The 57671-nt window shown below is 37.0% G+C and carries 55 protein-coding genes and 2 pseudogenes (2 of these 57 only partly in view); 40 read left to right on the forward strand and 17 right to left on the reverse strand.

The window, feature by feature from the left end:
- The 7 genes from RBU59_RS27465 to pflA all read left to right on the forward strand — a co-directional run.
- Positions 1 to 1062, forward strand: partial view of an SLC13 family permease gene (locus RBU59_RS27465; protein ID WP_308145650.1) — the 3' portion only. It extends 69 nt beyond the left edge of the window; 1062 of the gene's 1131 nt are visible here — the last part of the coding sequence; its start codon lies beyond the left edge, outside the window; its stop codon occupies positions 1060 to 1062.
- A gap of 210 nt (positions 1063 to 1272) precedes the next feature.
- Positions 1273 to 1947, forward strand: a complete 675-nt coding sequence (locus tag RBU59_RS27470) for a hypothetical protein (RefSeq protein WP_308145651.1) — start codon at positions 1273 to 1275, stop codon at positions 1945 to 1947.
- A gap of 243 nt (positions 1948 to 2190) precedes the next feature.
- Positions 2191 to 2997 (forward strand): transporter substrate-binding domain-containing protein, encoded by an 807-nt coding sequence (locus RBU59_RS27475; protein ID WP_308145652.1) that lies wholly within the window; start codon positions 2191 to 2193, stop codon positions 2995 to 2997.
- Positions 2998 to 3362: 365 nt separating this feature from the next.
- Complete coding sequence (locus RBU59_RS27480) at positions 3363 to 4067, forward strand: amino acid ABC transporter permease (protein ID WP_442871722.1); 705 nt, start codon at positions 3363 to 3365, stop codon at positions 4065 to 4067.
- Entirely contained in the window at positions 4054 to 4776 is a 723-nt protein-coding gene (locus RBU59_RS27485; RefSeq protein ID WP_308145654.1) for an amino acid ABC transporter ATP-binding protein, read from the forward strand. Before RBU59_RS27480 ends, RBU59_RS27485 begins: the two co-directional genes overlap by 14 nt.
- A 211-nt stretch (positions 4777 to 4987) precedes the next feature.
- Positions 4988 to 7213, forward strand: coding sequence for a formate C-acetyltransferase (gene pflB, locus RBU59_RS27490; protein WP_308145655.1), 2226 nt, complete (start codon positions 4988 to 4990; stop codon positions 7211 to 7213).
- A 190-nt stretch (positions 7214 to 7403) separates the two neighbouring features.
- Positions 7404 to 8144 (forward strand): pyruvate formate-lyase-activating protein, encoded by a 741-nt coding sequence (gene pflA / locus RBU59_RS27495; protein WP_308145656.1) that lies wholly within the window; start codon positions 7404 to 7406, stop codon positions 8142 to 8144.
- A gap of 212 nt (positions 8145 to 8356) precedes the next feature.
- On the opposite strand, the gene RBU59_RS27500 is transcribed toward pflA, so the two are convergent.
- Both RBU59_RS27500 and RBU59_RS27505 read right to left on the reverse strand, forming a co-directional pair.
- The gene (locus RBU59_RS27500; protein ID WP_308145657.1) at positions 8357 to 9163 is read right to left on the reverse strand and encodes a Cof-type HAD-IIB family hydrolase; all 807 of its coding nucleotides are present in this window, start codon (positions 9161 to 9163) and stop codon (positions 8357 to 8359) included.
- A 32-nt stretch (positions 9164 to 9195) separates the two neighbouring features.
- Positions 9196 to 10125 carry a diguanylate cyclase domain-containing protein gene (locus tag RBU59_RS27505; protein ID WP_308145658.1) on the reverse strand — a complete coding sequence of 310 codons (930 nt, stop codon included), beginning with the start codon at positions 10123 to 10125 and terminating at the stop codon, positions 9196 to 9198.
- 426 nt (positions 10126 to 10551) lie between these two features.
- Between RBU59_RS27505 and RBU59_RS27510 the strand changes: the two genes are divergently transcribed.
- Complete coding sequence (locus tag RBU59_RS27510) at positions 10552 to 11493, forward strand: alpha/beta hydrolase (RefSeq protein ID WP_308145659.1); 942 nt, start codon at positions 10552 to 10554, stop codon at positions 11491 to 11493.
- A 10-nt stretch (positions 11494 to 11503) separates the two neighbouring features.
- Here RBU59_RS27510 and RBU59_RS27515 read toward each other — a convergent pair whose 3' ends face one another.
- Together RBU59_RS27515 and RBU59_RS27520 are read right to left on the reverse strand one after the other, a co-directional pair.
- On the reverse strand, positions 11504 to 11824 hold the full coding sequence (locus RBU59_RS27515) for a putative heavy metal-binding protein (RefSeq protein WP_308145660.1): 321 nt from the start codon (positions 11822 to 11824) through the stop codon (positions 11504 to 11506).
- A 335-nt stretch (positions 11825 to 12159) separates the two neighbouring features.
- Positions 12160 to 13380: an argininosuccinate synthase gene (locus tag RBU59_RS27520; RefSeq protein ID WP_308145661.1), complete on the reverse strand. Its 1221-nt coding sequence runs from the start codon at positions 13378 to 13380 to the stop codon at positions 12160 to 12162.
- 362 nt (positions 13381 to 13742) lie between these two features.
- Here RBU59_RS27520 and RBU59_RS27525 point away from each other — a divergent pair, with 362 nt between their 5' ends.
- From RBU59_RS27525 to RBU59_RS27575, 11 genes are all read left to right on the forward strand, one after another.
- Positions 13743 to 14363 (forward strand): Maf family protein, encoded by a 621-nt coding sequence (locus RBU59_RS27525; RefSeq protein ID WP_308145662.1) that lies wholly within the window; start codon positions 13743 to 13745, stop codon positions 14361 to 14363.
- Between the two features lie 220 nt (positions 14364 to 14583).
- Positions 14584 to 15624 (forward strand): N-acetyl-gamma-glutamyl-phosphate reductase, encoded by a 1041-nt coding sequence (gene argC / locus RBU59_RS27530; protein WP_308145663.1) that lies wholly within the window; start codon positions 14584 to 14586, stop codon positions 15622 to 15624.
- Positions 15625 to 15695: 71 nt separating this feature from the next.
- Complete coding sequence (gene argJ, locus RBU59_RS27535) at positions 15696 to 16916, forward strand: bifunctional ornithine acetyltransferase/N-acetylglutamate synthase (protein WP_308145664.1); 1221 nt, start codon at positions 15696 to 15698, stop codon at positions 16914 to 16916.
- A 165-nt stretch (positions 16917 to 17081) separates the two neighbouring features.
- Entirely contained in the window at positions 17082 to 17984 is a 903-nt protein-coding gene (gene argB / locus RBU59_RS27540; protein ID WP_308148653.1) for an acetylglutamate kinase, read from the forward strand.
- A gap of 10 nt (positions 17985 to 17994) precedes the next feature.
- On the forward strand, positions 17995 to 19176 hold the full coding sequence (locus RBU59_RS27545; RefSeq protein ID WP_308145665.1) for an aspartate aminotransferase family protein: 1182 nt from the start codon (positions 17995 to 17997) through the stop codon (positions 19174 to 19176).
- Between the two features lie 178 nt (positions 19177 to 19354).
- Positions 19355 to 19789, forward strand: a complete 435-nt coding sequence (locus RBU59_RS27550) for a DMT family transporter (RefSeq protein ID WP_308145666.1) — start codon at positions 19355 to 19357, stop codon at positions 19787 to 19789.
- 180 nt (positions 19790 to 19969) lie between these two features.
- Positions 19970 to 20755 carry a helix-hairpin-helix domain-containing protein gene (locus RBU59_RS27555; protein ID WP_308145667.1) on the forward strand — a complete coding sequence of 262 codons (786 nt, stop codon included), beginning with the start codon at positions 19970 to 19972 and terminating at the stop codon, positions 20753 to 20755.
- 51 nt (positions 20756 to 20806) lie between these two features.
- On the forward strand, positions 20807 to 21493 hold the full coding sequence (locus RBU59_RS27560) for a response regulator transcription factor (RefSeq protein ID WP_308148654.1): 687 nt from the start codon (positions 20807 to 20809) through the stop codon (positions 21491 to 21493).
- A gap of 25 nt (positions 21494 to 21518) precedes the next feature.
- A complete protein-coding gene (locus tag RBU59_RS27565; protein WP_308145668.1) occupies positions 21519 to 22916 on the forward strand; it encodes a HAMP domain-containing sensor histidine kinase in 1398 nt (465 codons plus the stop codon).
- A gap of 229 nt (positions 22917 to 23145) precedes the next feature.
- On the forward strand, positions 23146 to 24123 hold the full coding sequence (locus RBU59_RS27570) for a GerMN domain-containing protein (RefSeq protein ID WP_308145669.1): 978 nt from the start codon (positions 23146 to 23148) through the stop codon (positions 24121 to 24123).
- The gene (locus RBU59_RS27575) at positions 24124 to 26394 is read left to right on the forward strand and encodes a DNA internalization-related competence protein ComEC/Rec2 (protein ID WP_308145670.1); all 2271 of its coding nucleotides are present in this window, start codon (positions 24124 to 24126) and stop codon (positions 26392 to 26394) included.
- A 279-nt stretch (positions 26395 to 26673) separates the two neighbouring features.
- Here RBU59_RS27575 and RBU59_RS27580 read toward each other — a convergent pair whose 3' ends face one another.
- The 6 genes from RBU59_RS27580 to RBU59_RS27605 all read right to left on the reverse strand — a co-directional run bounded on the left by RBU59_RS27580 (position 26674) and on the right by RBU59_RS27605 (position 32020).
- The gene (locus RBU59_RS27580) at positions 26674 to 27549 is read right to left on the reverse strand and encodes a DUF6551 family protein (protein WP_308145671.1); all 876 of its coding nucleotides are present in this window, start codon (positions 27547 to 27549) and stop codon (positions 26674 to 26676) included.
- Positions 27549 to 28505: a hypothetical protein gene (locus RBU59_RS27585; protein ID WP_308145672.1), complete on the reverse strand. Its 957-nt coding sequence runs from the start codon at positions 28503 to 28505 to the stop codon at positions 27549 to 27551. The genes RBU59_RS27580 and RBU59_RS27585 overlap by 1 nt, the downstream gene beginning before the upstream one ends.
- Positions 28506 to 28515: 10 nt before the next feature.
- On the reverse strand, positions 28516 to 28902 hold the full coding sequence (locus RBU59_RS27590) for a hypothetical protein (protein WP_308145673.1): 387 nt from the start codon (positions 28900 to 28902) through the stop codon (positions 28516 to 28518).
- Complete coding sequence (locus RBU59_RS27595) at positions 28895 to 29632, reverse strand: hypothetical protein (protein ID WP_330698430.1); 738 nt, start codon at positions 29630 to 29632, stop codon at positions 28895 to 28897. The genes RBU59_RS27590 and RBU59_RS27595 overlap by 8 nt, the downstream gene beginning before the upstream one ends.
- A complete protein-coding gene (locus tag RBU59_RS27600; RefSeq protein ID WP_308145674.1) occupies positions 29607 to 31511 on the reverse strand; it encodes a recombinase family protein in 1905 nt (634 codons plus the stop codon). Before RBU59_RS27600 ends, RBU59_RS27595 begins: the two co-directional genes overlap by 26 nt.
- A 134-nt stretch (positions 31512 to 31645) precedes the next feature.
- Positions 31646 to 32020, reverse strand: coding sequence for a helix-turn-helix domain-containing protein (locus RBU59_RS27605; protein WP_308145675.1), 375 nt, complete (start codon positions 32018 to 32020; stop codon positions 31646 to 31648).
- A 181-nt stretch (positions 32021 to 32201) separates the two neighbouring features.
- Here RBU59_RS27605 and RBU59_RS27610 point away from each other — a divergent pair, with 181 nt between their 5' ends.
- From RBU59_RS27610 to RBU59_RS27645, 8 genes are all read left to right on the forward strand, one after another.
- A complete protein-coding gene (locus tag RBU59_RS27610) occupies positions 32202 to 32396 on the forward strand; it encodes a DNA-binding protein (RefSeq protein WP_308145676.1) in 195 nt (64 codons plus the stop codon).
- Positions 32397 to 32416: 20 nt separating this feature from the next.
- The gene (locus RBU59_RS27615; RefSeq protein ID WP_308145677.1) at positions 32417 to 33502 is read left to right on the forward strand and encodes a DNA cytosine methyltransferase; all 1086 of its coding nucleotides are present in this window, start codon (positions 32417 to 32419) and stop codon (positions 33500 to 33502) included.
- A 3-nt stretch (positions 33503 to 33505) separates the two neighbouring features.
- Positions 33506 to 34732, forward strand: a complete 1227-nt coding sequence (locus RBU59_RS27620; RefSeq protein ID WP_308145678.1) for a DNA cytosine methyltransferase — start codon at positions 33506 to 33508, stop codon at positions 34730 to 34732.
- Positions 34733 to 34742: 10 nt separating this feature from the next.
- Positions 34743 to 37457, forward strand: a complete 2715-nt coding sequence (locus RBU59_RS27625; protein ID WP_308145679.1) for an AAA family ATPase — start codon at positions 34743 to 34745, stop codon at positions 37455 to 37457.
- Between the two features lie 10 nt (positions 37458 to 37467).
- Positions 37468 to 38949, forward strand: coding sequence for a 5-methylcytosine restriction system specificity protein McrC (locus RBU59_RS27630; RefSeq protein WP_308145680.1), 1482 nt, complete (start codon positions 37468 to 37470; stop codon positions 38947 to 38949).
- Positions 38950 to 39248: 299 nt separating this feature from the next.
- Positions 39249 to 39659, forward strand: coding sequence for a helix-turn-helix domain-containing protein (locus RBU59_RS27635; protein WP_308145681.1), 411 nt, complete (start codon positions 39249 to 39251; stop codon positions 39657 to 39659).
- A 277-nt stretch (positions 39660 to 39936) separates the two neighbouring features.
- Positions 39937 to 40338: a helix-turn-helix domain-containing protein gene (locus tag RBU59_RS27640; RefSeq protein WP_308145682.1), complete on the forward strand. Its 402-nt coding sequence runs from the start codon at positions 39937 to 39939 to the stop codon at positions 40336 to 40338.
- A gap of 397 nt (positions 40339 to 40735) precedes the next feature.
- Positions 40736 to 41374, forward strand: a complete 639-nt coding sequence (locus RBU59_RS27645) for a hypothetical protein (protein WP_308145683.1) — start codon at positions 40736 to 40738, stop codon at positions 41372 to 41374.
- Positions 41375 to 41427: 53 nt separating this feature from the next.
- Here RBU59_RS27645 and RBU59_RS27650 read toward each other — a convergent pair whose 3' ends face one another.
- The 5 genes from RBU59_RS27650 to RBU59_RS27670 form a co-directional block, all read right to left on the reverse strand.
- Entirely contained in the window at positions 41428 to 43419 is a 1992-nt protein-coding gene (locus RBU59_RS27650; RefSeq protein ID WP_308145684.1) for a DNA polymerase, read from the reverse strand.
- Positions 43420 to 43485: 66 nt separating this feature from the next.
- Positions 43486 to 44049 (reverse strand): DUF2815 family protein, encoded by a 564-nt coding sequence (locus tag RBU59_RS27655; protein WP_308145685.1) that lies wholly within the window; start codon positions 44047 to 44049, stop codon positions 43486 to 43488.
- 13 nt (positions 44050 to 44062) lie between these two features.
- The gene (locus RBU59_RS27660; RefSeq protein WP_308145686.1) at positions 44063 to 45184 is read right to left on the reverse strand and encodes a DUF2800 domain-containing protein; all 1122 of its coding nucleotides are present in this window, start codon (positions 45182 to 45184) and stop codon (positions 44063 to 44065) included.
- Positions 45177 to 45503, reverse strand: a complete 327-nt coding sequence (locus RBU59_RS27665) for a DNA ligase (protein ID WP_308145687.1) — start codon at positions 45501 to 45503, stop codon at positions 45177 to 45179. Before RBU59_RS27665 ends, RBU59_RS27660 begins: the two co-directional genes overlap by 8 nt.
- The gene (locus tag RBU59_RS27670; RefSeq protein ID WP_308145688.1) at positions 45496 to 45648 is read right to left on the reverse strand and encodes a hypothetical protein; all 153 of its coding nucleotides are present in this window, start codon (positions 45646 to 45648) and stop codon (positions 45496 to 45498) included. Before RBU59_RS27670 ends, RBU59_RS27665 begins: the two co-directional genes overlap by 8 nt.
- Positions 45649 to 45818: 170 nt before the next feature.
- Between RBU59_RS27670 and RBU59_RS27675 the strand changes: the two genes are divergently transcribed.
- Genes RBU59_RS27675 through RBU59_RS27685 form a run of 3 tightly spaced genes read left to right on the forward strand, consistent with a single transcriptional unit; the run spans position 45819 to position 49181 of the window.
- Positions 45819 to 46214, forward strand: coding sequence for a DUF7768 domain-containing protein (locus RBU59_RS27675; protein ID WP_308145689.1), 396 nt, complete (start codon positions 45819 to 45821; stop codon positions 46212 to 46214).
- Between the two features lie 14 nt (positions 46215 to 46228).
- A complete protein-coding gene (locus tag RBU59_RS27680; protein ID WP_308145690.1) occupies positions 46229 to 46822 on the forward strand; it encodes a hypothetical protein in 594 nt (197 codons plus the stop codon).
- A 13-nt stretch (positions 46823 to 46835) separates the two neighbouring features.
- Positions 46836 to 49181, forward strand: coding sequence for a virulence-associated E family protein (locus RBU59_RS27685; protein WP_308145691.1), 2346 nt, complete (start codon positions 46836 to 46838; stop codon positions 49179 to 49181).
- A 58-nt stretch (positions 49182 to 49239) separates the two neighbouring features.
- Here the strand turns inward: RBU59_RS27685 and RBU59_RS27690 are convergent, their stop codons facing one another.
- Positions 49240 to 50145, reverse strand: a complete 906-nt coding sequence (locus RBU59_RS27690; RefSeq protein ID WP_308145343.1) for an IS3 family transposase — start codon at positions 50143 to 50145, stop codon at positions 49240 to 49242.
- On the reverse strand, positions 50145 to 50492 hold the full coding sequence (locus tag RBU59_RS27695; RefSeq protein ID WP_308145342.1) for a transposase: 348 nt from the start codon (positions 50490 to 50492) through the stop codon (positions 50145 to 50147). The genes RBU59_RS27690 and RBU59_RS27695 overlap by 1 nt, the downstream gene beginning before the upstream one ends.
- 230 nt (positions 50493 to 50722) lie before the next feature.
- Between RBU59_RS27695 and RBU59_RS27700 the strand changes: the two genes are divergently transcribed.
- The 10 genes and pseudogenes from RBU59_RS27700 to RBU59_RS27740 form a co-directional block, all read left to right on the forward strand.
- Positions 50723 to 51010, forward strand: coding sequence for a VRR-NUC domain-containing protein (locus tag RBU59_RS27700; RefSeq protein ID WP_308145692.1), 288 nt, complete (start codon positions 50723 to 50725; stop codon positions 51008 to 51010).
- Positions 51007 to 52384: pseudogene (locus RBU59_RS27705) on the forward strand (SNF2-related protein). The gene RBU59_RS27700 and the pseudogene RBU59_RS27705 overlap by 4 nt, the downstream one beginning before the upstream one ends.
- Positions 52385 to 52420: 36 nt before the next feature.
- The gene (locus RBU59_RS27710) at positions 52421 to 52852 is read left to right on the forward strand and encodes a hypothetical protein (protein WP_308145693.1); all 432 of its coding nucleotides are present in this window, start codon (positions 52421 to 52423) and stop codon (positions 52850 to 52852) included.
- Positions 52849 to 53496 carry an endonuclease domain-containing protein gene (locus tag RBU59_RS27715; protein ID WP_308145694.1) on the forward strand — a complete coding sequence of 216 codons (648 nt, stop codon included), beginning with the start codon at positions 52849 to 52851 and terminating at the stop codon, positions 53494 to 53496. Before RBU59_RS27710 ends, RBU59_RS27715 begins: the two co-directional genes overlap by 4 nt.
- Positions 53497 to 53707: 211 nt before the next feature.
- Positions 53708 to 53986: an HNH endonuclease signature motif containing protein gene (locus RBU59_RS27720; RefSeq protein ID WP_330698561.1), complete on the forward strand. Its 279-nt coding sequence runs from the start codon at positions 53708 to 53710 to the stop codon at positions 53984 to 53986.
- A gap of 96 nt (positions 53987 to 54082) precedes the next feature.
- Positions 54083 to 54670: a P27 family phage terminase small subunit gene (locus tag RBU59_RS27725; RefSeq protein ID WP_308145696.1), complete on the forward strand. Its 588-nt coding sequence runs from the start codon at positions 54083 to 54085 to the stop codon at positions 54668 to 54670.
- Positions 54667 to 55908, forward strand: coding sequence for a site-specific DNA-methyltransferase (locus RBU59_RS27730; RefSeq protein WP_308145697.1), 1242 nt, complete (start codon positions 54667 to 54669; stop codon positions 55906 to 55908). The genes RBU59_RS27725 and RBU59_RS27730 overlap by 4 nt, the downstream gene beginning before the upstream one ends.
- Positions 55901 to 56308, forward strand: a pseudogene (locus tag RBU59_RS28710) (DNA cytosine methyltransferase); the annotation flags it as partial. The gene RBU59_RS27730 and the pseudogene RBU59_RS28710, both read left to right, overlap by 8 nt.
- A gap of 105 nt (positions 56309 to 56413) precedes the next feature.
- The gene (locus RBU59_RS27735) at positions 56414 to 57577 is read left to right on the forward strand and encodes a DNA cytosine methyltransferase (protein WP_330698432.1); all 1164 of its coding nucleotides are present in this window, start codon (positions 56414 to 56416) and stop codon (positions 57575 to 57577) included.
- Between the two features lie 86 nt (positions 57578 to 57663).
- Positions 57664 to 57671: the beginning of a virulence protein gene (locus tag RBU59_RS27740; RefSeq protein WP_308145699.1), read on the forward strand. The gene runs 760 nt beyond the window's last position; the window shows 8 of its 768 coding nt (coding positions 1-8); the start codon lies at positions 57664 to 57666; its stop codon lies off the right edge, out of view.

Here is a 57671-nt window from a genome sequence, read left to right on the forward strand (position 1 = left end):
TTAACAATGTTTTTTGTGGAACCATCATTAGAATATATTAAATATATTGATTTCCGTGTCCTTGCTTTACTTTTTTCTTTAATGGCAGTAGTTGCAGGGCTTCAGGAAAATGGAGTATTTTTAATTCTATCTGAAAAGCTACTAAGTAAAGTGAAAACGGTTCGGGGGATGTGCTATGTGCTGATTCTTCTGTGCTTTTTTACGTCTATGTGGATAACCAACGATGTTGCACTTATCACTTTTGTTCCATTTACAGTTATGATGTTAAAACTTACGGGAAAAGAAAAAAAATTAATTTTTGTAACTGTGATGCAAACAATTGCGGCGAATCTCGGCAGTATGCTGACTCCTGTAGGCAATCCTCAAAATTTATATTTGTACTCTTATTATAAGTTAAGTGAAATGGATTTCTTAAGAATTACATTGCCATTAACTATATTTTCATTATTTATAATCAGTATTGTCTGCCTATTTGTAAAGGGGGAACCGATTAACTTTTCTCAAAATAAAATTACTGTTATCAATGAGCTGCAAAATAAAAATGCAGTTAATGTAAAGCATATAATTTTGTATTTTATACTATTTGTCCTATGCCTTGGTACGGTAATACACCGAATCGATTACCGCGTAACATGGTTGCTTATAATATTATTTTTATGTTTTTATGATAGAAATATCCTAAAAAAAATTGATTATTCACTCCTGATAACGTTTCTATGCTTTTTTATCTTTTCAGGAAATATAGGTAATATAAACATGATTCACAAGCTAATATCCGAAACGATAAAAAACAGAGAAATAGTATCTTCTATCCTATTAAGCCAGGTAATCAGTAATGTACCTGCAGCAGTTTTATTATCCAAATTCACGGATAATGCGAGGGAATTAATAATAGGTACCAACATTGGCGGACTTGGTACATTAATCGCTTCCTTAGCAAGTCTAATATCTTATAGAATTTATTGTAAAACAGACCGACCGAATTACTTGAAATATTTTATAGTTTTTACGGTATCCAATATAGGGATACTTATTCTGTTATATTTTATTCAATCTTATTGATAGAGTTTTTTTTTGTGACTGGAAGTTCTATACATTTTATTAAGCATTGGCATATAATATCAAAAAGCTATTTATTTCACTTAGGATTAAACCGGTCAGACTGAGACGGTCTGGAATATACATTCTTGGATTGGAATATAATCATCCATAATGTAGAAAAATTGGCGGTTGATCCCAGTAACTTGGAATGATAGGAAAGGAGATTCTTATATGGCTAAAAAATCAGTGGATACTAAGAGATATGTAAAAACGAAAGGTAAAAAAAGAAGAAAGAGAAAACTGATTAAGTTTATCTGCGCTTATTCGGCAGTCAGAGCAACAGTTAAAGTAGCAGGCAGACTCGTTGAAAGGTATAATGAAGAAGATGAAGTGTTGGAGGCAGGGAATGTAGTGAACTACTTTCTGGCATTTAAAGGACGTAATATTAAAGTTGAAAATGAACGTTTTAGCGGTGCCATAGTAAATACTATATGCAGTGGATTAAAGCTGGATCTAAGTAATGCTATTATTGAAGATGATGTGAATATTTACTGCAAGAATACCATGAGCGGAGTCAGTATTATAGTACCGGAAAATGTTAAAGTTGAAGTTTCGTCAAAAACTAAATTCAGTGGTGTAGCTAATAATGTACCGGTAATTGATGATGATGCAGCTCCTACTATTCATATTCATGTTGACAATTATATGTCAGGTGTTGATGTGAAAATAACGCAAGAGAGCAGTATTAAAAACTTTATATATAAGAAAATGAAAGTCAGTAAAGAAGATATAGATTCTGAGGACGATTTTGATTCAGAAGATGATTTTGATTCAGAAGAATCAGTGGATGAAGAATACGAAGAGGTTGAATCTGAGGACGATAGTGAGACAAAGGATAATGAATAATATGAAACAGTATGGATCTTTTGTGAGGCAGATACAATATACACGTTCTGTTGACAGATTCGTAAGTGAAAATGCGAAAAACAGGGGATTCAGAATGTAAAAAAATAAATTGAAATGATAAAAATATCATAAGAGTTTCGGAAAAAAGCAAAAAGACTCTTGAAATTTTCCATGAACGTGGTACAATACTAAGCATTAATATAAATAATATTTTATAAATATGAATTGAGGAGGAAACTATTTATGAAAAAGTTATTATGTGCAATGCTTACCATTGTTCTTGCTATATCACTTGTTGCCTGCGGTACCAAAAAGGATACTGGTAATTCTGCAGGAGAGGGTGCTTCAGTTTCAGAAGGTGCAACAGCCGGAGAAAATGACACATTAATAGTAGGAACAGAAGCCGGATTTGCTCCATATGAATACATGGAAGGTGACAAGGTAGTTGGTATCGATATGGATATAGCACAGGCTATTGCAGATGCTATGGGTAAAAAACTTGAGATTAAAAATATGGATTTCGACGGTGCTTTACTTGCAGTTCAGCAAGGCAAGGTAGATATGGTTGCGGCCGGTGTATCCGTAAATGATGAACGTAAGAAAGTCATGGATTTCTCGGTTGATTATGTTAATTCTACAGAAGTGGTAGTTGTTAATAAGGTGAATCCTGCCGTTACCGGTGTAGAAGATTTAAACGATAAAACAATCGGAGTTCAGCAGGGTAATATAGCTGATTTTTATGTATCTGACGAAGGAAATGTTAAAGCGAAAGAAATCAAACGTTATACGAAATTCGCTCAGGCTGCAGAAGATTTAAAAAACAATAAAATAGATTGTATCGTTATGGACCAATATCCTGCACAGGAGTTAGTCGATTCCAATGATACACTCACTATTTTAGATGGCACCTTATTTGAAGATAAATATGCAATCGCTGTAAAAAAAGGCAATACTGAGCTTTTAGATAAAATCAATGAAGTCATCAATAAATTAAATGAAGATGGCAAAATTGAAGAATTTACTGCAAACCACACAAATGCAGGAAAATGATTACATAACAAGTAATCAATTAATTTAAATGCAGAAAGCAGCAGACAGAAGTTATATTTGTCTGCTGCTTATTATGTGTTTATAATTATATGCATAATTTATACCTGCTATGGTATGATAAACATTAATATAATAATTATGTTATTAGATTGTAAGGATGAAGATTGCTGCTTTTGAAAACAGAATTATAGATAAGAATTAACAGTCTGACTTATCAATAGAGGTTAAACAAACAAATTAATAAATATAAGATTATTTAAGAAGGTTAAGAATTATCAGGCTGATTCAGAAATATAATTATCAAATAGATTTAAATAAAATATTTATATATTTATTCAAAAAAGGAGAAGTTTAAGTTGGATACTATTAGAGATTGGTTTATATCACTTTTAAATCGATATTACGATGCATTTATAACAGAACATCGATATCAATATTATCTGGATGGTTTATTAGTGACTTTGGAGATATCTTTAGTTGCTATACTTATTGGTGTTTTTATTGGGATACTGGTTGCAACTTTAAAGGTTTCGGTGGCAAACATAAAAGGTTTACGCTTTATTGGCACCATATGTAATTGTTATATCAATATTATTAGGGGAACACCTGTTATAATACAGTTACTTATAATTTATAATCTGATTTTTACATCCAGAGATACGAATGAAATAGTGGTTGCGGCTGCCTGTTTCGGAATTAATTCCGGTGCTTATGTTGCGGAAATTGTACGTGCAGGTATTGAATCCATAGATAAAGGACAGATGGAGGCCGGACGTTCTTTGGGACTAAATGCAAATCAGACTATGTTTTATATTATAATGCCTCAGGCAATCAAGAATATTCTGCCTGCTTTAGGCAATGAATTTATTGTACTTATTAAAGAAACCTCCGTTGCCAGTATCATAGCCGTAACGGATCTGACAAAAGCGGCACAGTATATCGGTTCCCGGACGTGGGACATACTTACGCCGCTTCTTATTTCGGCCGTATTTTATTTGGTTATTGTTTTAGGATTAACCAAATTATTGGGAATTTTTGAGAGGAGGATGAGCCAGGGTGATAACAACTAAAAATCTGACCAAAAAGTTTGGCAGCCATTTGGTTCTTAATGGCATCAATGAAACCATAGAACAGGGAGAGAAAGTTGTAATTATCGGACCTTCCGGTTCAGGAAAATCAACTTTCTTAAGATGTTTAAATTTATTGGAAGTTCCTACAGACGGGGAGATCTGGTTTGAGGGAAATAATATAACCAATCCGAAAACAAATATAAACGAGCTGCGTCAAAAAATGGGTATGGTGTTTCAGCAATTTAATTTATTCCCGCATCTTACAGTACGTGAAAATATAACATTAGCGCCGGTTAAACTTGGGCTAATGAATAAAGAAAACGCTGATAAGAGAGCCATGGAGCTGTTAGAGCGTATCGGGCTTACAGATAAAGCAGATGCTTATCCAAGGCAACTCTCCGGTGGACAAAAGCAGCGTATCGCTATTGTCAGAGCGCTTGCCATGAACCCGGATGTAATGTTATTTGATGAACCCACTTCTGCTTTGGATCCGGAAATGGTAGGGGAGGTACTTGCCCTTATGAAAGAATTAGCAGAGGATGGTATGACTATGGTCGTTGTAACCCATGAAATGGGATTTGCAAGAGAGGTAGCAACCAGGGTTTTATTTATAGATGAAGGGCAAATAAAAGAACAAAATGAGCCGGGGGCCTTTTTTGATGAGCCGAAAAATCCAAGGTTGAAAGAATTTTTATCCAAGGTATTATAAATAATTATAGTTATAGTTTTGTCTTATTGATAATTATTCCGCAACAAAGCACTTGACAATACAGGACATTATCTTATAATACAATATATAGAGGCGAAAACAATCTCAACTACTAAATGTGCTATGTGCATAAAAAAATTGGCAGTTAGTTGCTAAGCTTCACTATATTTCACAAAAAGGTCTATAGCTTATATAGAAAAGGAGAAAAACAATGAGACAGGAATGGTATGATTTTAATACGGGAAGCTGGACTACGGATATTAACGTAAGAAGTTTCATTCAACATAATTATACACCTTACGAGGGCGATGCTTCTTTTTTGACAGAAGCAACACAAAAAACAATGGATTTATGGAATCAGGTATCTGATTTAATGAAAGAAGAATCAAAAAAAGGTATCATTGATGCAGAAACACTTAAGCCTTCCACAATTACAACTTTTGGACCGGGATATATAGATAAAGATAAAGAGTTGATTGTTGGATTTCAGACGGATAAACCCTTAAAGAGAGGTATTATGCCAAACGGTGGTGTCCGAGTGGTTAAAAACGCTCTGGAGGCCTATGGATATACATTAGATAAAACGACAGAAGAGATTTTTACAAATAACCGTAAGACACATAATGACGGTGTTTTTGACGCCTATACCGACGCTATGCGTAAAGCAAGACATACCGGTATTATAACCGGACTTCCGGATGCTTATGGCAGAGGACGTATTATCGGTGACTATAGAAGAGTTGCTTTATACGGTGTGGATTGGTTAATAGAAGAAAAGAAAGAACAGAAAAAATTACTGGAGAGAAATACACTGGAATCACCTGAAATCCTTGAAAGAGAAGAAATTTCAGAGCAGATTAAAGCCCTCAAACAGTTAAAAGAGATGGCGGCTTTTTACGGATATGATATCGGCGGACCAGCTAAAAACTCTTTTGAAGCTACCCAGTGGACATATTTTGGCTACTTAGGAGCAATAAAAGAACAGGACGGAGCGGCAATGAGTCTTGGCCGTGTATCCTCATTCCTGGATATTTATTATGAACGGGATTTAAAGAATGGTTTAATCACAGAATCCGAAGTTCAGGAATTAATGGATCAGTTTGTTATGAAATTAAGAATGGTACGTTTCTTAAGAACTCCATCTTATAATGATTTGTTCTCAGGGGACCCGACCTGGGTAACAGAATCTATCGGCGGTATGGGAATGGACGGAAGAACACTTGTAACAAAAAGCAGTTTCCGTATCCTGCATACCTTATATAACTTAGGACCTGCACCGGAACCTAATTTAACAGTGTTATGGTCCAATTTCCTGCCGGAACCGTTTAAGCAATTTTGTGCAAAAGTTTCTATAGATACCAGTTCCATTCAATACGAAAATGATGATATCATGCGTGAAGTATGGGGTGATGATTATGGTATTGCATGTTGTGTATCAGCCATGAGAATCGGTAAACAGATGCAGTTCTTCGGTGCCAGAGCAAACCTTGCAAAAGCATTGTTGTATGCAATTAATGGCGGTAAAGATGAAAAGGCAGGAGAACAGGTCGGACCGTTATTTGCACCGATTACCAGTGATTATTTAGATTATGATGAAGTAATGCTAAAGTTTGATCAGACTTTGGATTGGCTTTCTGAGTTATATATCAATACCTTAAACGTCATTCATTATATGCATGATAAATATAATTACGAACGTTTACAGATGGCACTTCATGATATAGAGATATTACGTACGGAGGCTTGTGGTATAGCAGGACTTTCCGTAGTGGCTGATTCCTTGTCTGCAATTAAATATGCAAAAGTAAAAGTGATTCGTAATGATGAAGGATTAGCTGTAGATTACAAAATTGAAGGGGAATATCCTGCTTTTGGTAATAATGATGACCGCGTAGATCAGATCGCAGTGGATTTGGTTGAGCGTTTTATGAATAAATTACGTAAAGTTAAAACTTACCGTGGTGCAAAACAGACACTGTCTGTTTTAACGATAACCTCCAATGTAGTATATGGTAAAAAGACCGGTAATACACCGGATGGACGTAAAGCCGGAGAACCATTTGCACCGGGTGCGAATCCTATGCACGGAAGAGATAGAAGAGGAGCGATTGCATCCATGGCATCGGTTGCTAAACTTCCTTATAAACATGCGGAGGATGGCATTTCTTACACATTCTCTATCGTACCAAAAGCTCTTGGCAAGAGTCTGGATGAAAGAGTTAACAATCTTGTTGGTATGCTGGACGGATATTTCTGTGATAAAGGACATCATATTAATGTTAACGTATTTGACCGTGAGACCTTAATGGATGCGATGGATCATCCTGAAAAATATCCTCAGCTTACGATTCGTGTATCCGGTTATGCTGTTAACTTCATCAAATTAAATCGTGAGCAGCAGTTAGATGTTATTAATCGTACTTTCCATGAAAGATAAAATGAAATAAGTACAGGCAAAGCTTGTTCCTGACATTATATAATCAGGAACAAGCTTAATTGCACTTATGATTTCAAGAGGATTAAGGTTTAATAATTTGTCTATATAACGGTTATATTGATATTAAAATAATAACAAAACAAAAGATATCAGTAAAACAACTTTAAACTGGAAAGGTAAGGTGGATAAAATGAATGTAATCGGAAGAATTCATTCCCTTGAAAGTTGCGGAACTGTAGACGGACCTGGCATACGTTTTGTTGTTTTTATGCAAGGATGTCCTTTAAGGTGTCAATTCTGTCATAACCCGGATACCTGGGATACGAATAAAGGAATTGAGTATACACCGGAACAGTTGATGAGAGAAATAGTAAAATATAAATCTTATATGGGATTTTCCGGCGGAGGCGTAACTTTTACAGGCGGAGAGCCCTTAATGCAGCAAGGTTTTATATTAGAAATGTCTAAACGATGTAAAGCAGAGGGAATAACCGTTGCCATTGATACTTCCGGTTTTATTTGGAATGATGATGTGAAAGAAATTTTAGAATATACGGATATCGTATTGCTTGACATAAAAAACTATAATCCAATCGTTTACGAAGAGGTTACAGGAGTATCCCTATCTCCAACCCTGGAATTTCTGGATTACTTAAAAGAGAAGAAGATCAAAACATGGATCAGATATGTTCTGGTTCCCGGATTGACGGACAATATTGAGAGTATTAGAGAATTATCCAAACATCTTTCCGATTATCCTAATGTTAGTAAGATAGAATTATTAGGTTTTCACAAGATGGGAGAATATAAATGGAAAGAACTGGGAATAGAATATAAGCTTTCTGCAACAAAGGAGCCAAGCGAAGAATTAATGAAAGAAGTGAAAAATATATTTGAATTAAGCGGTAAATTAGTAGCAGTTAATGTTTGATTCAATCTAACAGGAGTATCCCACTTAGTAAAAACAGCACGATAAGTTTATTACAGTATTGATTTTACTAATGGGATACTCCATTTTGATTTTAGGTTTTATTAAGAATTAAATTTGTCTGCTAAACTTAAGTAAAACCAAAAAGTGATTTAGAATTTATAAAAATAAGCAGGACTTTGTGCAAATTATCTGTCGGTTGCCGGATTAGCATATTACAGCATGAATTCCTTTATAACATGGGCTATTCCGTCCTTATCATTGGATAAGGTAATATAATCTGCTGCTTTTTTTACAATATCCTGTGCGTTTGCCATAGCTACACCCATTCCGGCATACTGGATCATGGATAAATCATTAAATCCGTCTCCGCAGCTGATCATTTGATCTTTAGATAAGCCTAGGTATTCTAATAATTTGCTTAGTGAATAAGCTTTATCAATATTTTGAGGCATTAGTTCCAGAAAAAACGGTTCTGACCGGTATACACTGAGCTGTTGTCCAAACTTTTCTTTCATATTAACTTCAACTTTCTCAAGCTTGGCACTATGTCCGGTCATCAGGCATTTATTTACGTCAAAATTAATATATGACGGAAAATCGTTTACTTTTTTTATTGGAATGCAATTTATCCTGGCTTCAGTCTCCATATACTCATCTATTTCCGAATCGGTAATGATACAGTTATCTTCATAAGAAATAATTCCAACAGAATATTCCGAAGCAGCAGTATGTAATTTAGGAATTATATCACCCGGAAGAACTTTTTGATAAATCGTTTCATTGTTTTTGCAGTTTATTATTTTTGCACCGTTATAGGATAATATAAATCCGTTGTACTCAGATAATTTTAATTTATTGGCTAATGGAAGAACACCCGGAGTAGGGCGTCCGGAAGCTAAGACTACTTTATGGCCGCGTTGCTGTATCCTCATTATGGAATCCAGAGTCTTATCTGAAATTTCTTTCTTTGAATTCGTTAATGTTCCATCAATATCTAAAACTAGTATTTCATATGCCATTGGTATCTCCTTAAGAATTTCTCGTTAGTCTATTAATTTATAAATTCTGTACTTTCCAGTATAGGATAGTTATATATGCAGCGGTTTTTTCCTGATGATTTACCAAGATACAATGCCTGATCTACGTTGCTGTAGTTTTTTTCAGCGGATATAGATCTGTCATACTTAATAATACCTCCCGTAATCGTACATTGGAAGGTATTATTATCACACTTAAAACTGTACTCACTCACTTCTTTTCGAAGTTTGTTCGCAAGATTTATAGCTTCAACTTCCGAAATATCAGGTAAGCAGATCATAAATTCTTCTCCGCCCCAGCGACTTAGTATATCTTCTTCCCGAAGCAGCAGCTTTAGTATATTTGATACGGTGACTAATACCATATCACCTGCATTATGTCCATAGCTATCATTGATCTTTTTAAAATTATCAATATCATATAATAAAAGAAAGATAGGTAACGTATGTTGTGTTACGTAAGCTTGTAACTGATCTGCAAAATAACGGCGGTTATATAATTTAGTTAGATAATCCGTAACAGCCATTTCTTTTAATTCCTGCATTAAGAACTTAAGTTCTCTCTGGATTTTGATGTTTTGCATATGCACTTTAACACGAGCTTTTAATTCTTCAGGAATAAAAGGTTTTGATACATAATCTGCGGCACCGACTTCAAATCCTTTTAATACGGAATCCGAATCGTTGTTGCCGGTTATAAAGATAACAGGGATATCCTTGGTCTCACTATTGGACTTTAAGAGTCGACAGGTTTCATATCCGTCAATACCGTTCATAATTATATCAAGCAGTATAAGTGTGGGATGTATTTTTTGTGCTGCTATAATACCTTCTTCACCGGAATGGACAATATAAATATGCAAAGATGGTGTTTCCAATATTCCTTTTACAATACTGCAAATAATATCGCTATCATCCACTACTAATATGGTGTCTTTATCCATTACATTCTCCTTGCATTATCTTTATATCAAAATCTGTTACAAGCAACATTTTATTACTTAATTAATAGTAAAGCATTTTAGCTAAAAATTCAATACAGTAAATTGTTAAATTATTTTATCGTAAAAACAATGTTTTATAATAAATCGGCAGTTGTATCACCTAATTGGCGTATAATACCAATAAAAGAAACAGTAATTAGTTTTAAACCTTAAAGTTCGTCCACCAGGCTGGACTGTAACATTTAATCTAGTATTATCAAGAAATTCTTAATAAAATATCAATAAATTTTTTAATAATCTTATGATAAAATAATATAAGTACGGGTATTGTTTTTAGAAATAATTATGAGTCAGTAACGGGTAATCAGACATATTTAAAACCCCGTAATTTATAAAATCGTAAAAAGATAGGAGAAAATTAAAGAAATGTTAAGTTATATTATTTTGTTCATGTCCCTTATAATCGTGACAGTGCTGATAGCAGCTTCATGGGTTTTATCCAATATAGTATTGAAACCTAAGGTATTAGCCTATGATAAACTTTATCAAAGAGAAATAGAAGAGGGAAGACTGAATGAACAGGAATACCAAGGTCTTGAAAAGGAAGATTTTATTATTAAATCCCGTTATGGCTATCATTTATCCTGCCAGTTAATCAATAATGATATAAGTAAAGAGCAATTTCTAAATCCGGATAATAAACTAAAAATAGCAATTATCTGTCATGGTTATACCTGTGGTAAATACAGCAGTATGATATATGCTTCCATGTTTTTAAAAAAAGGCATTACTGTACTTACATATGATCACAGAAATCACGGTTTAAGCGATAAAGCTTATACAAGTATGGGGTATTACGAAAAGTTTGATTTACAGACGGTACTGGATTGGTGTTATTCAGAATTCGGAACCAATCTTGCTATAGTAACACATGGTGAATCTATGGGGGGAGCAACGGTTTTATCCCATCATGCCATAGATGGGAGAGTACGTTGTACAATAGCAGATTGTTCCTATTCCTCTTTGGAAGAATTAATACGTTATCAATTAAAAAAATATTATCATTTACCCACATTTCCGTTTTTACCTGCAGCCAAAGTTTTAATTAAGCTTCGGGCCGGGTTCTGGATTAGTGATGTTATTCCAATGGATGCAGCAGTTAAGAGTAATATACCGATACTGTTTATACATGGACTGGAAGATGAATTTGTACCTTATTACATGTCCCAGGCCATGTATGATGCCAAACCGGATAAAAAAGAAATCTATTTAGCACCCCATGCAAAGCATGCTCAGTCTTGCCAGAAGAATCCAAAGGAATATAAAATGATATTAGAACAGTTTCTGGAAACATATTATTTTAATTAATAATTAAAAACTATTTAAGCCTGACTGCAGTACCGGAAGCAGTGACCATAAGCATACCGTTATCGGCTCCGAGCACTTCATAATCAATATCCACACCAACAATAGCATCGGCACCTAACTGTCTGGCGCGGTTTTCCATTTCTCTCATGGCATTTTCCCTCGCCTGAATTAACTCTTCTTCATAGGTTCCGGAACGGCCGCCAAAAAAATTAGAAAGCCCTGCTGTAAAATCTTTTATAAAGTTAACACCGGAAATAACTTCACCAAATACAACACCCTTATACTCCAAAATTGTTTTGCCCTCAACGGAAGGCGTAGTTGTGATAATCATTTTAATTTCTCCTTTCATAAAACAAACAAGATATATATATACATTACTATATATCTTATAGTTTACAACAAAATAAAAGAATAATTAAATTTAAATTAGAAAAATAATAAAAATTTTTAAGGTAATAAACTAATATATGCTTATTTTGTGCTAAACAAAAAGCCTGTTCAGGCTTTTTTGTTAAATAAGAAAGTTCTCCGAACTTCCCTGCTTAACAAAAAGCCCTCCGGGCAGGATGCACATGAACAGACAAAAGGATAATATTCTTTAGGGTGGATTGTCACTAAAGTGACAGCACGTCAGGGCTGGAGTCTGATAACCAGACTCTTATATTACTATTTATTTTTTTCTGCCTCAACAGCAGCCATCTTCATGGCGCGGACCTTTAAGGAAAGACCGAAGAGGTTAATAAAGCCTTCTGCATCATGGTGGTCATATAAATCACCGGTAGTAAAGGAGGCAATACTTTCATTATACAGGGAATAAGGAGAAGTGGTACCCTGCTTAATAATATTACCTTTATATAATTTTAATTTTACTTCACCGGTCACATACTGCTGGGTTACATCAACAAAAGCCTGAAGTGCTTCGCGAAGCGGTGTAAACCATTTGCCCTCATATACAACATCAGCAAATTTATTGCCGATTTCTTTCTTGCAGGTTAATGTTGCACGGTCCAGAATTAATTCTTCAAGTTGCGTATGAGCCTCCATTAAGATAGTTCCGCCCGGTGTTTCATATACGCCGCGGGATTTCATACCTACTACGCGGTTTTCGACGATGTCGATAATACCAACGCCATGCTTACCGCCAAGTGTATTTAATTCAGTTATAATGTCGGAGGGTTTCAGGGCTTTTCCGTTAAGTGCTGTGGGGATACCTTTATCAAATGTTAAGGTAAGAGTTTCGCCCTCATCCGGAGCTTTCTCAGGAGATACGCTAAGTACTAATAAATGGTCATAATTTGGTGCACATGCAGGATCTTCTAATTCCAGACCCTCATGGCTGATATGCCATAAATTTCTGTCACGGCTGTAGCTGTTATCTGCAGAGAAAGGCAGGTCAATACCATGGTTTTTACAATATTCAATTTCTTCTTCCCTGGAGGAAACATCCCAGATTCTCCATGGAGCGATTATTTTAAGATCAGGAGCTAAGGCTTTAATACCTAACTCAAAACGTACCTGGTCATTACCTTTACCGGTGGCACCGTGGCAGATCGCAGTAGCATTTTCCTTTCTTGCAATCTCAACCAAACGTTTGGCAATGACAGGTCTTGCCATAGAAGTTCCCAGTAAATATTTGTTTTCATAAACGGCACCTGCTTTCACACAAGGTAATACATAATCATCAACAAATTCATCTACCACGTCTTCGATGTATAATTTTGTTGCACCGGACAGTTTAGCTCTTTCTTCTAAACCATCTAATTCATTACCCTGACCTACATTAATACATACACATACAACATCATAATCATAATTTTCTTTTAGCCATGGAATAATCATGGTAGTATCCAATCCGCCGGAATAAGCAAGTATAACTTTTTCTTTCATATTATATATCCTCCTGAATTTTTTAAATAGTTTTTAAGGTGAAAATACCTTGTTTTGAATTATTATAAATATACATCATAATGTTATTTTATGCAATAGTAAATTTGAAAATATTAAATAAAAATCAAAATTTGATGGTAAGCCAGACCCTTTCTAATGTAAAATGATAGACATATATGTATAATAATGGTACAATTATTTAAAGGCAAATAATGTATTACGGTATAGATAAAAGACGTTTGATTGTTTTTAAGGCAATTGGGTTGATTTATCTATGCCTCTTTTTTGTTTGAAATAAAAGTTTAATGTATAAAATAGAACTGGATTAATAATAAGGATTAATACGTATCATGGAGGTCATTATGTATAAAATAATTTTAGCATCAGGTTCACCAAGAAGAAAAGAAATACTGGAACAGGTTGGTGTTAAATTCGCTGTTTGGTCCAGCGATAAAGAAGAAATTATCACAAAAGAAAAACCCGAGGAAATCGTAAAGGAATTAGCTTGTGTTAAGGCACGTGATGTAGCAGAAAAAGTTGAGGGTAAGGCTATCGTAATCGGAGCGGATACCATGGTGGCAATTGATGGACAAGTTTTGGGAAAACCTAAAAATGAGGCGGATGCAAAAGCTATGCTGCAAATGCTGCAAGGTAACAGACATCAGGTATATACGGGAGTTTCCGTAATAATTAAAACGGATGAAAAAAAAGATGGAATCAATACGGCTGAAGATAAAATAATCATTTTTGCAGAAAAAACAGAAGTTTGGGTTTATCCTATGAAAAGAAAACAGATTGATGAATATATAGCTACCGGTGAACCCTTTGATAAAGCGGGTGCTTATGGAATACAGGGTAAATTTGCAGTAAATATTGAAAAAATAGAGGGTGACTATTATAACATTGTAGGATTTCCTATTGCTAAATTATATGCAAGATTATATGAGGAAGGCATAGATATTTTAAATAATACAGATGAGTAAGAATAAAGAAAACCAGCAAAGTAAAAATATACAAAATGAAAATTATAAATATGTATTAAGATATATTTGAAAGATAGCAGCATTATGTTTACAGTAAGGGTTTTCCTGCATAAATAGAAAAAAATGAAAAATTATAAATCAGCTATTGCATAATATACAATTTGGATGTATAATTATAAATAATTATTTCAGATACAGGAAAAAGAACGGAGGTAGACAGATGATAAAGATAGGAATCATTGGTTCAACCGGTTATGCCGGACAGGAGTTAGTCAGATTACTATTACAACATAAAGATGCCAGGATAGTATGGTATGGATCGAAAAGTTATATAGATAAGAAGTACTACGAAGTGTTTCAGAATATGTTTCGATTAGTGGATTCTACATGTATGGATGATAATATGGAGGAGCTGGCAGAAAAGGTGGATGTTATATTTACGGCAACACCCCAGGGGTTATGTGCTTCCTTAGTGAACAGTGACATATTATCCAAAGTTAAAATCATTGATTTAAGTGCAGATTTCAGAATCAAAAATGTGGCTGTTTATGAAGAATGGTATGGGATAAAACATCAAAGCCCGCAGTTTATAAATGAAGCAGTTTATGGATTATGCGAAGTTAACCGGGAAGAGATTAAAAAAGCAAGATTGATTGCCAATCCGGGGTGTTATCCGACTTGCACGACTTTATCCATATATCCGTTGTTAAAGGAAGGACTAATCGATCCTGATTCAGTTATTATAGATGCTAAATCAGGTACATCCGGTGCGGGCCGCGCGGCTAAGCTTGGTAATCTTTTCTGCGAAGTGAATGAGAATATAAAAGCGTATGGTGTAGGAAACCACAGACATACTCCTGAGATAGAGGAACAGTTATCGTATGCAGCAGGACAGGATATTAAAATCAACTTTACACCCCATTTAGTTCCTATGAACAGGGGTATACTAATCACCGCTTATGGTAATCTGAAACAAAAGGTAACATATGATGAAGTTAAGGCAGTGTATCATAAATATTATGAAAATGAATATTTTATCAGAGTATTGGATAAAGGTGTCTGCCCGGAAACCAGATGGGTGGAGGGAAGTAACTTTGTAGATGTGAATTTTGTAATTGATTCCAGAACCAACCGCATCATAATGATGGGTGCAATGGATAATCTGGTAAAAGGAGCAGCCGGTCAGGCAGTCCAGAATATGAACTTAATGTTCGGTTTAGAAGAAAACAGCGGATTACAGTTAGTTCCTATGTTTCCTTAAACGGACGAGTATTACTCTGACTAAGAGAAAATAAGACTAGGAATGGCAAAGATGCCAGGAGGATTTATCATATGGAGATTATAAAAGGCGGGGTTACCGCAGCAAAAGGATTTAAGGCAGCCGGTATTTATGCCGGAATAAAAAAGAAAAGAAAAGATATGGCTTTAGTATACAGTATTATACCTGCAAAGGCAGCAGGAACTTTTACAACAAATGTAGTAAAGGCTGCCCCGGTTAAATGGGATATAAAAGTAATGAAAGAAAATGAAACAGCTCAGGCCGTGGTATTAAACAGCGGTGTGGCTAATGCTTGTACCGGCACTGCAGGGGATGAGAATAATTATACAATGGCAGAAGCTGTAGCTAAAAGTCTTGGACTTCCGGTAAATGCAGTTTTGACTGCTTCAACCGGTGTAATCGGGAAACAGCTTCCTATTGACGTTATGACAGAAGGTGCAAAACTTTTAGCGGATGCATTAGCGGATACACTTGAGAGTGGATTGCTGGCAGCAGAAGCAATTATGACTACGGATACCTATTCCAAGGAATATGCAGTTACCTTTGAACTAGGAGATAAGACTGTTACAGTGGGAGGTATGTCAAAAGGCTCCGGGATGATTCACCCCAACATGGCTACCATGCTTGGTGTCGTAACTACGGATATAGCAATAAGTAAAGCTTTATTACAGGAAGCAATCAGTGCAGATGTAAAAGAATCTTTTAATATGATTTCCGTAGACAGGGATACTTCCACAAACGATTCTTTGATAGTATTGGCTAATGGTTTGGCTGGTAATGCAGAGATTACGTCGAAAAATGAAGATTATGATAAATTCTGCAAGGCTCTGAATCTTGTAACAACCGAGTTGGCAAAACAAATGGCAGCAGACGGGGAAGGGGCTACTAAATTATTTGAAACTGTAGTTGTGGGTGCAAAAAATAAAGAAGATGCAGTTATATTAAGTAAATCCATAATTACCTCGAACCTGGTTAAAACAGCAGTTTACGGTAATGATGCAAATTGGGGCAGAATTCTTTGTGCTATGGGTTATTCCGGTGTAGACTTTGATCCGGACCAGGTGGATTTATATATTGAAAGTGCAGACGGTAAGTTAAAACTGGTTGAAAACGGAATGGCAACTGATTACAGCGAAGAAACAGCAACCAAGATACTATCTGCGAAAGAAGTTCGTGCAATAGCAGATATTAAGGCGGGTGCCGGTACAGCAACAGCATGGGGCTGTGATTTAACCTATGATTATGTAAAAATAAATGCAGATTATCGTTCCTGATAATTAGTATGTATGTGAATATTTTTACCTCATATTTAAACAGAAACTTAATTATCAAGCATATTTAACAGGCAGAAAGAAAAAAGAAGAGGGATTCGTGAGTAAATATACAGACAATCTCTAGCAGTAATAAAATAACCGGAGGAATACACTAGAATGGAACATATGGATCAAATATTAATTAAGGCGCAAACGCTCATAGAGGCTTTACCATATATACAGAAATTTAATAATAAAAAGGTTGTCGTTAAATACGGCGGAAGTGCCATGTTGGATGAAAATCTTCAGTTAAATGTAATTAAAGATGTGGCTCTTCTTAAACTGGTCGGAATGCAGCCGATTATTGTTCATGGCGGCGGTAAAGAAATCAGTAAATGGGTGAGTTTATTAGGACATGAATCAAAATTTGTGGAAGGCTTACGAGTAACTGACGAACAGACTATGGAAGTTGCGGAAATGGTATTGGGCAAGGTAAATAAAGGTCTGGTGCAGATGATAGAAAAGCTGGGTGTAAAAGCAGTCGGAATCAGCGGTAAAGACGGTGCCACTCTGAAAGTTGAAAAGAAATTGGTAGGCGGCCAGGATATCGGATATGTGGGAAATGTAACGGAAGTTAATGTGGATTTAATTAATACCTTAATTGATAATAATTTCATTCCTATTATTGCACCAATTGGACTGGATGATGAATTTCATGCTTATAATATAAATGCGGATGACGCAGCCTGTGCAGTAGCAACGGCAATAGGAGCGGAAAAATTAGCTTTTCTTACTGATATTGAGGGTGTATATACGGATCCGGAGGATAAGAGCACATTAATATCCGTATTAACTTTAGACAAAGCGGATGAATTAATTAATAATGGTTATATCGGCGGTGGCATGCTTCCTAAATTGAAAAATTGTATTGATGCGGTACGAAACGGTGTATCCAGAGTCCATATTCTAGATGGAAGAATGGAACATTGTCTATTGCTTGAATTCTTTACGAATCGAGGTATCGGTACGGCTATATTGAATAATGAAGGAATTTTATTTGAACATGAAAAGGTTCAGACAGGAAAATAGGAGGAATATCATGGGGATGAATGAATATATTGAAAAAGCAGAACAGGTCTTAATGCATACTTACAACAGATTTCAAATTGTACTGGACAAAGGCGAAGGGGTATACCTTTATGATATTAATGGAAAGCAATACCTGGACTTTGCTGCAGGTATTGCTGTATTTGCATTAGGATACGGTAATATAGAATATAATGAGACCTTAAAAAACCAGATAGATAAGCTTTTACATACTTCTAATTTATATTATAATGTTCCGGCAGTGGAAGCTTCTGAAAAATTAATCAAAGCTTCCGGTATGGACCGGGTATTTTTTACTAACAGCGGTACGGAAGCAATAGAGGGAGCTATCAAGCTTGCAAGAAAATATTATTATAATAAAAAGCATCAGGCAGGAAGTCAAATCATTTCCATGAATCATTCTTTTCATGGCAGAAGTATGGGTGCCTTATCTGTTACCGGGAACCCAAAATACCGGGAACCTTTTGAACCCTTAATCGGCGGTACTGCATTTGCAGATTTTAATAACCTGGATAGTATTAAAGAAAAAATAACAGATAAAACTTGTGCTATCTTAGTAGAACCGGTACAGGGAGAAGGCGGTGTATATCCTGCAGAGAAACAATTTCTTATTGGCTTAAGAAACCTGTGCGACGAACTGGATATTCTGCTTATTTTTGATGAAATACAATGCGGAATGGGAAGAACCGGAAGTATGTTTGCTTACCAGGGTTATGGGGTAAAACCGGATATTATTACCAGTGCAAAAGCATTGGGATGCGGAGTGCCTGTCGGAGCCTTTGCCGCAACGGATAAAGTGGCGGCAGCTTTTGAACCGGGAGATCATGGAACAACTTATGGAGGCAATCCATTTGCAACGGCAGCCGTTAGTAAAGTATTTGATTTATATGAATCGGAAAATCTTATAACCCATGTTAACGAAATAGGTGGATATCTGGAACAAAAGTTGGATGAATTAGCAGCAAAGTATGACTTTATTATGGAAAGACGAGGTAAAGGTTTAATGCAGGGATTGGAATTTAAAGTACCTGTAAAGGATTATATCTTAAAAGCCATGGATAAAGGATTGATTATTATTTCGGCAGGAGCAAATGTTATCCGGTTTGTACCGCCTTTGATCATTACGAAAGAACATGTGGATGAGATGATAGGTATTCTCGAAAGTACATTTTAATAAGAATAGTAATCAGTAAAACCGTAAATCCCTCACTTTTCGAAGTTTGGGATTTATTTTGTTGTTATTAATATCCTTTTTTCCAATTCAATGAATATGCTACTCATGATTTGGTAAAAATATAATAGGCGGATTTGGATATTATATGCAGCCGTACTATAAGAAAAAGGTGATAATTATGATGGGATGGATTATTGCAATCATATCAGGTGCATTAATGAGTATCCAGGGTGTATTTAATACGGGAATAACAAAAGAGACAAGCATATGGGTATCTTCCAGTTTTGTACAGTTTACAGCATTTTTAGTTTGTCTTGCCGCCTGGTTTATAACCGGACGGGAGGGCAGCTTTGGGACAATTTTTAAGGTAGACAATAAATATATGCTGTTAGGTGGTGCGATAGGTGCTTTTATTACTTATACAGTTATAAAAAGTGTAGATTCCTTAGGACCGGCAAAAGCAATTATGTTAATCGTTACCGCACAATTAATTACGGCTTATGTAATAGAGTTATTTGGTATTTTCGGAGTGGAACAGGTAAAATTCGTGTGGCGTAAATTAATCGGTGTCATCTTAGTAATCGGCGGAATTATTACCTTTAAATGGGACTAGTTTTCTGAAGTTTTTCTTATATTTTAAAATCTTTCAAAATACCTATTGTAATCATACAATTTATTAGGTAGAATATTATCATGCAGTAAAGTATTGAGGATACGTTATTGATATGACCCTTTTTTATCGATTTTCATGGAATCAATTCATTCATGGAACTAAGTAAGAAAGGACTAAATCATGGAGAAAAAGAATATATTAAAAATCGGAATTATTATTGTTCTGATACTATTTACAGGAATTCTCTACAGTTGCAGGGATAAAGAGACAGCGAACATTTTTTTACAGGATGAAGCAACGAGTCAAATGGAGTCAGTGGATAGAACGGAACCCGAAAACCAAAAAATGGCGGTTACTAATCAGAAAAATAGCAATGATAAGGAAGAAACAGGAATAAAAGGGGATAAACTTGCTGTAGAACAATCCGGATATGAAAAGGCAGAAGATAAGCTTTTTATTGAAACTTCAGATAATACCGGAAATATCTATATACACATTTGCGGAGCTGTTAAGACACCTGATGTTTATGAAGTGAAAGCGGGTACCAGACTGGTGGATGTTATTAAGTTAGCTGGAGGTTTAACAAAAGATGCAGCCGGCGATTATGTCAATCAGGCTGCTAAAGTGGAAGACGGACAAAAGGTTTACATTCCAACCAGGAAGGAAGTAAAAAACCAGCAGGCGGACATTTTAAGCAATTCTACAAATCTGGTTTCAGACAATATCACCTCCAAAAGTGAAGAAAACGATTCCCATGGTGGTATTACTTCCGGGAAAGTTAATATCAATACTGCTTCAGCTGAGGAACTTATGACATTGCCTGGCATTGGGGAATCGAAAGCAGAAAGCATAATGACTTACAGACAGGAACACGCTGGGTTTAAAACAATTGAAGAAATTAAGAGTATTAACGGAATAAAAGATTCCGTTTATAATAAAATCTGTGATAGGATAACAGTAAATTGAGTGATTTCCATTAGGAAACTGACTTAGAAATTATAGGAATGGGTGATGAATGTGGGTAAGAAAGTACTTGTTGTTGATGATGAAAAATTAATCGTAAAAGGGATACGCTTTAGTCTGGAACAGGACGGAATGGAAGTTGACTGTGCTTATGATGGCGAAGAAGCATTGGAAGCTGCTAAAAAGAAAGAATATGATGTTGTTTTGTTGGATGTAATGCTGCCTAAACTTACAGGATTTGAGGTATGCCAACAGATTCGTGAATTTTCCAACATGCCGATTATTATGCTCACTGCTAAGGGAGATGACATGGATAAAATTCTGGGTTTGGAATACGGAGCAGATGATTATATAACGAAACCCTTTAATATACTGGAAGTAAAAGCCCGTATCAAGGCTATTATGCGCAGAAGTTCCAAGAAATCAGCTGACAATCAGGCAAAAGTTATTAAATTTGAAGATCTGAAAATCGATTGTGAAAGCAGACGTGTTTATGTTAATAATAAAGAAGTTAATTTAACAGCGAAGGAATTTGATTTACTGGAGTTATTAATATTCAATCCCAATAAGGTATACAGCCGGGAAAATTTGCTTAATATTGTATGGGGATATGACTATCCAGGTGATGTTAGAACCGTAGATGTACACATTCGTCGTTTACGTGAGAAGATTGAAGATAATCCTAGCGAGCCAAAATATATACATACAAAATGGGGTGTTGGCTATTTTTTCCAAGATTAAAGAAAAATTATGGTTTCTTAAAAGTATGAGAGTGCATTCTTTATTTGCACTCTTCTTAATTGGTATTCTTCCGATTTTATTTTTTGCCTGGGAGATGTTGAATACCTATGATACAACCGCTTTTGAACAGAGGAAAAATGATTTGCAAAGTCAGGGAAGTTCTATGGCAAATCTATTATTAACCTCCGGTTATTTTAGTGACCCAACCATTGAGGAAGTTAATACTGAATTATTACGTACCGCTAATATTTATGACGGAAGAATATTAGTTGTAGATAATAAGTTAAATATCTTAAAGGATACTTATGGTATAGAAGACGGTAATATTATAATTTCAGAGGATGTTATAAAGTGTCTCGGAGGGGTTAATAGTATCCGCCAGGATAAAGAGAATAATTTTGTTGAGATGACGGTTCCTATTACACGTACTACTACTACCACTAAGGAAGTTATGGGTGTTATTTTGATGAACTTTTCAACGAAAAATATCAATACCATATCTGCAATATTATCCCAAAAAGCAAATGTATTATTCCTTACTACAGCTATCCTCATATTTGTATATGCATTTTTTTACTCCGGTGTATTTACAAAACCTTTTATTAATTTAAAAAAGGCAATCGGCCATCTTACGGAAGGATATATGGATGAAGAGGTTAAAGTAGACGGATTCTATGAGGTGAAACAGATTTCTAATTCCCTCAATCAGATGCTCTTGCGTATTAAAAATCTGGAAAGATCCAGACAGGAATTTGTATCCAATGTATCCCATGAATTAAAAACCCCGATTACCTCTATTAAAGTATTGGCAGATTCTCTTATCATGCAGGAGAATGTACCACCTGAATTGTATAGGGAATTCTTAGTGGATATAACAGAAGAAATAGAGCGTGAGAATAAAATAATCAACGATTTATTATCCCTGGTTAAACTGGATAAAACTGCAAGTGAGATGAACATTACTTCTATCAAGATAAATGATTTGTTGGAACTGGTTTTAAAACGTCTTCGTCCGATTGCCAAGAAAAATAATATTGAGTTAATTTATGAAAGTTTTCGCCCGGTAATAGCGGAAGTGGATGAAGTGAAACTGTCACTTGCTCTATCCAACTTAATTGAAAATGCGATTAAATATAATGTGGAAGACGGCTGGGTAAGAGTATCTTTAAATGCTGATCATAAATACTTCTATGTGAAAGTAGCAGATTCAGGAATCGGAATTCCCGAAGATGCGCAAGACTTTATATTTGACCGTTTCTACAGGGTAGATAAAGCCCGTTCCAGAGGTACAGGCGGTACAGGACTTGGCTTATCCATTACGAAAAATGCGATTCATATGCACAAGGGTGCTATTAAAGTATATAGCAAAGAAAATGAAGGAACTACATTTACTGTACGTGTACCGATTAATTATATTGCATAATAAGGCAGGATGGAAGCCGTCCAGGGATACTTTTACTCCTTTACAGGGATGGAGGGGGACTGTTCACTCCCCTGCAAAAAGCAGCAGTCCCGTAAACAAACACGCTTTGCGATGCACACAAAACGCGACGACAGCGTTCCTGCGCTGCAATTCTCCGGTTTTCTGTGACAATACATTCACAAAAAACACGTCGCGTTTATTGCCTGTGAACAGCAGCATGGAGGGTACGATGAAAGAAAATGATATAAAATATAAGAAAAATATAATTAATTTTTTATTGCTGGCTGTTATTCTTATCATAGCTGTCTTGTGCGGAGCCTGCAGTAAAAAAAATAATGAAACCATCACGGATAAAACAGAGGAAGCAGAGCATAACCTTTATTATATTGATAAAAATGAGACAAAGATAGTTGCGGAACCTTATCAGCCCAAAGCTGTAACAAAAGAAGATTTAGTCAAAGAATACATGGAAGCTTTAGGTAAGGAACCAAAAGATCTTTCTCTTAAGTCAGCAAAACCGGATAAACTTAAAGTGGAGGATTTCAGTTTTAACGAGGATAATGGATTAAGTATCAATTTTAATTCTGCTTATAGTAATCTAACCGGTATTTCTGAAGTACTTTGCCGTGCCTGTATTGTAAAAACGTTATGTCAGATTGACGGAGTGGAAGATGTGGAATTTTATGTGGACGGCCAGCCGTTAAAGGGTTTAAATGATCAACCGATCAGCTTTATGAAAGCGGATGATTTTATTGATAGTACCAGTGCGGAGAATGTATATGTAACAGTTTATTTTGCCAATGAGAAGGGGAATAAACTGGTAGGAACAAATTTAAAAATTCATACGCTTGATGGTAATGTATCCATTGAAAGACTTATACTTGAAAGTTTAATTACCGGACCAACCGGAATCAAAAATATAGAAGAGAATCTAAAAAAGACGATACCGGATGGAACAGAATTGATTAATACATCAACCAAGGATGGTATTTGTTATGTTGATTTTAATGAAAAATTATTAAATAAGATACCTGGTATAAAGGATGAAGTGGTAATTTATTCCATAGTAAATTCCCTGGTTGAACTTTCTACCATTAACAAAGTTCAGTTTACGATTAATGGTCAAGTTAAGAAGAATTACAGGGAAGATCTTTCTCTTGATAATTTATTTGAAAGAAATCTGGATCTGGTAGAGGGGAGCAAATAGATGAATATTAAGAGACCCCTTGTCTGGATGCTGGCCTTTTATTTGGCGGGTTTGACACTATATTCCTTATTATCTTCTTATATATTTATAATAGGGGGAATAAGCTTTATACTGATTGCATTATGGCTGTTACTTCCAAAAAATAAACAAAGAATAGCCAATAATTATTTTTTATTATGTTTGCCGCTATTATTTATTCTTGGGTTTTACCGGATGAATCTGCAGCTGTCACCGGGCAGTATAGATGACTTATTTGTAAGTGAGGTTAGCGGTACTGTTCAGGGACAGCTCGTGATGATCCAGAATAAAGGTGAATACCAGGTACTTACACTAAAACATAATATGATTTCTCTGAACAACATATATAAATATATTAACGGTAAAATTACAATATATACATCTTCTAAAGACCAATACAAAATTGGTAATATCTTATTCGCTGAAGGCGATATCAAAAAATTTCAGAAAGCTTCTAATCCAGGGCAATTCAATGAATACCAATATAACCGGATGTTATATATATATTACAAAATGAATGCTGATGTAATAAATATCATAAATCATAAATATTCCATCTTTCCTCAAGTTCTATATGACATAAAAATAAAATTAGTTGAAGTTTATAATAAGATGCTTCCAAAAAAAAATGCAGGTATTTTGTCGGCAATGATACTGGGGGAAATATCTCTTCTGGATCCTGAAATAAAACAATTGTATCAACAAAGCGGTATCTCTCATATACTTGCAATATCCGGACTGCATGTTTCATTATTGGGTTTATGTTTATTTCAATTTCTGAAACATTTAAAAATCCCGTTAATTCTGAATGCGGGAATTTCTATATTTATTATTTTCTCCTATGGGGTACTGACTAATTTTAGTGTTTCAACCAATCGTGCCGTGGTAATGTTAATAATATTAATTTTTGCCGGATTAATCGGCAGAACATACGATTTGTTATCTGCAACAGCAATCAGCGCTTTACTTATATTAATACAATCACCACTCCAAATAACAAATGCAGGTTTTTTACTTTCTTTTGGCGCTATTTTGGGTATTGGTTTAGTCAATCCAATATTATCAGTGCTGATACCATATAGAAATAATTTCTGGGATGGATTAAAAACCAGTATCAGTATTCAAATTATTACGCTTCCGATTATTCTATATTTCTTTTATGAATTTCCTACCTATTCTGTTCTTATTAATATGATTATTTTACCTTCGTCCTCTATAATAATTCTTCTGGCTATTCTTGCGGGCTTAATAGGGTGTATCAACCTGCCCCTTGGAGTAGTGATGATTGGGGGCGTACATTATCTGTTAAATTTCTACGAATGGATATGCAGAGAGGCCTCTAAATTACCTTTCAGGACTTTTCTAATGGGTCGTCCGGATCTCTGGATACTTATTGCTTATTATATTATCGTATTGCTGCTTATTTACTTTTATAAAAAAATAAAGCGAAAAATATGCGTTTTGCTATTGTCTTTTTTAGTAATTATTTTTATGAAATCGAAACCTCTTTCTTTGACTGTGACCTTTTTAGACGTAGGTCAAGGTGATGGAATATTTCTTTTATCACCTAGTGGAACCACTTATATGATAGACGGTGGAAGTTCGGATGTTTCCAAAGTTGGACAATACAGACTGGCACCATTCTTTAAAGCAAATGGCATAGAAGCTTTAGATTATGCTATTGTGACCCATATGGATTCAGATCATATATCCGGTCTGAAAGAATTAATTAAAGGGATGGAAGATAGCAATGGGATAAAATCACCGACGATTTATAAAGGTAATATAATGATCCGTAATCTGCTTCTTCCGGATATACTTAAGAAAGATGAAGTATATGAAGAACTTGTTTCAATGGCTGAGGAAAAAGGGATAAAGATAACCTATATAAAACGAGGGGACTCCATAAAGGATGGTGACATTTACTTTAACTGTCTGCATCCGGATGCCAATTATAGTTTCACATCCCGAAATGCATATTCCACCGTGCTCAGTATCAGTTATAAGGAGTTTGATTTATTATTAACCGGTGATTTGGAAGCAGATGGGGAAGAGATGGTTTTACAGGAATTAAGTGATCAGGCAGGTTTTACAGATAATAATTACATGGAAAATACTAAAATTATAAATAATGATTCAGCTATTGTATCGAACTACAAAAGACAACCCGCAACGGATTATGATATCTTAAACAAAAAGGTTACGAGATTGATACAATTTCGCTTTCCGTGTTCAGCTATGAAAACAGCTTAATACAAGGGTTTTTGTATGGTGTTGCTCAGAGATGGTTCTGACTTTTCAACGAAAAACAATTAACTAAGTTGTAATAATTGCAATCGTTTTAGCTGCACTTGCACAACCATGTTAACGATATGAACTAATCGTTATAAGAGTATGGTTATCGTTAGACCAATAGATATTTCCTTTTAATTGTTGAAAAAACAACAATCATTTTGCATGGCAGAATAAATGCCTAGATAAAAATATAACCCTGCCTTTTAATACGGCAGGGTCTCGGATATATTATTTATCTCAAGTATTAAATATATCAAGTTGGCCATCAGTGACTGGATTTATATTGCTGTCGAATTCTTCCTCCTGTTCTTCGGAAGCAACAGATTTTGTTTTGAGTGCATATAATGTTTCCCATTTCAATGGATTATGGGATTTTTTGTTGTAAGCGAGAAGAAGAGCCTCAGCAAAACCGAGTGATCCAGCTTTTCGTTCTTTGGCGGTTCTGCTGATTTCTTTTACCGATATTCGACCAACTTTTTCTTTGAATACATCATCCTTCAAAGAATCACCGTAGGTTTCAAGTAGAATTACCAAGCCATTTAACATATTTCCGCTAAAAGATTGTGGGGTACCTTCCCAAGTTCCGATACATAGACGCAGAACACGATCCAGTGTATGGAAACCGTACTTGTCATATATCTTTTCTAAGGAATAAACAGCACAAATCCCGCCAGGTCTGGAGCTTTGAGTAAGGAATAAACCATAAGATTCAACTAAGTCTTTTATTATCAGTTGTTTATCATTGCCGGCTTCAATATTGGCCATGAAGATTTCATAAGGCAAGAGCGGTTTAACATACTTCATCTGGTTAGCAAAGATATCTGCTTCATGCGAATATTCCAAGTCATCGTATATCATACACCATACTGGTGTATCGCGAGAACCGGATACCAATGCAATGATTTCGATGGTATGTTGGCCGTTAAAAACATAATTGATTCCATTACGGCGACTGACTTTTACTGGATTGACCTGATACGGATCAAAGTTGTCAGCGGCCCTTTGTACATGATTAATTGACAAGTTTCGTTGGTATTCTTGGTTGGATACAAGGTTCTTTATTGGTATCTGTTCAAAATGTACATTCGGTACATACTTAAGTAATTCGTCCATTATTTTTTCTCCTCAAGGGCATTTAGCATACTTTCAATTGTATTTTTAAGGTCGACTAACTGGTTTTGTAATTTGTTTCGTGCTCCATCCGAAACGTGCCTGAGATTAGCAGATAATCGTGTACGTTTTATGGAACTAACCCAGGAAGGAATGGTAAGCATAAGGCTCGAAATATCAGCATCCGGATCATACTTTGGCATCTGCTTGATTTGAATGTTCGTATGAACTAATGGTTTGATTGGTGGGGAAGGTAGTCTTTTCCATTGCAGTTCATGGCGCATTACTGAATAGCTGATATGTTCTATTTGTTCACAGGAAAGATAGCTGTTCAAATTTTTGATATTCTCCTTTGGAAGTCGTGATAGTTCTATAAGATTTTCATGAGATATTTTTAATTTGCCGGATAATATCTTTCTTGCAATATCAGCATCTTTTTCAAAAATAATATCTATGGTTCTTGCATAGACGCCATACTTATAAATTGTGCTTTGCGAGATGCAATACTCTTTTCCGAGCTGAAGTGCTGTTCCGTTGTTGCAGCTATTATCTTCGCCCAAAAGCATGGTAGAAAATTCATTCTCTGAAAAAAGATTATTTCCAATGGGGTATTTTACACATGTTATTTTTTCAGCATCATATCGTTTTCCAATTAAATATCTTTTTGTTTCATCTGATATGTTTTTCGTACATAATTGATTGGTGCATATCCAAGCAATTACATCTTCCCGTTTATTGAAATCCATCTTTAATATTTCAAATGAAATATTAAAGCGATGACAAATTTCGTATCGGTTGTGTCCGTCAATGATTATTCCACTCCATACAACTATGGCATCACGGCAGCCTTCGGTTACTAGATTTTGTTTTAGTTGCTCATACTCATTTTGAGAAAGTGGCGGTATTAGGTTCTTAAATTCCTCATCTATTTTAAGGTTATGAATACGATAGTCGTTCATACTTTTTCCTCTATTCAATATTATCTTGTGGTTCGTTCATTAAAACAAAGTCATTCATTGAAAACTGTGCAATCCCTTCTTTTTGATTTAAATCACCATAAATTCGGTATGCCTGTTTATTCTGCCATCCGCAATTTACATTTCGCAAAGTTCGAAGAAGGTCACAACTATAAATTTCACAACAATTTTTAGTTGATAGCATTTGAGGTTTAATATGATGGGCCAAATGATCTTCACGTATACTACGTCTTAAAGCAATGATTCGAGCAGAAGGATTTACAAGCAATTGGATGTATTCAGGATCTCCCAACATATGTAGTGTTGATTTGTGAATTCTTATACGATTTTTCTTAAGATCGATTGATAGAATCGGTTGTAAGGATGTTTGATTAATCATTTTGTTTTACCTCACTTTCCATTGCTTCAATATCAGAAGAGGAAAAAATTCTCCTGTTTTCCTGGATACCAAAGACTGCATAACCGTCAAAAATATTTACCTGAATGGATTTTTGATGTTCCTCCACAGGTAAACCGAACTGATTCTTCCATTCAGTAGGGTAAGCGGGAGTACGTGACATTTTTGGCTTTTCCCCCTCTTTGGCCGTACTCATATATATTTCAGGTGTTGTAAGATCAAAAATAAAAAGAAGTTCATTATCAGAACTTATTAGTTTTCCTAATAACTTATATCTATAGTTTGGGTTCCAACCCATGAGTGAGATAACCTTTGCAAAAAACATTCTACACGTAATCTGTTTTGGAGAACGTTTTTTTTCACTAGCAGAACACCAACGAAAGGAATCCTTTTCATCTTCTGAGCAAGGTCTGACAGCCAATTTTTTTTCATCCGGATTTACAAGAATTTGTACGAAATCAACATCAGGCAGCTTTTTTATACAAGCGGTATTTAAGGAGACTTTGCAGTTACTTAAAGTGAAGGATGGTTCATATGTATGTGCAAAAAACTCTCCACGAACGACCTGATAACCATCATAACTAAAAGCATCCTCTTCAATTATTTCAATATCCCTTGAGGTTGTTTTCTGTTTTGGGTTGTAGGTATTATTCATAATTTCATTACTTGTGTTCTGAATAATATTATCATTCAACATGGTTATTTCGTTCATGGTTAACCTCCTGTTTCATATCATTCATTAATTCGTCGATGCTTTTACAAATATCATCTGAATCGGTTATTTGCAGTTCGGATTCTTTATACGGAACTCCATCCAGGTGAACACCCCATTCTTTATTATTTGAAAAAGCGGCAAGTTCACGAGCCTGCGAATGGCTATAATAGTTGTTACCAAATCCATTTACCCAATCTGCTGGATAAGCAAGGACATTCTTCTTTGCACCTTCAGTAAATGGAAGTATATCTTCCAATGGCTTTTTTGATTCTTGTTCTTTTTTATCGGCTGAATCAAGAACATCACTTGGAATTAAGATTTCCGTTTCGTGTAAATTAAATATTATGAGTGATGTATTTTCATTTTTTTTAAGAACTCCTATTACGCGGTATTTGCAGGTTGGATTCCATCCGAATATATCATATAAAGTGGATAAATAGGCAGTACCACTGACAAGGCGAGGCTTAATCCGACCATTTTGAGGACTGGCCCATTGTACGGAATTTCTGTTTTCGTTTGTACAAGGACGTACAGCAAATAGGAGTTTGGTTGGATGCACCAGCATTTCAATACCGACAATATCATTTAACTTACGAATAGCCTCTGTACTGAATTTGATTCCATTAACAGAAAATGTCATACTGATTCGATCAGCGGTATCGAAAAACTGTGCTCGCGCTATTTCAAAACCACGAAGATCAAAATCTCCAGATTGAGCTGTTATACAGGAGGATGATATTGAGTTGACATCTTCAGTAACACTTTCTGATGCTGCTTTATAATCTTTTGATTTGAATCCTGCCCATCTTGGATTGATAGGAACAAATCCTTTTAAAACACCGTCGGTAATGACATGAAGTTCCGGAAGGAGTCCTTTATTTCCGTATTTTGCGTTGCTAATTAGGTGTTGAACAGCAATGAAATCGTCTCTTGAGATAATTGGCTCATGATGATTACGCTGACGATACTGGTTTCTGTCCTGTTTGTTCTTCTTTGATTTATGGTCTAGGTAACTTGGGGTCCAGGTTTTCCGAGCAAGAACATCTCCACAGTGCCTTTCATTCTGAAGAATTTGCAAAATAGAATTTACCGACCAGGTTGTATTATCCTTTTTAGTACGACATCCAAGGTTGGTAAGTGTGTCGGCAATCTGCTGGCAAGTGTAGCCGTATAGGTACATAAAAAATGTCAATCGTACAATTTTAGCTTCCTCCTCATTTATGATAAGATTACCATCATTATCCTGGTCATAGCCAAGAAGTGGCGGTGTGAGAAAAATACCTCTTCTGAAACGCATTTCGATTGAAGCATTCATAATTTCACTTTTATTATGGCTTTCTTCCTGGGCTAATGTAGAAATGAAAGATAAACTCATTTCGCTCGTACTGTTCAAGGTGTAAATATTCTCGGTTTCAAAAAATACTCCGACCGGTGGTTGCAAAGCAGCGAGCTGCCTAACATATCCGATACAGTCAACAACATTTCGGGCAAAACGTGAAACGCTCTTTGTAACAATTAAGTCTATCTTCCCTGCCTTACAGTCAGTAATCATTTTTACAAATGCATCCCTGTGCTGGAGAGAGGTGCCGGAAATGCCTTCATCGGCATATATTTCAATGAGTTTCCAGTCTGGACGGCGGCTGACAACATCATGATAATGGTATTTCTGTAATTCATATGACGATGTTTGTCTTGGATCATCGGTTGATACTCTGGCATAGACAGCTACACGCTTTTCCCTTTGATTATCATAAAAATCTTCTTGTGGCAAAGCGGGAATAACATCTAGTTCATCTGAATTTATGCCTTTATATCGTTCCCTGATTTTTGATTTTTGTATAGCAATGCTTTCTTGCTTTATCTCATTTTCAGTCATAAGTAACCTTCCCTTGTTTAAGCAGTATGGCTCTATTATATTTTTTTCATAAGAATTGAAAATAGACCATGAGTCAAGTATTTAACCTGTGGTCTATTTTCAAGTACATATAAATCTGATAATTAGGCAATTTGCTATCCTTTATATTTGTCTTTCTTTTCAGTCAGTATCCAGTCGTTATTTCGCAATATGGATTTTGCGGCGCTGATTTGTTCAAATATAAAACGTTTTTCTGATCCGGAACAGTCAGACATCAATAAATCTATGTCAGTTTGGTATTCAGTCGGATTGTGAAGCTGATTTCCATTTAGTAATTCATCAACGGTAACTCCAAGTACGTTAGAGATTCGAACCAAGGATTCCAGGCTTGCATGTTTTTTTGCATTTTCAATACAACAAATATAGGAAACAGACATATCCGTTATCTCAGCAAGTTCGGCCTGTGTAAGATGCTGCTGGGTGCGGGTTTCCTTTATACGCTTGCCAATAATTTTATAATTTACTTGCATTTTATTATCTCCAATCCATAAACAGGTGATGAGAAAGCTGTAATAAGCTGCATTATTAATTGTATCATAAGATTTAAAACGAATGAGTATGTAATGGAAACACTTAAATAAGACAACAGTATTGTGTTGCTTTTATTCGCCCCGTAGAATATAATAAGGTTTAGAAAGTTAGGTGATAATAATGGGTTTTATGAGTGCAAGCCAAATGGCGAAAAAATGGAACATCTCTCAAAGAAGAGTTCAAGTTCTTTGTTCAGAAAATCGGATTGAAGGAGCATTTAAAGTTGGAGAGGTTTGGGCAATTCCAGATGATGCACCTAAACCAGTTGATTTTAGAAAAAAAAATAACAAGGATGACAAAATTAAAATACTATGAATTGAAACGAGGTTATTGTAATGAGTAAGAAATTTACTTGTGTTGATTTATTTTCTGGAGCAGGAGGGCTATCTCGTGGTTTCTATGATGCTGGTTATGATGTAGTACTTGGCGTTGATTTTGATGAAGCAGCGTTAAAAACATTCAAGGATAATCATGGTAATGCAGAGGCTATGAAGTTGGATTTGTTTGATCATAGCAATATAGAAAGAATTGTGAGTTATATTAAACAAAAAAATATAGATTTAGATGTTTTAGTAGGTGGGCCACCATGCCAAGGATTTTCTATTGCAGGACCTAGAGATATGAATGATAAAAGAAATTCATTATACTTGGCTATGGTAAAACTTGCAGATAAATTAAAACCACAAGCTGTAGTTTTGGAAAATGTTCCAGGAATGCTTCAAACAAACGGAGGCATTGGTGCAAATAGAATTATTGAAGATTTTAAGGGAATTGGATATACAATTACTCCTAAATTATTATATGCACCTGATTATGGAATCCCCCAAATTCGTAAAAGAGTATTTTTTGTAGGATTAAGAGATTCAGAAACAGAATTTGAATTTCCAGAAGCAATTCTTGATAGCAAACATTATATCACATGCGAAGATGCTATTGGTGATTTACCTTCATTACAAACAGATGAGGGAGAGATAATTTACGGAGAAGAAATACAAGAATATGCTAAGCCAGCAGTAAATGATTATCAGAAAAGAATGCGTAGTAATTCAAGTGTTGTACAGAACCATATAGGTAGTATACCAATTGAAAAAACAAAGAAAATGATATCGCTTATTCCAGAAGGAAAAAATTATAAGGCATTGCCGGAAGAATATCGTGGCCTATATAAATACCATGAAGCATTGACACGTTATAATAGTAAAAAACCTTCGTTAACAATTAATACGGGACATCGTTCTCATTTTCATTATATGTATAATAGAATTCCAACTGTAAGAGAGAGTGCACGACTTCAGAGTTTTCCAGATGATTTTATCTTCTATGGCAATAAATCGCAACAATATAAACAGGTTGGAAATGCTGTTCCACCAATGCTGGGATATGTTGTTGCAACAAAACTGAAAGAATATTTACGAGGTTAGAGGATGAGCAGAAAATATAAAATGATTGATTTATTTGCTGGATGTGGTGGACTTGAAGATGGTTTTCTGCAAAGTAATCGATATAATGATATCGCAGCAGTCGAATGGTTGAAGCCACAGGTAAATACTTTGATACATAGGCTGGAGACAAAATGGAACATTAAAGATGCTAAACAAAGAGTTCTTCATTTTGATATTCAGAGAGAAGAAGAATTGTTCTCAGGATGGAAAGATGATGAATTTGGAGAAAACAAGGGACTGGATTATTATGTAAAAAAAGCTGATGGAATTGATGTTATAATTGGAGGTCCCCCATGTCAGGCGTACTCTGTTGCGGGAAGAGTACGTGATGAAAATGGCATGAAAGATGATTATCGAAACTACCTTTTCGAACATTACCTTAACGTTGTAGATAGATATAAACCCAAGGTATTTGTTTTTGAAAACGTGCCAGGATTATTAAGTGCAATTCCTGATGGAACACCTATTACAAAATTAATAAGAGATGGTTTTAATGGAATCGGATATGAGATTGTAGATGATATAAAAAAATATACTAAATTAGATGCAAGCGATTATGGAGTACCACAATCCAGAAATAGATTAATTATTTTAGGAATTAGAAGGGAGATAGTAGATGATCCACAAGAAGCTTTACACAAGTTTTATAATGAATTTCTACCAAAATATAAAGTGAAACATAAAAAAACCGTTGAAGATGCTATTGGGGATTTACCACCTATTTATCCTACATTTGATAAAGAAAAGCATAAGAAGAAAGAAGCGTATACCATACCAAATACAAAGATAACATGGCATGAATCAAGATATCACAGTATAAGAGATATGAAAATTTTTGGAATGCTTGCTGATGATATTGAGTCTGGAAGAAATGAATATGTGGATAGTAAAGTCTTAAGTAAGATTTATGAAGAACAGGTTGGTTCTAAGTCTCCAATTCACAGATACCATGTACTAAAAAGGGACGAGCCAAGCACAACTATTATTGCTCATTTGCACAAAGATGGAAATAGATTTATTCATTATGATCCAAAGCAGTGCAGATCTATAACACCAAGGGAAGCCGCAAGATTACAGTCCTTTGATGATGACTTTGACTTTTTGGGAAACAGAGGAAATGCATATCAGATGATAGGAAATGCTGTACCTCCGTTACTAGCAAAAAAAGTATCACTTGCATTAGCAGAACTATTAGACGAATTGATATAAGAGGTGAATGATGACGCATACAACAAAATTATTATTAAGTAAGCTATGTGCAATCATTGACGAAAACAAGTATTTGCTTATAGAAGGCGGAATTGCTACCGGTAAAACATATTTAGCCAAAGAAGTGGCAGTAACTTGCTCTGATGCTAGATATAATAACCAAGGCAAATTACCGCCAGGAAAAGCAAAATATGATATTCAAAGTGAGATAGTTTCAATCCATCCATCATATTCATATGATGATTTTATATGTGGCATTTCTATGCAAACAGAAACTGATGGATTATCATTTGAGTATAAAGATAAGATTTTTTTGTCAATGGTTAGAAAGGCAAATGATAGCTGGGCTAAAAAAGAGAGTAAGAAATATTTTTTAATACTTGATGATATAAATCGTGGTTTTATCTCAGGTATTTTAGGTGATGTTTTGGCACTTATAGAACCACATGGGAATGAAAATTATTATGTAAATACACGAGATGGTATAAGAATTCTACTGACCCCAAACATCTATATAATTGCGACAAAGAACATCATGATTGAAAGTTTAGAGCCAACTAATTATGCTTTTGCTAGAAGATTCTATAGTTTTACAATTGAAAGTAACTACAAGTATATGGATGACGCAGCAACAGCTATGACTACAGCTACTACAGATATTAGTCCAAATGCATTATATAACAGAGTTAAGAGAGTTGTTAACGATAACCTATCATATAGATTCCGGGTAGCTGAATCAGAAAAAAATCGTTATATATTGGGTCATGGTATGTTTCAAGAGAAAGATATTTTATCTCGAATAAAATATCAGATCATACCATTACTAATGCAGTATGTTAAAGAAGGTATACTGGAAAAATCAGTAATGTCTGATATCAAAATTTTGAAAAAAATAGTTGTTAGTAAGTATAGTAAAGATTATAGTTTCTGTGAATCAAATTTAATTGAATTAAAAGTAAGGGGTGTAGACAAAAGCAAATTTGAAAGTGAAACTGTTACTCATAAACCGCTGATTAATTTAGTATCAAGAATAAAAGAACAAGGCTTGTTAGCCGATACAGATATAGAAGATGCGGTTCTATTCAATTCAAATGTTCTTCTAAGAACAGGTATAAGAGGCGCTACTAAGGTTAATGGATATCTTTATGTAAAAAAAGCTGATAGTGGTCTTTACCTTTTAGGAAATAGAAACCTGTATAAGTCGGCGGATATAATTAAAATTAATGGAATAGATTACTCAATAGCAGGTGAAATGCAACCTAAAGAATATAACCGTTGGAGTGAGGATATACTCAAAGATGATTATGTAAATGAGAAAAACTCCACATCGCCAAATACTGTGTTGTTTTTAATACTTAAAAATTATTATCAACGTTTCATAAAAAATTGTGAACTTTATTTAGATGAATGGCCAACTGATGATAATATTGCTCTACTACGAATGTTTGCACAAGAAGAATGGAATAATTTCGTAGCAAAAAATCGTACTATCATTCCAGCATCAGGGGTAGCAGATGATAATGCAGCGGCAAATAAAGAGGTACGAGAGGCAATTGAATCTTTACAGTTACTATGGGCGAATAGAGGCGAATTGATTTCTTTTGGAGGACAAGACATAAAAGTAGAAGGAGCATATAAAGTGAGTACAAATACAAAATATAAAGAATACATAGATACAATGACAAAGTTGAATATTCATCAAATGATAATGCAAGGACCTCCTGGAACATCAAAGACATTTTCTACAAGAGGTATGCTTAAGTATATAGGCAAGGGATTGGAGAATGATGACTCTCTGACAAATGAGGAGCTTAATGCTCTACAGATTGTCAACTATGATGATGTTAATCAAATGACAGAATGGAATAAAACAAATCCTGGAAAACAGCCTACAATTGCATGGGATATTGTTCAGTTTCATCCTTCATATGGATATGAGGATTTTGTAAGGGGAATCGAAGTTTCCACATTAAAGAATACATCAGGAACTGGATCTTATATCTCATACGATACTGTTAACAAAATATTAGGAAAAATGGCATCAGTTGCATCAAAATCAGAAAATAATAATACAAAATTCTTTCTCATCATTGATGAGATAAATAGAGCAAATCTTGCTACAGTATTTGGAGAATTAATATATGGTTTGGAATATCGTAAAGAAGGTGTGGCAACACCTTATACTGTCGACAAATCAAACAAGATTTCTTTACCAGATAATTTATATCTTATCGGAACTATGAATACCGCTGACAAATCCATTGGTGGCATAGACTATGCAATTCGTAGAAGATTCCTCTTCTTTTCTTTATTACCGGATGATATAGCTATTAAAGAATTCAATCTTGAAAAATTAACAATACAATCAGAAATTGACGCACAAAAAGAAATAAATGAAAAAGCATTGAAGCTATTTAACAAGGTTTCCAGGTTATTTGATAGCGTAAATCTAAATTCTGAATACTTCAAGGAAGATGTTCAAATTGGTCATACATATTTTTTGGTAAATTCTGAAGAACAGTTATATTTACGCTTTAAGTATCAGATATTGCCTATACTTAGAGAATATCATAAGGATGGAATGTTCCAGTTTGAAGATTCTGAGTCAACTGGGGATAGCTGGTCTGGTTTATTAAATTGTATATCTGGTAAAATTAATATAAATAACGATGAGAATACAGTAAAACAAATTTTTGACGATATAATTGCAGAAGCTGTATCATAGGAGAAAAATTATGGAACGAAAAAACCGCTGGATTAAAGGAACAAATGAACAGTGGATTTTCTACACCTATGACAACAGTCCAATGGAGCAATTAGAAGAAAAAGTAGATACAGATATGATTTACTTTTCTGTTAATGAAGAACCTGTTAATTTAGGAATCAGAAAGTATAATAATCAAATCTATTCTTCAAATTACGTTGGAGTTTGTCGATTAAAGGGAGTCAATGGTAAGAACTTATTATCTAAAGATGGGAAAGATGTAGTTTTAAAGATAGAGCCTCGATTTCCTATTTCCGTTGTTGAAATGTTGAACACAATTAAAGATGATGATGAGTTTGAACGATACCTTGCTCCACAGACTGTAAGAATATCCGCAATTGAAAAAGATGTTGAGAATCTTGAAAAGAATGAAGTATTTCATTTCTTTGATAAAGAAGCTCCTATTTACATTACTGATAATATAGCTAGAGAAAGCAGTATTTTAACATCAACTGTTTTTATATCATTGCTAAAGGATTTATGCAGACGTCCATTAATGGGAAAAATGATCAGCACAGAAGAAAACCTTGTTGGTAAAGTAAAAGGAAAAGTTTTATATAATAAGAATATAAGAAATAATAGTATTAGAGGCAGAGATGATCGTTTGTATTGTAAGTATCTTAGGTATTCTGAAGACATAACAGAGAATCAGATACTTCGTGCTGCGTTACAAAAATCATTTCAGTTTCTGAATAAATACTTCGGTTCGACAAGTAGTCGAGAGAATTCCTATAAAGAAATGATTGCGTACTGCCATAATGCGCTAGACCATGTTTCGTTAAGGAGAATTACTCAACGTGATACAAATGGCATAAAAACAACGGGATGCTATGCATATTATAAACCCGTTATAAGTGTTGCTAAGATGGTATTAAATGAGATTACATTAGAATCGAATGGTGCTTCAAAGGTAACAAGTTATGTCGTACCTTATGCCGTATCAATGAGTAAATTATTCGAAATGTATGTACGAGCATATTTAAAAAAAGCAGGAATTTATTCTTATTTATCTGAAGCTTCAGGAATCCATATTTTAAAATATGATTATAAATCTAAGGTTTTTGAAAAATCAGGCAAAGATGTAGCTAACTATATAGGTGGCATAGTTAAACCTGATATTATATTGGTGAATACAGAAAACGGAAAGTCAGTAGTGTTTGATGTTAAGTATAAGAACATTAATAATGCCAGAAATTCAAGAAATGATCGCCTACAGCTTTTGGCATACAGTCTAATGTATAATTGTGAAGATGTTGGCATTGTATTTCCAAGTTTAGACGGCGATAAATCTGCGTTTTATGATAAAAACAAGATTGCAAGTGCTGATCCGCGAGAAAGATTTTATCATCAATTGGAACTCAGTATATCTCGAGACTGGGAATTTGAACTTGTAAGCAAAAGTGCAAATACAACTGTTCATACATATCAGTATTTTGAAAAGTTGCTATCATAGGATGCGGAAAGATTTGAATAAAAGTGTGGAATTAATTAATGATGAAACTAGAGAAGAATATGATAAAAAGAGGTACTTGGCACCGCTATCACATTAGCGGAAATGAGGTGAGCGAGTGATTGAAGTGCAATCAAGTAGCTTCATAGATTATTGGAATTCAGGTATAAAGCAGTTAACTTCCGACGTATAATAAATGTAATTTAGGAATGACCAGCATGTAAAATATTGACAATATGTACATGCTGTGATAAAATGTACGCATGATAGCTTACATTTTATATAAAAGGCGGATTAAATACATGAAGAATATATTATTGCCAGATGAATGTTATAATTCGTTTGGGGAATATGTAAAAGCACGCAGAGAGGCGCTTGGCAAGTCGATACGTGGACTTGCTTCGGAATTGGACATGACTCCGGCGTATCTAAGCGATATAGAAAAGGGAAACCGTAATGCTCCGGAGAGATATCTCGAAAAAATGACAGAGGTACTTTGTATTGAAGGGGATGATGCCTATTACTTTTACGATCTTGCAGGTAAGAGCAGAAACAACATTTACCCAGATCTTGTTGAGTATATAGGAAATACAGAGATTGCTCGTGTGGCTTTACGAAAAGCCCGTGATCTCAATATCTCCAATTCTCAATGGCAGGATTTTATTGATCAGATTTGTGGTAAGAAGAAAATGAAGGAAGAGGGATGCCACTAATTTTTCAACCGATTATATAATTAAATACCATATCGAGATAGAAAAGGGTTTAAACCCAAATTAAAGAGTAACTATAAATCATCCTAAGTACATACCTGGGGGTGAAAACGGTGATGCAACCTTAACAGACTATGCACGCTTACATAAGGATGAATATTGTTTATCACGGAACAAATATAGAAAACAGTTCATTAGAGACTGCGCTCTTTACAAATCAAATATCGTTTTTGAAGCTCTTTATTTGTCTAACAATAGGAATAACATAAATCAAGCAAACATGATAAAACAGTACAATAATGATTTGCTTACTGTGATTAAGAAACTCCCCATGAATTTTTCAGGTGTATTGAATACCTTAATCGAATGGTCTGATATGACGGAAGAGGAACTGGCTGAGAAAGCTGATATAAGTGAAAAAACCATTCAGCGTCTGCGAAATACAGAGCCGGATAATGTTACAATGGAGACTGTAGTTCAGTTATGTATCGGTATGAAGTTACCGCCTGTATTAAGTAGTTATTTAGTTAAGTCCTCTGGAAAATCTTATATGATGACGGAACAGCACATCATGTATCAGTTTTTACTAACTTCGTGTTACACAAAATCGATTCATGAGTGCAATGACATGCTGGCAGCACAGAATTTAAAGCTACTTGGACGTCAGAATAGAATAACATAATAGTTATATCATTTATAGCCAGACAACCCATGTCTGGCTATATTTTAAGGGTATTACATAGAGTCATGAAAACAAGTAACAATGCTTGTTTTTATGGCTCTTTTTTTTTGTTCTCAAATCAAAAATAGGACATGCGGTGTCCGAGCATTTTTAGCCGTAACAATTTAGAATCAAAGCATAAATAAAAATTCATATAGACCTGACAGAGCGCTGGGAAGGTGGATATGACCATATTGCTTTTGAAGTAGCTGTCATTATGACAGTTATGGAAAGCAGATGGAAGTACCCTTAATTTCCTGTGCTCTTTTTCTAATGCCTGGTCTTGGGATGCTTCTATCCAGAATCAGGCGTTATCTGCTTTACCACAGTCTCTCTCGGTCGGAAAGAGAGACAATCTATGAAAAAAGATATACGGGTAAATGGAGCAGAAGAGGAACCGGTATTAATACCAATGATTATCGATAGGGATTCTATCGAAGAACACGGTATGATTGTAGGTGTTAGGAAATCACAGATTAGGAAATGGAGAGTTGGAAACAGATTAGTAGATGTGGTGTTGGTTCCAGGAACGAAAGCGCAATACGATGCCGTAATGAGCTCCTATTCAGTGGAGTTTAAAGCAGAGGATCGTGACAAACGCTGCGAGGTAAGTAATGGAAAAGGAAAATTGATTCGTTGTCCGGAAAGTAATAAATGTAGTCAGTGTCCATATTCTAATTCTTTGGACAAGAAGAATTTCGGAACATTAACCTTCAGTTGCCTGGCAGCAGAAAATGAAGATGAGGAAGAAACGGATTTCGAAGCGGTAGCAGCAACTACCTATGGTTCAGCAGATATCTATTTGGCTATGCTGAATGAACTAATCAATCGTGTACAAGAAATTGATCCGTATTATGGTCGAATTCTTCAATTGTTATCGGATGGATTCAGCCATAGAGAAATCGCAGTTGATATGGATATGGGAAAGAGTACAGTCACGGATAAAGTGGCAAAGATGAAAGCAATTGTATTGGATTTATTGGATAACATGATTTAATAGAGAAATGGTAGCAGCACTTGAACATAAAATTGGTGTTGCTACCATTTTTCTTAATCTTTTCGATAAAACATTGTCTCATAACCATCGGCTCTTAACAGCAGACCTTTCATCCACGGAGGTGTTCTTCCCATCTTAGCACAGATATTATCCAAGGATTCGTTCATGGGACATTCAATGATTAATTCGTCATGGACATGACCGCAAATGAGTCGGTCACTAAGTGTTTGCATGGCATAGCTTAGTATATCTCTTGAGATGGCTTGCACGATATTTTCTACAAACTTGGATCCATATGATTCAATCCGTTCCCACTTTTTTGTTGTCCCGATGCCTTCGTAGGTTACGGATTCTCCACAAAACCGATTGGTTCCAATCTTAGGCTTGACATAAGTCAGCTTTCTGCCAGATGGAAGATTGATGAAGAGCATACCACTTTGATAGATAAAGTGGATACCATGAGTTTCAGTGGTGGTTCTCTGCTTGATTGCAGTTTTGACTGCATTATCGACATCCCACCAAAACTGTACGATATTAGGATTCGAGGTTCTCCACGCATTCACTAAGGGTTTTAATTCTTCTTCGGCAAGCCCCATATCTAATGCCCCCATTGCTATTAATGCACCAACTGATCCGCCATAGCCTAAACCAAGTTCGGCTATTTTACCTTTCTGGCGAAGATGACTGTTCTGACCATGCTTTTCAACGGGAACACCAAACATCGCAGAAGCACTTGCACAATAGATATCCCCATTGTTGGAAAAAACATCGATACGCCACTGTTCACCAGTAAGAAAAGAAAGTACCCTTGCCTCGATGGCACTAAAGTCTACGACAATAAACTTATAGCCTGGCTTAGGTACAAAGGCGGTGCGTATAAGTTCTGACAAGACTTCTGGGATAGAATCATAAAGCATTTCTAACGCATCGTAGTTATCACTTTTTATAAGGTTACGGGCTTCCTTCAAATCAGGCATATGGTTTTGAGGTAGATTCTGTAATTGAATGATACGCCCTGCCCATCGTCCTGTTCTATTTCCACCATAGAAAAAGAACATGCCTCGTGCTCGACTATCAGAACATACGGCATTTTGCATCGCTTGATATTTCTTTATACTTGTTTTGGCAAGCAGCTGACGGAGAGTAAGGACATCAGCTAAATCTTCTGGTGCGTCCTTTAACATTTCTGCCACAGCTTTTTTGCCAAGCGTATCAGTTTCTAGTCCGTTGTCAGTTAACCATTGTTTCATCTGAAATATAGAATTTGGATTATCTAGATTTGTAAGTTTCTTCATTTCTTTCGAGAGTTGATTTTTGGAGCGTTCATGCATGCTGATTGCGTGTTCAACAACATTCATATCAATGGCAATACCACGGTCATTAATTCTTTGGTCAAGATGATACTCATCCCAAATGAAGTCAGGTACCGGGTACTTTGCTAACTTATTCTGTACCGACATTTCGACTTCAACATCTCTTTTATTATAAGAGCGGAAGGTGTTCCATTTGGTCATATCGTGTTTTGGAAGGTTTCGAGTACGGCCGCCATTGGTCTTTGTTGGCTTACAGGGAACACAGAAGTAGCGGATAAGGTCGTTGCCTTCTTTCATTTTCTGTTCTTGTAAACCAAGCACGAACCCCACTCCTTCAAGTGATAATGGTAGTCCAAGGTAAGCAGACCATATCATGGAGCATCTCCACGAGTATGAATCTAAGTAGTTACCGACCGTGTCATTATTACTGCTATAGCTACTGAAATGTTCGGGATAATTTCTTCTAAGCCATGCCGACAGACAGATACGCTCAAACGTAGCATTAAATGCCCACTTAGTGACTGTTTTGTCGGAAAGAGCAGAGATTACTTCTAGTGGAATTTTCTCACCGTTCACTAAGTCGATCACAATAACCTCGCCACCGTTGATGGAGTAGGAAAAGAGGAGAATTTCAAAGTTGCGGGATTCTGTGTATTTGTAAACACCACATTTCTTTAAAGTGACATCGGAATACGTTTCAATATCGCAACTCATATAGTTTATTTCAGCCATTCAAAGTCCTCCCTATTTATTTAGTAAGAGAGCGATAGCATAGCCACCGCCCTCTTGGGTTATATATTATGCTAGAAAATCATCATCGGAATCTGTCGTGAAATCATCCTCTGCACGAGACCTGCCACCTAAAGGCTCACCATCGGAAATCTTCTGAAGATTATTTAAGCCACAGGCAATACCCTTGTTGCCATTAGAATTAAATGCATAGAGATTGATGGAGGCTCTGCCATACACACCCGAGTATACTTCAGAGCGGTCAATAATAGGCTGACAGTCTGCATCCACAATACCTGGAGAAGTAGCACTGTTTGCATTAATGAAGTATGCGTTTGTGTAAGTAGGGTCATCTGGTCTTTCTACATCACCATCACGAAGAGGAGTTTTTAGAATTGATAGAGCAGGGACTGTTTTACCGTTACCCTTTAACTTTGACTCGCCCTCCTTATACGCTGCTTCGATGGCTGCCTTTATCTTAGCAACCGTCTTGATGTCAGACTTAGGGATGATAAGGCTGACACTATACTTTGGAGTGCCTCCATCAATTGACTTTGGATCCCACACATTAGCATAAGACCATCTTGTCTGTGAACCTGTAATTACTTTTGTTGGATTTTCTGTTTTTGACATAGTATTGTCCTCCCTATTCTTTCTTGAAATCAATTTGTGCGGTGTTAAATTCCGGGCGTTTATCGTTCTCCGGAACGAGAGTTGGTTTACCTGGAGCCTTAATAACAAGGCTTCCTAGAATTTCTTCAAATTTCTTTTTGCCAAGAGCCGAAGTCATGGTTGTAATTCCTAAGAGCTTGCTTTCGTATGGATTATAGCCTGCTGAAGTGACTGCATCTGCAACCGCCTGTTCATCGGTGTATTTTCTTGTTGAGCGACCTTCTACAATTTTAAATCCATCGTATTTTGTACCACTAAGTGCCTGCTGTAACGCATATTCCTTTATGTCATTCACCCAGGCTACAAGGTTATCAACCTTTGTGAGAATAAGAGCAATTTCTGTGTCATCGAGGTTAACTGGCATCTCAAAATCATACCTTGCAAGTTCAAGGTTGTATTCGGCACGTTTACGGCAGGTAGCTTTTACCTTGCAAAACTGGCAGTGGTCACCAGCTTGGAATTCTCCTTCGCCTATATAAGCAAGTTTAGCAATAGGGGAGAGAACCTCGTTTCCCCATGTTAGGAGTTCTTCTTTTGATAGGGTGTAGGTGCTGACATTATCCCTGCGTGGCTGGAAAATTGTCATCTTAACGGTATCGATATCGTAGATACCATCGAAGAGTTCTAAGGCACCGAGTGCGTAACACATCATCTGTGGATTTTCCTCTGCGGATATCAAGATACCAAGTCCATGCTTATAATCGATAATTTGCAAAACGCTATCTGCTACAATCACACAGTCACCAGTACCGAATCCGCTTTCTACATATTTGGAGAAGTCAAGATGTTGTTCGATGAAGACCACAGGATCAGCGCAATAGTGCTTTGCTTCTTCCAATTGTTCCATAACGAAAGAAGCATATTCTGTAGCACAGTTTTCCATCTCTCCATCGTAGTACTCCAAATTCTCTGTAGGGTCTTTTGTATTCATGCCAAGAGCCAGTTCTAATTTGTACTGACAGAGGCTATGTGCATCCGTTCCTTCTTGTGCATAAGGACTTGGTTTGTTATCCTCTTCGGCACATAACTTCGCCGAAGGTGGACAGTGTAACCATCTGTGACTGGAGGAAGCGGAGAGTAATGCGTGTTTAGGCATTTCCAAGCACCTCCGCCTCTGCGAGTAAAGCTTCGTACTCAGTTGGGTTGATGTCTGACAGTTTGTCAGCTCCGTACTTTAAAAGAAGTGCTTTGACATCAGCTGTGTATCCGTTACGGGATTTCTCGGCCAGGACAGCTCGGACATCGGTAAGTGTGAGTGCTTTCTTTGTTTCTCCTTTTTTCTTAGGCTCTTTGGCAGGCTTTTCTTCCGTTGGTGTAGAAAGTAATTCGCTTAACGTATCTGAGACTTTAATCAAGATTTCTCCACATTTCTTTAGTTCATCCAGCTCAGCGGACAATTGGTTCATTTTACTCATGCGTTTGATCTCCTTCCTTGTTTTCGGTTAAATTCCTTGCAAGTCGTTTGGCTATGACACTGATTGCGATTAGGACATCCGCCAATTCTTCATCTAAGCCGATGTCTGGTCTGCTTTCTGTGTCTGCAGTTGGTTCTTTCTGCATCAGTAGCACCGCCTTTCCGAGGGGCTATTACCTCTCTACCTTCCTAAGGACAGAAGTCTAAGTTTTGGACGGAGATTTTTATAAAAAATATTCCGTCCAAAAGGGAACGTTCTGTCCTTAGGGGGGTAGAGGGAGATATGCCCTCAGGTTGATTGGAGGAGGTGAAACGATTGGGAACTAAGTGCAACGCTGAAGGTTACAGTGACCCCGTACCATATGAAGCAATTCGTGCGATAGAGCGCGAAGAGAGAAAGCGTCATTACAGACCGCTGGTTTATATCTGCTCTCCATATGCAGGAGAGGTAGAACGTAACACCATGAAAGCGAAGGAGTACTGTAGATTTGCAGTAGACAATGGAGTGATACCAATTGCGCCACATCTGTTGTTTCCTCAATTCATGGAGGAAGCCACGGAGCGAGAGTTGGCGATGCTGATGAACATGGTATTACTAGGAAGATGCAGAGAACTTTGGGTGTTCGGAAGTCATATTTCAGAAGGCATGGCGGCAGAGATTCGAAGAGCAAAACAGAAACACATGAGTATTCGTTATTTCAAGGAAGAATAGGAGGAGGCTACAAGATGAACAGTATAAAAGTAATACAGACATATTATAACGGTTATTTATTTCGTTCGAGATTAGAAGCTCGCTGGGCAGTGTTCTTTGATGCCTGTGGAGTGGAATATGAATATGAGCCAGAAGGATATGACCTTGGAAATGGGATGATGTATCTTCCTGACTTTTTACTACATGGGGTTGATGGCAGAGATGGAGGCGATCTTTATGTTGAAGTCAAAGGGCAGATGAACGATAACGATGCAATAAAGATAAAACGCTTTTATAATATGGGAAAAGATCCGAAAGGTTACGACAAATCAAGGACGGCTATTCTTGTGGTAGGTAAACTTCCAGAGGGAGACTGCATTGATGATATCATAAGTTATATTGGAGATAAGGCATACAGTGGCCATAAACATTGGCCGAATGAATTTAATTTTGAGACAATTGACGGGGATTATTTTGCTGCACATCCAGGGGTTAACCATGATGGAAAGTTTGAACTTTTCGGTGATGATTGCAATTACCTTGCAGCTATGGATCGTGCTAGAACAGAAAAAGCTTATCGTGTTGCTCGTTGTGCAAGATTTGAACATGGTGAAACACCACAATTTTAAGGAGGGGGAGGCAATGCGTAATTTATCAATTGCTTATGGAGGTAATCGCCATGCTAAAATGTGGACGAATAAGTTCATATCCTACAATGCTCTCAAGGAACGTTTGAAAGTTACGATCAGAACCCCTGAGTCAGCAGAAGAATATGCTCGTTTACCAAAAGCACAGAGAGATATGGCAAAAGACCATGGCGGTTTTGTGGCTGGGGTGCTAAAGGGTGGCAGAAGAAAAATTGACACAGTGGAGTCACGTTCCATGATAGCTCTTGACGGAGATCGAATTGAGATGGGATTTTTGGAGCATTATGAAACCATTGCACCTTATGCCTCTGTCCTTTATACCACACATAGCCACACAGCGGATAAGCCAAGAGTACGTGTTATTTATCCGCTTACAAGGGATGTGACCCCAGAAGAATTTGTGGCGGTATCGAGATATCTTGCGCAAATGCTTGACATTGATTATTTTGATGAATGTTCCTATCAGCCCAATCAACTGATGTACTGGCCGAGTACGCCATCGAATGGTGTGTTTGTTTATAAAGAAGCAAATAGGAATTGGCTTAACCCCGATGATATTCTAGATGCACATCCGGAATGGACAGATCCCACAAGACTTCCGACATCATCAAGGGAGAGCAAGGCAAACGCAACGAATGTTCAAAAAGTGCAGGACCCGCTTGAAAAAGAGGGGATTGTGGGAATTTTCAACCGCGTGTACTTTCCTATCGATTTAGCCATTGACGAATTTTTATCAGATGTATATGAGCCTACGGATAGTGAAGACAGATACCATCTAATTGAGTCAAGTAGTATGGCGGGGGTTGAAATTAAGGACGATGGCAAGTTTGTATACAGCCATCATGCCAAAGACCCAGCATATCTGAAGCTTTGTAATGCGTTTGATATAGTTCGAATTCACAAATTTGGCGATGATGATGAGAAAAAATCCTATCAAAAGATGTGTGAATTTGTCCTAACGCTAGAGAAGATAAAGGTGTTCGATCTTGAGGAAAAAAGAAAACTGGCTAGTGAGGAGTTTGCCAAAGATTCAGACTGGCGGACGCTGCTTCGATATCAGCCAAGGAGTAAGGTATTAGAAAACAGTGTATGGAATGAAATGCTGATACTCAACAATGATGCTGACTTTGCTAATTTTGCATATAACGAATTGGCAAACCGTATTCAGATTACTGGTAATGTACCGTGGGAGCGTCCAAGTGGCAATAAATTCTGGAGAGATGCGGATACGGCTCAGTTGAAAGCTTTGATTGATGTGCGATATGTTCCTTTCTCAAGTAGAAATCATGATGTTGCGTTTACAAAAATTGCAGATGATAGGCACTTTCATCCAGTAAGGGATTATCTCGATGGAATCCCGAAGTGGGACGGCATCAAGCGTGTGGAGGAGGTATTTATCAAATATTTGAAAGCGGATGATACGGAGTATATTCGCTCAGTCACCAAAAAGACATTTGCTGCAGCTGTTGCCCGCATCTATGTTCCAGGCATCAAGTTTGACTGCGTTCCCGTGCTTGATGGTGACCAAGGCATAGGCAAAAGCACAATCATCAAAGACCTTATAACTGCAGATTACTATTCTGAGACGCTTTCCCTTACGGATATGGACGATAAGGCGGGCGCTGAAAAGTTGCAGGGATTTTGGGCAGTTGAAATCGAAGAGCTTGCTGGTATGAAGAAAGCGGATATCGAGAAGGTAAAAGCCTTCCTATCAACGTCGGATGATAAGTATCGCCCTTCTTATGGTAAAGTTGTGGAAAGTCATCCAAGACAGTGCATCATCGTTGCAACGGTTAACGGTGAGCGTGGATATCTGCGTGATATTACAGGCAATCGCCGATTTTGGATTATTAAGGTGCATCAGAAGGAACAAAAAAAGACATGGAATTTTAGTGAAGAATATAGACAGCAATTCTGGGCAGAGGCGAAAGAAATATGGAATTCTGGCGAAAAGCTGTATCTCGAGGGTGATATTTTAGTAGAAGCGAAAAAAGCACAAATGGGAGCAATGGAGACGGACGAACGTGTCGGTATGGTAGAGGAGTATCTTAATACACTTTTACCTACAGATTGGGATGAAATGGATTTATTTGCCCGTCGTAATTATTTAAGTGATAGTGATTTTGGTAGTGTTAAACATAGCGGAAGTGTTGCACGATTATCCGTAAGCAATGCGGAGATTTGGTGTGAATGTTTGAATCGTAATCTCGCTGACTTAAAGAGCACCGATAGCTATCAGATTGCTGCACTAATGGCTCAAATTCCTGGTTGGGACCGAAACACTTGTATCAAGCGTTTGCCGATTTACGGTAGGCAACGGTTATACCAGAAAATTGTTTAAGAATCACAGACTGATATTGTCAATATTACTTTACACTTTTTTCTCAAGGATGTTCGACCTATGCTGCCTCATGTAACGAAGCATAGTACTGCTGTCGTTTCACCAATGGAGGTAAACCACCATTAGCGGAACAGATTCTTCTGTTATTCCAATAGCTGATGAAATACCTCCAGATGAGAGTTTTTAACTGTTCCACAGTCATTGTGGTAGTGTCGTAACGTCCATAAAGTAATTCTTCTTTGAATCTTGCCCACATGCTTTCGCATCTGGCATTGTCATGGCATCTGCCACCAGCACTATTCATACTCTGGAGAATGCCATATTTATTGATTGCTTTACGATATAATTCGCTTGTGTATTGTGTACCTCTATCACTATGAAGGATAGCACCAGAAAGCATCGGATATGCCTTATAAGCATTCTCTAAAGTTTGTTCACATAGGGTTGCTTTCATATTTGTATCCATAGCAAGACCTAACACTGCTAAATCGTAGCAATCAAAGATAGCTGAAACATAAAGTTTTCCATCATATGCTTTTATTTCAGTCATATCTGTAACACATTTTTCGAGCGGGTTTTCTGCTGTGAAGTCACGCTTAATTAAATCATCTGATTTTCGGGCTTCTTTATTAGCTTTTGTAATACCGTTAGGCTTGCGTTTGGATTTATGATTAAGACCTATTTCTTCCATCAAACGATAAACCGTTCTCTCGCTGGGAATAGGAACACCGTCTGGCTGTTTAAGCTGTAATGCCTGATACATGCGGATTCTTCCATAAGTGTCATTACATTCATCTTCCTTGCAGATATCCAGCATAGCATCTGCCAAAGGTTGATATTTCCAAGGAGAATCTTTTGTTTTCAGGTAATTGTTGAATGCCTGTCTGGAAACTCTAAGCATTCTGCAATAAAAAGAAATTTTGCCCTTAACCACGCCGTCTTCGGTTTTGATTGCAATAAACATTAATCTCTGTTTTTTGCTGACTTCCGACGGCTGGCTGCGAAAAAAGCGCTTGCTTCTTCAAGAAATTCGTTTTCTTCCTTTAAACGGCGAATTTCTTTATCCTGCTCTTTAACGTGTTTTCTGAGTTCAATGAGTTCTTCGTTAAGGGTCAGTGCATTATTCGGTGTATGAACTGCTTGGTTTGCACTGAGGCGCCCTTCTTTGTAGGCTTTTATCCAAGTGTACATAGTACCCTTTGGAATTCCTAATTCGTTAGCCGCTTTATGCCCACCGATTTCCTGGGCAAGTTTTACAGCCTGAGCTTTATACTCGTTGTCATAAGATTTTTGATCACGATTTGTTGCCATAATATTTTCACTCCTATTCTCTTTTAATTATATATCAAAATTCTTGAGAATAGGGTGTCAACTTTATTTATACAACATCAGACACAACACAACACAACACAAGTTTTTCCCTTATATTCAAAATACTTTTTTAATAACCAGTAAGTAAAAGCTTGTGAGCGCACACGCGCGTAGGAAATATAGGGAATAGGTTGTGAACTTGTGTTTCTTGTGTCAGCTAGGAGGTAGAAATGAGAGAGAAATTAATTGAACAAAAACTAGTGAAAACAGTAAAACGTATGGGAGGTATCGCACCTAAATTCATTAGTCCTGGTTTCGATGGTATGCCAGACCGCATCGTACTTCTGCCAAATGAGAAGATTGGATTCGTAGAGATAAAAGCATTGGGAGGTAAACCAAGACCACTGCAGCTTGCAAGGCACAGAATGTTACGCGAGTTAGGGTTTCAGGTGTATGTGCTTGATGAGGAAACGCAAATAGATGCTATTTTAAGAAAGATCGGAGGTGATGCCCAATGAAGTTCATACCACACAATTATCAGAAATATTCCATTGGTTATGTAAAAGAGCATGATATTACCGCATTGCTTTTGAGTATGGGCCTCGGTTGACAAAACAGTGATAACATTAACCGCCGTCAATGATTTATTATTTGATAGCTTCGAAATCCATAAGGTATTGGTGATTTGTCCGATTCGAGTTGGTTTGTATTCATGGCCAATGGAACTTGCGAAGTGGGAACACTTGCAGGATTTAAAATACAGTGTTGCCATTGGGACAGAATCGGAACGCTTGGCAGCATTGAAATCCAAAGCAGATATTTACATCATCAACCGTGAAAATCTACCATGGCTGATTGAGTCAAGCGGTGTACCTTTTGATTTTGATATGGTTGTCATTGATGAGTTGTCATCTTTTAAGAATCACCAAGCAAAACGCTTCCGAGCCTTAATGAAAGTAAGACCAAAGGTTAGAAGAATTGTAGGACTTACCGGTACTCCATCCAGTAACGGTTTGATGGATTTATTTGCAGAATTCAAACTGTTGGATAGGGGAGAGCGCCTGGGAAGATTTATTGGTCAGTACCGAAGTGCATACTTCAAGCCAGATAAAATGAATGGCCAGATTATTTTTTCCTATAAGCCATTGCCTGGAGCAGAACAACAGATTTATAACAAGATATCGGATATCACGATTTCCATGAAATCCACAGATCACATAAAGATGCCGGAACTAGTGACTAGCAATTATGAAGTGTATTTGGAACCAGAAGAACAGGATTTATATGATGAAATGAAGCGGGAGTTAATGATCCCTTTTCATAATCAAGATGATATTACAGCAGCAAATGCAGCAGCACTTTCAGGAAAACTGTGTCAGATGGCCAATGGTGCAGTGTATTCTGATAAAGGTGAAATCATATTAATTCATAGCAAGAAACTGGATGCCTTGGAGGATATGATTGAAGCAGCGAATGGTAAACCAATTTTAGTAGCGTACTGGTTTCGACATGATTTAGAGCGAATTACGGAGAGACTGAACAAAGTAAAAGTAAAGTTTACTAAGCTAGACACAGATGCCAGTATACGAAAGTGGAATGCAGGAGAACTTCCTGTGGCACTAATTCACCCTGCGAGTGCTGGTCATGGTCTTAACCTTCAAAGTGGTGGTTCGTCCCTTGTTTGGTTTGGTATGACCTGGTCCTTGGAATTATATCAGCAGACCATCGCAAGATTGTGGAGACAAGGCCAGAAGGCAAATACCGTTGTGGTGCAACACATTGTTGCCAAAGGAACCATTGATGAAAACATTTTGAGAGCACTGTCAAAAAAGGATCATACACAATCCGCATTAATTGATGCAGTAAAGGCCAATCTGAGACAATCTGAGTAAATCCGAGGGAAAAAAATTCTTATTCGGAGGTAATCTATGAACGCAAAAGAGTATTTTAGGCAGATTTCACGAATGGAGTCATTGATTAGTACAAAAAAGCAACATGTGGATGCCCTGAAAACATTGGCATACAGTATTGGAGCACCAAATTTGAGTGGGATGCCAAAGAATCCGAGTGGATCGATTTCGCCTATGGCAGATGCTGTGTGTAAGGCATTGGATTTGGAAGCCGAAATACGTAAGGATGAGTATCTATTGCAGGAAAAGAAAGTATTCATTTTGGAACTAATTAGGAGTATTGAGAACTGTGATTGCCAGGCTGTTCTTATTAAGCGATATTTTGATCACCGCTCTTGGGATGACATTGCAGTGAGTATGTTCTACTCTACTCGGTGGATATATAAACTTCACGGTCGTGCTCTTGAGGAAATTGATAGAAAGCTGAAAGAAGGAGGTGTCCGCACGTGAGCTATAAAGATGCGCTAAAAGATGATATTCCTATAGAAAAAGATAAAAGCGGATTTAATTGGTATTACCCTCCTTGCCGAATCTGCAATGCTCCTGTTCCTAGTTGGAATTATATTCACGGTACAGAATATACCTGCGATGAATGTCGTGAAGTGTTGGTAAAATTGAATTATCAAAAAAAGTGTACTTCATCAATTGATACAAAAGAAGAAAAGCTGAAGAAAGCAATAAAACGTATATCTAAAGTCACAGATATTAGACATTATGAAAATGCAATTATAAAAGTTCAGTATAGTTTTGATAAGCCGATGTATTACCAAAGTACCGAAGAAATTATGGTTGCGCTTGAGTTGTTAAGGAGAGGTCTTGTGGCTTATCATCAAGTACAGGTTTTTGATTTTCGTGTGGACTTTGTAATTCCGCAGTTGAAAGTGGCATTAGAGATTGACGGCGCACCTTTCCACCGCAAGGACAGACTATCTAGTCAAATGCTGCGTGATGAGATAATAGCTAATAAACTTGGGAATGGCTATGAAGTCATTCACATACCCACTGACAATGTTAATCTCAACATTACGAAATTAATACCTGCTATTAAAGCAGTACTTTCTAGAAGAAAAAGAGTTCAGTCGAGTTCATGTTAGTTCACTTGAGGAGACATAGCACTAATGATATAATGTCATTAGTGAAAGTATAATCAAATTAAGCCTTTGTGGGGGAACAGCCTACAAGGGCTTTTGTTATACCTAAAAGCGAGGTGAACCAATGCCCTATAAACCAAAACATCCCTGTGCTTACCCAGGTTGCGGTCGGCTTGCTGTACGCGAGCAATACTGTGACGAGCATCAAAAAGTAATGAACAAACAATACAACCAGTACGAACGTGACCCTGCATCCAACAAACGATATGGTCGTGCTTGGAAGCGTATCCGTGACCGCTACATCAAGTTGCATCCTCTCTGTGAGGAGTGTGAGAAGCAAGGTAAGATCACTCCTGCCGAAGAGGTACACCACATACGTCCTCTCTCAAAAGGAGGAGGAAACGAGAAGAGCAATCTTATGGCTCTTTGTAAATCTTGCCACTCTCGAATCACTGCCGAGAGTGGTGACCGATGGGGGAGGTCAAATCCCTAGAACCTTTTAAGACGGACAGCGGCGTGGAGTCACACGCACAAAAATTACGGTTCAAACGGGGGATTGACCCGTGCCGTGCAAAGGAGATGATGGAGCGTGGCAAAAGACGGTACAAATAGAGGAGGACGTCGGGTTCGTGCCGGCGATAAACCGAAACCTCTTGCTGATAAAATTAACTTAGGAAAGGCAGCAAAGGTTTTAGAAGCTCCGGACTTACATCCTGAGTCAATATTAGAGGCAGATGAGTTAGAGGTTGAGGCGGATTTGTTTGGTGAGGATATGCCAGAACCAAGCGAATACCTAAGTGCAAGGCAGAAGGACGGAAGACCGCTGGGTGCCGATGCTCTGTTTAAGGAAACCTGGAAGTGGCTGAGAGAACGTGGGTGTGAGAAATTCGTTAACCCAAGGCTCATTGAAGCCTATGCCCAGGCATTCACTCGGTATATCCAATGTGAGGAAGCAATTAGTATTTATGGTTTGCTGGGAAAACACCCAACCACAGGTGGTGCCATTGCAAGTCCCTTTGTGCAGATGAGTCAGTCGTTTCAAAAACAAGCGAATCTAATCTGGTATGAGATATTTGATATAGTAAAACAGAATTGCACCACAGCTTTTACCGGGAATCCGCAAGATGATATTATGGAGTCTCTGCTGTCGGGCAGGAAAGGACGGTATAACCTATGAATTCAACAGAACGCTTTGAAAAAGTAAACATAGACCGACTGGTGCCGTATGCTAGAAATGCTCGCACACATAGTAAGGAGCAGATACTACAACTTCGAGCTTCACTACGTGAATTCGGATTTGTAAATCCTGTCATCGTGGATAAGGATTTAAATATAATTGCAGGGCATGGACGAATACTTGCTGCTAAGGAAGAAGGGGTAACCGAAGTACCCTGCGTGTTTGCAGAGCATCTGAGCGAGGCACAGAAGAGAGCTTATATTCTTGCTGATAACCGCCTTGCGATGAATGCCGGCTGGGATGAGGAAATGCTCTCAGTAGAAATTTCAGATTTACAAGCATCTGACTTTGATGTTTCACTCTTAGGATTCGATAATGCTGAACTAAATAAACTGTTGGGTTCTGGTGACGAAGTTAAGGATGATGATTTTGATGTTGACAGTGAACTTCAAAAGCCTGCGGTAACGAAGTTCGGTGATCTATGGATTTTGGGTAAACACCGGCTTGTCTGTGGTGATAGTACGAAACAGGAAACCTATGATTTGCTCATGGATGGAAACTTGGCAAACCTTGTAGTAACGGATCCACCTTATAATGTTAACTACGAAGGAACGGCAGGTAAGATTAAAAATGATAATATGGCTGACGAAAAATTCTATCAGTTCCTTTTGGACGCATTCACCCTCACCGAAAAGGTGATGGCAAAGGATGCGTCTATTTATGTGTTCCATGCAGATACGGAAGGATTGAATTTCCGCAGGGCATTCTTTAATGCAGGGTTCTATCTTTCCGGTACCTGCATCTGGAAGAAGCAGTCGCTGGTTCTGGGGCGTTCCCCATATCAGTGGCAACATGAACCGGTGCTCTTTGGTTGGAAGAAGGTAGGAAAGCACGCCTGGTACTCAGACCGAAAGCAGTCAACTATATGGGAATTTGATAAACCAAAGAAGAACACAGACCATCCTACCATGAAGCCGGTACCGCTATTGGCGTATCCGATTATAAATTCCAGTATGACCGGCTGTATTGTTCTTGATCCTTTTGGGGGTAGCGGTTCTACACTTATCGCCTGTGAACAGACAGGAAGACACTGTTACATAACTGAGTTGGATGAGAAGTTTTGTGATGTAATTGTAAGACGGTATATTGAACAGGTTGGTAGCACGGAAAATGTATATCTCATTCGGAGTGGCGATAAAGTACACTTTGATGATGTGGAGGTGCCGGTTCATGAATAGACAGCTTACCATCCTCTCTTTGTTTGATGGTAGTGGTGGTTTCCCTCTTGCAGCAATACTGTGTGGGATTCGACCTGTTGCTGCGTCAGAAATTGAACCATTCCCCATAAGGGTTACGACAAAGCGGATACCACAAATGAAGCATCTTGGAGATATTACAATCATTGATGGTTCCAAGATTGAGCCTGTTGATATTATATCTTTTGGTTCGCCCTGCACTGATATGAGTATCGCAGGAAAACGAAACGGATTGGACGGAAAACAATCCGTCCTTTTTTATGAGGCAATCAGAATAGTAAAGGAAATGAGGTGTGCTACCGATGGCAACTATCCAAGATTTATATTGTGGGAAAACGTGCCAGGCGCGTTCTCATCAAACAAAGGAGAAGATTTCAAAGAAGTCCTCGATGCAATCGTGCAGATTGCAGAGCCGAATGCCGAGGTGCCTTCGCCTAACAAAAAGGGATGGCCTTATGCCGACATTTATGTGGGTAGCGGATGGAGCTTGGCTTACCGAACTATCGATGCGCAATATTTCGGAGTCGCCCAACGGCGCAAAAGAATCTACCTTGTCGCAGATTTTGGAAGTGAGTGTGCCGGAGAGATTCTCTTTGAGCCCCAAGGCTTGTCAAGGGATTTTACGCCGAGCTTTGGCGAGGGGCAAGCAGCTGCCGGAAGTTCTAAGGGAAGCATTGGAGAGCCAATCTGTGTGTTAAATGATCAAGGCGGTTCATTTATGTCAGTTACGAAAGATTTAACTGCCACACACCGTGCCTGTATGGGCGATAATCAGCAGGCAGTGATGGTAGAAAACCATCCGGCAGATAGTAGGATAAAGATAGATAAAAGCGGTAAAGTACAGACCCTTACTTCTCGAATGGGAACAGGAGGCAACAACGTTCCATTAACATTAAAGATTCGTTCTGGCTGTGAGGGCGGTGGCAAAGGAGCGCTGCTTCAAGAAAATAAATCTGCAACACTATCAACAGTCAATGATCAGTCGGTTTTTGTACCAAAGCCAATGAGTATAGCAGGAAATATCATCGACCGTTCGGAAAAGAGCGGTGGTAATGGACTTGGTATCAATGAGGATATTTCTTTCACTTTAAACACCGCTGACCGCCATGCTGTGGTCTATTCTATGCCCGATGTCCCATTCCATACAACATACAGTGAGAACATAGCATCAACTTTGCTTAATAGGGATTACAAAAGTGCTCAGCTCGTTTCTTACGGAATTGACCGTGCGGCTTTTAACCAGGGAAGCAATGCACTTTATAAACCTTCCGTGGAGAAGGAACAAGCACAGACACTTGTTTCAAGAGGTCCAGGCGCGGTAGCTAAACCAGAGAAGTCAAGATATATCGTGAGAAGACTTACTCCCCTAGAATGTGCTAGACTACAGGGATTCCCCGATTGGTGGTGTGAAGGACTTGAAACACCAGAACCTACGGAAGAGGAAATTGTCTGGTGGTCAGATGTATTTGAAACACATCGTCGCATCTGTGGTACTTCCACGAAAGCAAAGACTAGAAAACAGATAATCAAATGGCTTCAAAATCCACGGTCCGATTCAGCAGAATATAAAATGTGGGGCAATGGAATTGCTCTTCCCTGTGTCTGCTTTGTAATGTATGGGGTTGTAAAAGTAGCAGAAAGAGAATTGTAATCTCTTTCTTATAAAATAAATCACTTGCTATATTACAGCTTTAGAGTGATATATGTTACTACCAAAATGAAAGGTAGGAAAATAAAATGATAGC

The sequence above is a fragment of the Anaerocolumna sp. MB42-C2 genome (genome assembly GCF_030913705.1).
Taxonomy (GTDB): domain Bacteria; phylum Bacillota; class Clostridia; order Lachnospirales; family Lachnospiraceae; genus Anaerocolumna.

Excerpts from the sequence above, each read along its gene's own strand:
- RBU59_RS27685 (WP_308145691.1), top strand. The coding sequence starts at position 46,836 with ATGCGTAATTTATCAATTGCTTATGGAGGTAATCGCCATGCTAAAATG.
- RBU59_RS27520 (WP_308145661.1), bottom strand. The coding sequence starts at position 13,380 with ATGAAAGAAAAAGTTATACTTGCTTATTCCGGCGGATTGGATACTACC.
- RBU59_RS27690 (WP_308145343.1), bottom strand. The coding sequence starts at position 50,145 with ATGTTTATTGCAATCAAAACCGAAGACGGCGTGGTTAAGGGCAAAATT.
- RBU59_RS27555 (WP_308145667.1), top strand. The coding sequence starts at position 19,970 with ATGGAGAAAAAGAATATATTAAAAATCGGAATTATTATTGTTCTGATA.
- RBU59_RS27600 (WP_308145674.1), bottom strand. The coding sequence starts at position 31,511 with ATGACTGAAAATGAGATAAAGCAAGAAAGCATTGCTATACAAAAATCA.
- RBU59_RS27635 (WP_308145681.1), top strand. The coding sequence starts at position 39,249 with ATGAAGAATATATTATTGCCAGATGAATGTTATAATTCGTTTGGGGAA.
- RBU59_RS27700 (WP_308145692.1), top strand. The coding sequence starts at position 50,723 with ATGAGAGAGAAATTAATTGAACAAAAACTAGTGAAAACAGTAAAACGT.
- RBU59_RS27660 (WP_308145686.1), bottom strand. The coding sequence starts at position 45,184 with ATGCCTAAACACGCATTACTCTCCGCTTCCTCCAGTCACAGATGGTTA.
- RBU59_RS27575 (WP_308145670.1), top strand. The coding sequence starts at position 24,124 with ATGAATATTAAGAGACCCCTTGTCTGGATGCTGGCCTTTTATTTGGCG.
- RBU59_RS27610 (WP_308145676.1), top strand. The coding sequence starts at position 32,202 with ATGGGTTTTATGAGTGCAAGCCAAATGGCGAAAAAATGGAACATCTCT.
- RBU59_RS27470 (WP_308145651.1), top strand. The coding sequence starts at position 1,273 with ATGGCTAAAAAATCAGTGGATACTAAGAGATATGTAAAAACGAAAGGT.
- RBU59_RS27580 (WP_308145671.1), bottom strand. The coding sequence starts at position 27,549 with ATGGACGAATTACTTAAGTATGTACCGAATGTACATTTTGAACAGATA.
- RBU59_RS27655 (WP_308145685.1), bottom strand. The coding sequence starts at position 44,049 with ATGTCAAAAACAGAAAATCCAACAAAAGTAATTACAGGTTCACAGACA.
- RBU59_RS27590 (WP_308145673.1), bottom strand. The coding sequence starts at position 28,902 with ATGATTAATCAAACATCCTTACAACCGATTCTATCAATCGATCTTAAG.
- RBU59_RS27695 (WP_308145342.1), bottom strand. The coding sequence starts at position 50,492 with ATGGCAACAAATCGTGATCAAAAATCTTATGACAACGAGTATAAAGCT.
- RBU59_RS27650 (WP_308145684.1), bottom strand. The coding sequence starts at position 43,419 with ATGGCTGAAATAAACTATATGAGTTGCGATATTGAAACGTATTCCGAT.
- RBU59_RS27640 (WP_308145682.1), top strand. The coding sequence starts at position 39,937 with ATGATAAAACAGTACAATAATGATTTGCTTACTGTGATTAAGAAACTC.
- RBU59_RS27620 (WP_308145678.1), top strand. The coding sequence starts at position 33,506 with ATGAGCAGAAAATATAAAATGATTGATTTATTTGCTGGATGTGGTGGA.
- RBU59_RS27525 (WP_308145662.1), top strand. The coding sequence starts at position 13,743 with ATGTATAAAATAATTTTAGCATCAGGTTCACCAAGAAGAAAAGAAATA.
- pflB (WP_308145655.1), top strand. The coding sequence starts at position 4,988 with ATGAGACAGGAATGGTATGATTTTAATACGGGAAGCTGGACTACGGAT.
- RBU59_RS27665 (WP_308145687.1), bottom strand. The coding sequence starts at position 45,503 with ATGAGTAAAATGAACCAATTGTCCGCTGAGCTGGATGAACTAAAGAAA.
- RBU59_RS27500 (WP_308145657.1), bottom strand. The coding sequence starts at position 9,163 with ATGGCATATGAAATACTAGTTTTAGATATTGATGGAACATTAACGAAT.
- RBU59_RS27670 (WP_308145688.1), bottom strand. The coding sequence starts at position 45,648 with ATGCAGAAAGAACCAACTGCAGACACAGAAAGCAGACCAGACATCGGC.
- RBU59_RS27720 (WP_330698561.1), top strand. The coding sequence starts at position 53,708 with ATGAACAAACAATACAACCAGTACGAACGTGACCCTGCATCCAACAAA.
- RBU59_RS27625 (WP_308145679.1), top strand. The coding sequence starts at position 34,743 with ATGACGCATACAACAAAATTATTATTAAGTAAGCTATGTGCAATCATT.
- RBU59_RS27595 (WP_330698430.1), bottom strand. The coding sequence starts at position 29,632 with ATGAACGAAATAACCATGTTGAATGATAATATTATTCAGAACACAAGT.
- RBU59_RS27515 (WP_308145660.1), bottom strand. The coding sequence starts at position 11,824 with ATGATTATCACAACTACGCCTTCCGTTGAGGGCAAAACAATTTTGGAG.
- RBU59_RS27545 (WP_308145665.1), top strand. The coding sequence starts at position 17,995 with ATGGGGATGAATGAATATATTGAAAAAGCAGAACAGGTCTTAATGCAT.
- RBU59_RS27730 (WP_308145697.1), top strand. The coding sequence starts at position 54,667 with ATGAATTCAACAGAACGCTTTGAAAAAGTAAACATAGACCGACTGGTG.
- RBU59_RS27630 (WP_308145680.1), top strand. The coding sequence starts at position 37,468 with ATGGAACGAAAAAACCGCTGGATTAAAGGAACAAATGAACAGTGGATT.
- RBU59_RS27680 (WP_308145690.1), top strand. The coding sequence starts at position 46,229 with ATGAACAGTATAAAAGTAATACAGACATATTATAACGGTTATTTATTT.
- RBU59_RS27550 (WP_308145666.1), top strand. The coding sequence starts at position 19,355 with ATGATGGGATGGATTATTGCAATCATATCAGGTGCATTAATGAGTATC.
- RBU59_RS27605 (WP_308145675.1), bottom strand. The coding sequence starts at position 32,020 with ATGCAAGTAAATTATAAAATTATTGGCAAGCGTATAAAGGAAACCCGC.
- argB (WP_308148653.1), top strand. The coding sequence starts at position 17,082 with ATGGATCAAATATTAATTAAGGCGCAAACGCTCATAGAGGCTTTACCA.
- RBU59_RS27510 (WP_308145659.1), top strand. The coding sequence starts at position 10,552 with ATGTTAAGTTATATTATTTTGTTCATGTCCCTTATAATCGTGACAGTG.
- RBU59_RS27645 (WP_308145683.1), top strand. The coding sequence starts at position 40,736 with ATGAAAAAAGATATACGGGTAAATGGAGCAGAAGAGGAACCGGTATTA.
- pflA (WP_308145656.1), top strand. The coding sequence starts at position 7,404 with ATGAATGTAATCGGAAGAATTCATTCCCTTGAAAGTTGCGGAACTGTA.
- argC (WP_308145663.1), top strand. The coding sequence starts at position 14,584 with ATGATAAAGATAGGAATCATTGGTTCAACCGGTTATGCCGGACAGGAG.
- RBU59_RS27570 (WP_308145669.1), top strand. The coding sequence starts at position 23,146 with ATGAAAGAAAATGATATAAAATATAAGAAAAATATAATTAATTTTTTA.
- RBU59_RS27710 (WP_308145693.1), top strand. The coding sequence starts at position 52,421 with ATGAACGCAAAAGAGTATTTTAGGCAGATTTCACGAATGGAGTCATTG.
- RBU59_RS27505 (WP_308145658.1), bottom strand. The coding sequence starts at position 10,125 with ATGGATAAAGACACCATATTAGTAGTGGATGATAGCGATATTATTTGC.
- RBU59_RS27475 (WP_308145652.1), top strand. The coding sequence starts at position 2,191 with ATGAAAAAGTTATTATGTGCAATGCTTACCATTGTTCTTGCTATATCA.
- RBU59_RS27585 (WP_308145672.1), bottom strand. The coding sequence starts at position 28,505 with ATGAACGACTATCGTATTCATAACCTTAAAATAGATGAGGAATTTAAG.
- RBU59_RS27615 (WP_308145677.1), top strand. The coding sequence starts at position 32,417 with ATGAGTAAGAAATTTACTTGTGTTGATTTATTTTCTGGAGCAGGAGGG.
- RBU59_RS27565 (WP_308145668.1), top strand. The coding sequence starts at position 21,519 with ATGAGAGTGCATTCTTTATTTGCACTCTTCTTAATTGGTATTCTTCCG.
- argJ (WP_308145664.1), top strand. The coding sequence starts at position 15,696 with ATGGAGATTATAAAAGGCGGGGTTACCGCAGCAAAAGGATTTAAGGCA.